The organism is Paenibacillus sp. NPDC101420 (assembly GCF_050277435.1).
Taxonomy (GTDB): domain Bacteria; phylum Bacillota; class Bacilli; order Paenibacillales; family Paenibacillaceae; genus Paenibacillus_AQ.
The window spans coordinates 303,309-360,979 of sequence record NZ_JBNNSE010000004.1; the positions used below are offsets into that span (position 1 = coordinate 303,309).

At 45.7% G+C, this 57,671-nt stretch carries 52 protein-coding genes and 1 riboswitch (1 of these 53 only partly in view); of the genes, 36 read left to right on the plus strand and 16 right to left on the minus strand.

Translation table 11 applies throughout. The features are described from left to right. Window positions 1-161 precede the first annotated feature (161 nt). The 5 genes from ACQKMP_RS19250 to ACQKMP_RS19270 all read left to right on the plus strand — a co-directional run bounded on the left by ACQKMP_RS19250 (window position 162) and on the right by ACQKMP_RS19270 (window position 5,833). Window positions 162-839: a helix-turn-helix transcriptional regulator gene (locus ACQKMP_RS19250; protein WP_042184354.1), complete on the plus strand. Its 678-nt coding sequence runs from the start codon at window positions 162-164 to the stop codon at window positions 837-839. Window positions 840-875: 36 nt separating this feature from the next. Then, window positions 876-2,051, plus strand: a complete 1,176-nt coding sequence (locus ACQKMP_RS19255) for a MalY/PatB family protein (RefSeq protein WP_427470486.1) — start codon at window positions 876-878, stop codon at window positions 2,049-2,051. Between the two features lie 78 nt (window positions 2,052-2,129). After that, window positions 2,130-3,617: a Na+/H+ antiporter NhaC gene (gene nhaC, locus ACQKMP_RS19260; protein WP_339799941.1), complete on the plus strand. Its 1,488-nt coding sequence runs from the start codon at window positions 2,130-2,132 to the stop codon at window positions 3,615-3,617. A gap of 14 nt (window positions 3,618-3,631) precedes the next feature. Beyond that, on the plus strand, window positions 3,632-4,021 hold the full coding sequence (locus ACQKMP_RS19265) for a RidA family protein (RefSeq protein ID WP_427470488.1): 390 nt from the start codon (window positions 3,632-3,634) through the stop codon (window positions 4,019-4,021). A gap of 261 nt (window positions 4,022-4,282) precedes the next feature. After that, window positions 4,283-5,833, plus strand: a complete 1,551-nt coding sequence (locus ACQKMP_RS19270; RefSeq protein WP_042184362.1) for a flavocytochrome c — start codon at window positions 4,283-4,285, stop codon at window positions 5,831-5,833. 114 nt (window positions 5,834-5,947) lie between these two features. Here ACQKMP_RS19270 and ACQKMP_RS19275 read toward each other — a convergent pair whose 3' ends face one another. The 6 genes from ACQKMP_RS19275 to ACQKMP_RS19300 all read right to left on the minus strand — a co-directional run bounded on the left by ACQKMP_RS19275 (window position 5,948) and on the right by ACQKMP_RS19300 (window position 12,374). After that, window positions 5,948-6,790, minus strand: coding sequence for an ABC transporter ATP-binding protein (locus ACQKMP_RS19275; RefSeq protein WP_339244471.1), 843 nt, complete (start codon window positions 6,788-6,790; stop codon window positions 5,948-5,950). A 16-nt stretch (window positions 6,791-6,806) separates the two neighbouring features. Next, window positions 6,807-7,568, minus strand: coding sequence for an ABC transporter permease (locus tag ACQKMP_RS19280; RefSeq protein ID WP_427470491.1), 762 nt, complete (start codon window positions 7,566-7,568; stop codon window positions 6,807-6,809). After that, window positions 7,565-7,858 carry a thiamine-binding protein gene (locus tag ACQKMP_RS19285; RefSeq protein WP_036682688.1) on the minus strand — a complete coding sequence of 98 codons (294 nt, stop codon included), beginning with the start codon at window positions 7,856-7,858 and terminating at the stop codon, window positions 7,565-7,567. The genes ACQKMP_RS19280 and ACQKMP_RS19285 overlap by 4 nt, the downstream gene beginning before the upstream one ends. Window positions 7,859-8,157: 299 nt before the next feature. After that, on the minus strand, window positions 8,158-9,207 hold the full coding sequence (locus tag ACQKMP_RS19290) for an ABC transporter substrate-binding protein (RefSeq protein WP_427470494.1): 1,050 nt from the start codon (window positions 9,205-9,207) through the stop codon (window positions 8,158-8,160). Between the two features lie 160 nt (window positions 9,208-9,367). After that, window positions 9,368-9,478: riboswitch (TPP riboswitch) on the minus strand. Between the two features lie 149 nt (window positions 9,479-9,627). Continuing rightward, window positions 9,628-11,079, minus strand: a complete 1,452-nt coding sequence (locus tag ACQKMP_RS19295) for a hypothetical protein (RefSeq protein ID WP_339244475.1) — start codon at window positions 11,077-11,079, stop codon at window positions 9,628-9,630. Window positions 11,080-11,159: 80 nt separating this feature from the next. Next, window positions 11,160-12,374 (minus strand): MFS transporter, encoded by a 1,215-nt coding sequence (locus tag ACQKMP_RS19300; protein ID WP_042184370.1) that lies wholly within the window; start codon window positions 12,372-12,374, stop codon window positions 11,160-11,162. Between the two features lie 161 nt (window positions 12,375-12,535). Here ACQKMP_RS19300 and ACQKMP_RS19305 point away from each other — a divergent pair, with 161 nt between their 5' ends. The 7 genes from ACQKMP_RS19305 (at window position 12,536) to ACQKMP_RS19335 (ending at window position 18,105) form a co-directional block, all read left to right on the plus strand. Next, window positions 12,536-12,955 carry a pyridoxamine 5'-phosphate oxidase family protein gene (locus tag ACQKMP_RS19305; RefSeq protein ID WP_427470497.1) on the plus strand — a complete coding sequence of 140 codons (420 nt, stop codon included), beginning with the start codon at window positions 12,536-12,538 and terminating at the stop codon, window positions 12,953-12,955. A gap of 147 nt (window positions 12,956-13,102) precedes the next feature. Beyond that, complete coding sequence (locus ACQKMP_RS19310; RefSeq protein ID WP_042184374.1) at window positions 13,103-13,777, plus strand: response regulator transcription factor; 675 nt, start codon at window positions 13,103-13,105, stop codon at window positions 13,775-13,777. After that, complete coding sequence (locus ACQKMP_RS19315) at window positions 13,774-15,198, plus strand: histidine kinase dimerization/phospho-acceptor domain-containing protein (protein WP_427470499.1); 1,425 nt, start codon at window positions 13,774-13,776, stop codon at window positions 15,196-15,198. The genes ACQKMP_RS19310 and ACQKMP_RS19315 overlap by 4 nt, the downstream gene beginning before the upstream one ends. Before the next feature lie 70 nt (window positions 15,199-15,268). Then, a complete protein-coding gene (locus ACQKMP_RS19320) occupies window positions 15,269-16,180 on the plus strand; it encodes an ABC transporter ATP-binding protein (RefSeq protein ID WP_042184378.1) in 912 nt (303 codons plus the stop codon). Continuing rightward, window positions 16,177-16,893, plus strand: a complete 717-nt coding sequence (locus tag ACQKMP_RS19325) for an ABC transporter permease (RefSeq protein ID WP_076285176.1) — start codon at window positions 16,177-16,179, stop codon at window positions 16,891-16,893. Before ACQKMP_RS19320 ends, ACQKMP_RS19325 begins: the two co-directional genes overlap by 4 nt. A 2-nt stretch (window positions 16,894-16,895) precedes the next feature. Beyond that, on the plus strand, window positions 16,896-17,630 hold the full coding sequence (locus ACQKMP_RS19330) for an ABC transporter permease (RefSeq protein WP_042184382.1): 735 nt from the start codon (window positions 16,896-16,898) through the stop codon (window positions 17,628-17,630). Between the two features lie 109 nt (window positions 17,631-17,739). Beyond that, the gene (locus ACQKMP_RS19335) at window positions 17,740-18,105 is read left to right on the plus strand and encodes an ArsR/SmtB family transcription factor (protein WP_042184384.1); all 366 of its coding nucleotides are present in this window, start codon (window positions 17,740-17,742) and stop codon (window positions 18,103-18,105) included. Window positions 18,106-18,161: 56 nt separating this feature from the next. Here the strand turns inward: ACQKMP_RS19335 and ACQKMP_RS19340 are convergent, their stop codons facing one another. After that, entirely contained in the window at window positions 18,162-18,923 is a 762-nt protein-coding gene (locus ACQKMP_RS19340) for a CPBP family intramembrane glutamic endopeptidase (protein WP_427470502.1), read from the minus strand. Window positions 18,924-19,155: 232 nt separating this feature from the next. Between ACQKMP_RS19340 and ACQKMP_RS19345 the strand changes: the two genes are divergently transcribed. Continuing rightward, entirely contained in the window at window positions 19,156-21,402 is a 2,247-nt protein-coding gene (locus tag ACQKMP_RS19345; RefSeq protein WP_427470504.1) for a heavy metal translocating P-type ATPase, read from the plus strand. A 71-nt stretch (window positions 21,403-21,473) separates the two neighbouring features. Here ACQKMP_RS19345 and ACQKMP_RS19350 read toward each other — a convergent pair whose 3' ends face one another. The 3 genes from ACQKMP_RS19350 to ACQKMP_RS19360 form a co-directional block, all read right to left on the minus strand. Further along, window positions 21,474-22,436, minus strand: a complete 963-nt coding sequence (locus ACQKMP_RS19350) for an L-lactate dehydrogenase (RefSeq protein ID WP_042184390.1) — start codon at window positions 22,434-22,436, stop codon at window positions 21,474-21,476. Window positions 22,437-22,608: 172 nt separating this feature from the next. After that, complete coding sequence (locus ACQKMP_RS19355; RefSeq protein ID WP_042184392.1) at window positions 22,609-23,109, minus strand: CcdC family protein; 501 nt, start codon at window positions 23,107-23,109, stop codon at window positions 22,609-22,611. A gap of 234 nt (window positions 23,110-23,343) precedes the next feature. After that, the gene (locus ACQKMP_RS19360) at window positions 23,344-23,604 is read right to left on the minus strand and encodes a GlsB/YeaQ/YmgE family stress response membrane protein (RefSeq protein WP_042184394.1); all 261 of its coding nucleotides are present in this window, start codon (window positions 23,602-23,604) and stop codon (window positions 23,344-23,346) included. Window positions 23,605-23,853: 249 nt separating this feature from the next. Between ACQKMP_RS19360 and ACQKMP_RS19365 the strand changes: the two genes are divergently transcribed. Then, window positions 23,854-24,903, plus strand: a complete 1,050-nt coding sequence (locus tag ACQKMP_RS19365; protein WP_427470507.1) for a lactonase family protein — start codon at window positions 23,854-23,856, stop codon at window positions 24,901-24,903. A gap of 128 nt (window positions 24,904-25,031) precedes the next feature. Here the strand turns inward: ACQKMP_RS19365 and ACQKMP_RS19370 are convergent, their stop codons facing one another. Next, window positions 25,032-27,299 carry a chlorophyllase/cutinase-like alpha/beta fold protein gene (locus ACQKMP_RS19370; protein ID WP_339244481.1) on the minus strand — a complete coding sequence of 756 codons (2,268 nt, stop codon included), beginning with the start codon at window positions 27,297-27,299 and terminating at the stop codon, window positions 25,032-25,034. A gap of 388 nt (window positions 27,300-27,687) precedes the next feature. Here ACQKMP_RS19370 and ACQKMP_RS19375 point away from each other — a divergent pair, with 388 nt between their 5' ends. The 4 genes from ACQKMP_RS19375 (at window position 27,688) to ACQKMP_RS19390 (ending at window position 31,469) form a co-directional block, all read left to right on the plus strand. Continuing rightward, on the plus strand, window positions 27,688-28,815 hold the full coding sequence (locus ACQKMP_RS19375) for a sulfate ABC transporter substrate-binding protein (protein ID WP_042184400.1): 1,128 nt from the start codon (window positions 27,688-27,690) through the stop codon (window positions 28,813-28,815). 100 nt (window positions 28,816-28,915) lie between these two features. After that, complete coding sequence (gene cysT / locus ACQKMP_RS19380; protein ID WP_076285184.1) at window positions 28,916-29,770, plus strand: sulfate ABC transporter permease subunit CysT; 855 nt, start codon at window positions 28,916-28,918, stop codon at window positions 29,768-29,770. 499 nt (window positions 29,771-30,269) lie between these two features. Further along, window positions 30,270-31,133: a sulfate ABC transporter permease subunit CysW gene (cysW, locus tag ACQKMP_RS19385; protein WP_042184404.1), complete on the plus strand. Its 864-nt coding sequence runs from the start codon at window positions 30,270-30,272 to the stop codon at window positions 31,131-31,133. Window positions 31,134-31,244: 111 nt separating this feature from the next. After that, window positions 31,245-31,469: a YezD family protein gene (locus ACQKMP_RS19390; RefSeq protein ID WP_042184406.1), complete on the plus strand. Its 225-nt coding sequence runs from the start codon at window positions 31,245-31,247 to the stop codon at window positions 31,467-31,469. A gap of 107 nt (window positions 31,470-31,576) precedes the next feature. Here ACQKMP_RS19390 and ACQKMP_RS19395 read toward each other — a convergent pair whose 3' ends face one another. Beyond that, a complete protein-coding gene (locus ACQKMP_RS19395; protein WP_076285185.1) occupies window positions 31,577-31,885 on the minus strand; it encodes a hypothetical protein in 309 nt (102 codons plus the stop codon). Between the two features lie 254 nt (window positions 31,886-32,139). Here ACQKMP_RS19395 and ACQKMP_RS19400 point away from each other — a divergent pair, with 254 nt between their 5' ends. The 9 genes from ACQKMP_RS19400 to ACQKMP_RS19440 all read left to right on the plus strand — a co-directional run bounded on the left by ACQKMP_RS19400 (window position 32,140) and on the right by ACQKMP_RS19440 (window position 44,557). Then, window positions 32,140-34,404 carry a helix-turn-helix domain-containing protein gene (locus ACQKMP_RS19400; protein ID WP_427470511.1) on the plus strand — a complete coding sequence of 755 codons (2,265 nt, stop codon included), beginning with the start codon at window positions 32,140-32,142 and terminating at the stop codon, window positions 34,402-34,404. A gap of 282 nt (window positions 34,405-34,686) precedes the next feature. Next, window positions 34,687-35,607: an ABC transporter permease gene (locus ACQKMP_RS19405; RefSeq protein WP_231573375.1), complete on the plus strand. Its 921-nt coding sequence runs from the start codon at window positions 34,687-34,689 to the stop codon at window positions 35,605-35,607. A gap of 10 nt (window positions 35,608-35,617) precedes the next feature. Then, entirely contained in the window at window positions 35,618-36,478 is an 861-nt protein-coding gene (locus tag ACQKMP_RS19410; RefSeq protein WP_427470513.1) for a carbohydrate ABC transporter permease, read from the plus strand. 58 nt (window positions 36,479-36,536) lie between these two features. After that, window positions 36,537-38,159, plus strand: coding sequence for an extracellular solute-binding protein (locus ACQKMP_RS19415; protein ID WP_427470515.1), 1,623 nt, complete (start codon window positions 36,537-36,539; stop codon window positions 38,157-38,159). A gap of 79 nt (window positions 38,160-38,238) precedes the next feature. Beyond that, window positions 38,239-40,194 carry an alginate lyase family protein gene (locus tag ACQKMP_RS19420; protein ID WP_427470517.1) on the plus strand — a complete coding sequence of 652 codons (1,956 nt, stop codon included), beginning with the start codon at window positions 38,239-38,241 and terminating at the stop codon, window positions 40,192-40,194. Between the two features lie 109 nt (window positions 40,195-40,303). Continuing rightward, a complete protein-coding gene (locus ACQKMP_RS19425; RefSeq protein ID WP_427470680.1) occupies window positions 40,304-41,377 on the plus strand; it encodes a glycoside hydrolase family 88 protein in 1,074 nt (357 codons plus the stop codon). Window positions 41,378-41,623: 246 nt separating this feature from the next. Further along, entirely contained in the window at window positions 41,624-42,037 is a 414-nt protein-coding gene (locus ACQKMP_RS19430) for a GNAT family N-acetyltransferase (RefSeq protein WP_339268423.1), read from the plus strand. A gap of 218 nt (window positions 42,038-42,255) precedes the next feature. Next, entirely contained in the window at window positions 42,256-42,888 is a 633-nt protein-coding gene (locus ACQKMP_RS19435) for an NAD(P)-dependent oxidoreductase (RefSeq protein ID WP_042184423.1), read from the plus strand. 46 nt (window positions 42,889-42,934) lie between these two features. Next, entirely contained in the window at window positions 42,935-44,557 is a 1,623-nt protein-coding gene (locus ACQKMP_RS19440; protein WP_042184424.1) for a bifunctional ADP-dependent NAD(P)H-hydrate dehydratase/NAD(P)H-hydrate epimerase, read from the plus strand. A gap of 7 nt (window positions 44,558-44,564) precedes the next feature. Here the strand turns inward: ACQKMP_RS19440 and ACQKMP_RS19445 are convergent, their stop codons facing one another. Together ACQKMP_RS19445 and ACQKMP_RS19450 are read right to left on the minus strand one after the other, a co-directional pair. Then, entirely contained in the window at window positions 44,565-45,020 is a 456-nt protein-coding gene (locus ACQKMP_RS19445; protein ID WP_052404132.1) for a hypothetical protein, read from the minus strand. A 32-nt stretch (window positions 45,021-45,052) separates the two neighbouring features. Beyond that, window positions 45,053-45,952 (minus strand): SDR family oxidoreductase, encoded by a 900-nt coding sequence (locus ACQKMP_RS19450; RefSeq protein ID WP_042184427.1) that lies wholly within the window; start codon window positions 45,950-45,952, stop codon window positions 45,053-45,055. 129 nt (window positions 45,953-46,081) lie between these two features. Between ACQKMP_RS19450 and ACQKMP_RS19455 the strand changes: the two genes are divergently transcribed. From ACQKMP_RS19455 to sdaAA, 3 genes are all read left to right on the plus strand, one after another. Then, window positions 46,082-46,663 carry a DUF4269 domain-containing protein gene (locus tag ACQKMP_RS19455; RefSeq protein WP_042184430.1) on the plus strand — a complete coding sequence of 194 codons (582 nt, stop codon included), beginning with the start codon at window positions 46,082-46,084 and terminating at the stop codon, window positions 46,661-46,663. Between the two features lie 300 nt (window positions 46,664-46,963). Continuing rightward, window positions 46,964-47,674: an L-serine ammonia-lyase, iron-sulfur-dependent subunit beta gene (gene sdaAB / locus ACQKMP_RS19460; RefSeq protein WP_042184432.1), complete on the plus strand. Its 711-nt coding sequence runs from the start codon at window positions 46,964-46,966 to the stop codon at window positions 47,672-47,674. Continuing rightward, on the plus strand, window positions 47,671-48,549 hold the full coding sequence (gene sdaAA / locus ACQKMP_RS19465; RefSeq protein ID WP_042184434.1) for an L-serine ammonia-lyase, iron-sulfur-dependent, subunit alpha: 879 nt from the start codon (window positions 47,671-47,673) through the stop codon (window positions 48,547-48,549). The genes sdaAB and sdaAA overlap by 4 nt, the downstream gene beginning before the upstream one ends. A gap of 28 nt (window positions 48,550-48,577) precedes the next feature. Here sdaAA and ACQKMP_RS19470 read toward each other — a convergent pair whose 3' ends face one another. Beyond that, entirely contained in the window at window positions 48,578-48,880 is a 303-nt protein-coding gene (locus ACQKMP_RS19470; RefSeq protein ID WP_042184436.1) for a hypothetical protein, read from the minus strand. A gap of 61 nt (window positions 48,881-48,941) precedes the next feature. Between ACQKMP_RS19470 and ACQKMP_RS19475 the strand changes: the two genes are divergently transcribed. Continuing rightward, a complete protein-coding gene (locus ACQKMP_RS19475) occupies window positions 48,942-49,139 on the plus strand; it encodes a YwbE family protein (protein ID WP_042184438.1) in 198 nt (65 codons plus the stop codon). 104 nt (window positions 49,140-49,243) lie between these two features. On the opposite strand, the gene ACQKMP_RS19480 is transcribed toward ACQKMP_RS19475, so the two are convergent. Next, window positions 49,244-49,969 (minus strand): HNH endonuclease, encoded by a 726-nt coding sequence (locus ACQKMP_RS19480; protein ID WP_042184440.1) that lies wholly within the window; start codon window positions 49,967-49,969, stop codon window positions 49,244-49,246. A gap of 362 nt (window positions 49,970-50,331) precedes the next feature. Between ACQKMP_RS19480 and ACQKMP_RS19485 the strand changes: the two genes are divergently transcribed. The 5 genes from ACQKMP_RS19485 to ACQKMP_RS19505 all read left to right on the plus strand — a co-directional run. Continuing rightward, complete coding sequence (locus tag ACQKMP_RS19485; protein ID WP_042184442.1) at window positions 50,332-50,814, plus strand: hypothetical protein; 483 nt, start codon at window positions 50,332-50,334, stop codon at window positions 50,812-50,814. Between the two features lie 52 nt (window positions 50,815-50,866). Next, entirely contained in the window at window positions 50,867-51,886 is a 1,020-nt protein-coding gene (locus tag ACQKMP_RS19490) for a LacI family DNA-binding transcriptional regulator (protein WP_042184444.1), read from the plus strand. Between the two features lie 302 nt (window positions 51,887-52,188). Beyond that, a complete protein-coding gene (locus ACQKMP_RS19495) occupies window positions 52,189-53,526 on the plus strand; it encodes a glycoside hydrolase family 30 protein (protein ID WP_042184446.1) in 1,338 nt (445 codons plus the stop codon). A 28-nt stretch (window positions 53,527-53,554) separates the two neighbouring features. Beyond that, the gene (locus tag ACQKMP_RS19500; RefSeq protein ID WP_042184448.1) at window positions 53,555-56,782 is read left to right on the plus strand and encodes a hypothetical protein; all 3,228 of its coding nucleotides are present in this window, start codon (window positions 53,555-53,557) and stop codon (window positions 56,780-56,782) included. A 230-nt stretch (window positions 56,783-57,012) separates the two neighbouring features. Beyond that, on the plus strand, window positions 57,013-57,671 hold the 5' portion of the coding sequence (locus ACQKMP_RS19505; protein WP_081382970.1) for an ABC transporter permease. Its footprint extends 328 nt past the window's final position; only the first 659 of its 987 coding nucleotides appear in the window; the start codon lies at window positions 57,013-57,015; its stop codon lies beyond the right edge, outside the window.

Here is a 57,671-nt window from a genome sequence, read left to right on the forward strand (position 1 = left end):
TACAGGAAATATGCCCTAAGTATTTAAGAGAGAATATTGGCTGGAACAATTCCAATATATTACTGATTGCTTTTTTAAGAATGTTGTAATAAAATCTTATCAAGATAATAAATTATTATCAAAATAGAAAAGACGTAAAACGAAAGGAGTGAGATGCTCACATGTTAGAAGATCGCAGCTGCCTGGAGTCCTATTTTCCAATCGCTTCTTTTATTGCTTCAATTATAGGTTCAAAATGTGAGGTTGTTATTCATGATATAAGCAATCCAGAGCGTTCAATTATTTTTATTGAGAACGGATACATTAGTGGGCGTAAAGTAGGCGATAGTTCAACAGATCTCGTGCTTAAGCTGTTGAAAGATGAGTCCTACCGTGAGCAACCGTTTATTGCTAACTATAAAGCGCGTGGTTCGCAAGGTCAGGTATTTCGCTCCGCTACTTATTATATTAAAAACAGCAGCAGCGAATTGGTCGGTATGATGTGTATTAACATTGATGTCACGCATATGGAGGTTGCAGCTGAGTGGATACAAAACATTTTGCAAGGAGGATCAACACTTCCACCAGTACCGTTAATACCACAACAAGAGGTTGTAGAGAAGCAGACGGAAGAGTATTTACAAGGAAACGTAGATGACCTGCTCCAGCACATGATTGATTCGGTGCTCGGTAAAATTAATGTCCCGGCAGAGCGATTGTCCTCGAAAGAGAAGATTGAACTTGTGAAAGTACTTAACGAGCAGGGCGTGTTTCTACTTAAAGGTGGAGTTTCTCAAGTCGCTAAGACCTTGATGATATCTGAGCCAACAGTTTATCGTTATTTGCAAAAAATTAAGTGAGAATAAACAGAACTCTCAAGAGAGGAAGTGGGCTAGATGACAATTGACTTTGATAAGGTTGTTAGCCGATATGGGACCAATTGCGCTAAATGGGATGGTATGGCGCAAGTTTTGGGCAGAGAAATGATAGCGCTTTCCGTCGCGGATATGGATCTTCAAGCCCCTCCACAGGTGATTGAGCGAGTAACGGAGATGGCGAAGCATGGCATATATGGATATACCGATCCTTTTCCACCTTATTATGAGGCAGTTCAGGGATGGATTAAAAAAGCTTACGATTGGGAGGTTCCGCAAGAATGGATCGTGTTTTGCCCTCGTATTGTGCAAGCGGTTTCTCTGATCATTCAGAACTTCACTCAACCAGGTGATCAAGTGTTAATCCATACTCCAGCCTATCAGCCGGTTGCTAAATCAGTAGAACTAAATAACCGCGTATTAGTGGAAAGTCCACTTCGTGAGGTGAACGGGCGTTATGAGATCGATTTTGCTGATATGGAGTTGCGGATGCAAGCAGGGGTTAAAATTGTACTGCTCATCTCACCGCATAATCCGGTTGGACGAGTATGGACACGAGCTGAACTAGAACGAATCGTTAGCTTGTGTACAAAGTATGATGCTTATATTGTATCGGATGATATTCATGCCGATTTTATCCATGAAGGCCATGAGCATACGATAATCGGAAAGATATCGACTGAGGCAGAGCAGCGATCCTTTATCTGTACTTCCCCAGGGAAGACCTTCAATCTTGCAAGCCTTGAAATTGCTAACATCGTGATTCCGAATGATCAGCTGCGTGAGAAATTCAGACATTGCTTACAGCAAGCAGGCTGTCATAACCCAACCTTTTTTGCAGTACCTGCATTAGAAGTGGCTTATACGGAATGCGATGAATGGCTGGAAGAATTACGAGGGTATATCACGGCCAATATCGATTGGGTGAAAGCTTATATAGCTGAATATATGCCTGAGCTTCGCGTGATCGAGTCAGAAGGAACTTATCTATTATGGGTGGATTGTAGGACAATTAGCACCAACGAAGCAGAGCTAAAGCAGTGGATTGAGTCCGATGCTAAGGTTAGTGTGAGCTTTGGAACAGGTTTTGGGGCATCAGGAGAAGGCTTTATTCGCTTAAATATTGCAACGCCATTGCCCATGTTACAAGAAGCTTTTCATCGGCTGTATCGAGCCTATCCATTAAAAAATTCATAATAAAAAACTCTTTATCAATGACCTTGAAAGACCTCGTTAGTAGCCTTTCTCAGATCCGTATCAAGGGGGAGAATAATCATGTCCAAATCAGAAACACCAAGAGTCAAGAAACAGCCGACGATGTTCTTAGCGCTATTGCCGATTATTACGATGATTGTGTTACTTAGTTTAGGGTATGTGTTGTTTGAATTACCACCAGAACCACTTATTATTACCTCAGCGGTTGTTGCTGGTATTATCGCGATTATTCTTGGTTATAGCTATAACGACATACTAGAATCTATCGCTGGTAAGATCGCGAAAACGATGCCCGCCATTCTTATTCTGATCATGGTTGGTTTTATGATTGGGGCATGGATGGTTGGTGGAACGATTCCGATGATGATTTACTATGGATTGAAAATTATTAGTCCACAATTTCTGCTTATTACCGCATTTATTGCGACAGCTGCCGTTTCGCTTTGTACGGGCACATCTTGGGGGTCAGCGGGAACGATCGGGGTTGCTTTTATGGGTGTCGGCGCGGGTATGGATTCAAACCTGGCAGCAGTGGCTGGTGCTGTAGTTGCAGGTGCTTATTTTGGTGATAAATTGTCACCGCTTTCAGACACAACGAATATTGCGGCGTTAGCAACAGGTGTCAATCTATATGAGCATATTGGACATTTATTGTATACCACAATTCCTTCCTTTATTGTCGCAAGCGTTGTTTTTATTATCACAGGCCTAAACACAGATGCCGCAGGTGCTATTGTTCCGGAGAAGGTTGGAACAATTATGGGATCGTTGAATACCATTTATGACTTTAATCTGCTGCTTATAGTACCCGTATTAATCATCTTGTATGGTTCAATCACGAAGAAACCGACAATACCGGTCATGCTGATTTCTTCTATGTTCGCTATGGCTAACGCACTTGTATTCCAGGGATTTACTTTGAATGATGTCGTATCTTCTGTTGTTAATGGATTTAATATTTCTATGGTTCAAGTAGCTGGGTTTGATTCTGCCAACGTTATTGAAGATGTACCCCGTCTTCTAAATCGTGGCGGAATGAACTCCATGATGGGTACACTTCTCATTTGCTTCTGTGCAATCACGTTCGCTGGAACCATATCTCTGACGAAGTCCTTGGAATTGATTGTTAATAAGCTTTTGAAGTTCGTCCATTCCACAGGTTCAATGATCGTAGCAACAATTGTTACAGGTCTTACGATGATCGGAGTTACAAGTAATGGTCAGGTATCCATCTTAATGCCAGGTGAAATGCTGCGTGAAGCATATATCCGTCGGGGCTTGCATCCGAAGAACTTGGGACGTACCATCGAGGATTCAGCGGCGATTACCGAGCCTATTCTGCCTTGGACAGCTGCAGGTGCTTATATGGCGGGTACGCTGGGTGTTGCAACGCTAGATTATTTACCTTGGGCTGTTCTCTGTTGGACAGGAATAATCTTTGCGACGATATGGGGCTTCACGGGATTCGGTATCGCAAAGTTAACGCCAGAGCAACAGGCAGAAATGCTAAAGGAATATGACGGTAACACTAATGAACAAGCTGGATAAAGGAGTCTTTTAAAATGACAAATATGCATAAAGAAACTGTAATAACAACGGATGCACCAGGTGCAATTGGACCCTACTCTCAAGCTGTAAAGCTTGGGAATGTCCTATATACTTCAGGACAACTCGGACTAGACCCGGTTAAGGGGACTTTTCCTGCTACGGTTGAGGAACAGACGGAACGGTCGTTGCTGAATGTCAAAGCCATACTGGAAGCGGCGGGTACAAGCATGGACCAGGTAATTAAGACGACCGTTTTCCTAAAGGATATGAATGATTTTCTTAAGGTGAATGAGATTTATGGAAGGTTTTTTGCTCAGCCATACCCTGCTCGCAGCGCTGTTGAAGTAGCACGTCTGCCTAAGGATGGGCTCGTAGAAATTGAAGTTATAGCTTATATACCATAAGAGAGCAGACAGTAGATACTACCCAAATTTGTGTTTCAAAACGTTGATTAGAAAATAAGTCAGAGAGCCGCCCTGGATAGGGTGGCTTTCTTAATTGTGAGCAGATTCGTAATTGAAATTGAAAATTTTTATGAAAATTTAAAGTGAAAATATTCATGAAAATGTAACAGTAACCATAACTAATTACATAAAAAACTTCCCAAAACAGTATCTTTGCGTTATCATAAATGTGAAAACATTCACAAAAGGGGCGTTATAAAGATGAAGAAGACATCAAGTGCTGCTCTTATTCTCATTCTCTCTGTCATGCTCGTGATCGCAGGCTGCGGTAACAGTAATAGCAACACTACAGCTAGTAGTAATGGCAACGAGAACAAGAGTAAGGTCAATGAGACGGCTAACAATGATAAAGCTGAAGCCGTATCAGGCGCATCAGAGGCTAGCTACACACCAATGGATCAACTAAAAGATAATTATGATATCGTTATTGTTGGTGCTGGTGGTGCGGGTATGTCTGCTGCACTGGAAGCTAAGGCTAAAGGCTTGAACCCGGTTATTTTAGAAAAAATGCCAGTTGCAGGTGGGAATACAAGTAAATCCTCCTCAGGAATGAACGCTTCCCAAACGAAATTTCAAAAAGAGCAAAGCATTGAAGATAGCAATGATAAGTTTTATGAAGAGACCTTAAAGGGCGGGCATGACACGAACGATAAAGAGATGCTTCGCTTCTTCGTGGACAATTCTGCAAGTGCTATCGATTGGTTGGATTCGATCGGAATCAGACTGAACAATATCACAATTACAGGCGGTATGAACGAAAAACGTACCCATCGTCCAGAAGACGGCTCTGCGGTAGGCCAATATCTTGTCAAAGGTTTGGTTAAGAACGTACAAGAAAAAGAAATTCCATTGTTTGTGAATGCAGATGTGAAGGAAATTACCCAAAAAGACGGTAAGGTTGACGGAGTAAAAGTACTCTTTAACCAGGCCGATGAAAAAACCATTACAGCGAAGGCAGTTGTTGTAACAACTGGCGGTTTCGGTGCCGATATGGATATGATCTCTAAAGTCAGACCTGATCTGGAAGGATACGTTACGACTAACCAGATCGGCAGCACCGGAGACGGCATCAAGATGATCGAGGCACTAGGCGGAACAACCGTTGATATGGATCAAATCCAGGTTCACCCGACAGTTCAACAAGAAAAATCTTATCTGATCGGGGAAGCTGTACGCGGCGAAGGTTCTATCCTCGTAAATAGCGAAGGCACACGGTTCGTAAACGAATTGACTACACGTGATAAAGTTACCGAAGCGATCAATGCACTTCCTGAAAAAGCGGCAACGCTTGTCTTTGATTCCGGCGTCAAATCACGCGTGAAAGCAATTGAACAATATGACAAAATGGGCTTCGTAATCCAAGCGGATACCATCGAAGCATTGGCGAAAGAAATCGGTGTTCCAGCCGATAAGCTAAAAGCGACACTTGATACTTGGAACAGCGCGGTAAAGAACAAGAACGATGCTGAATTCGGCAGAACAACAGGGATGGACAACGATTTGTCCGCGGGTCCTTACTACGCTATTAAGATCGCCCCAGGGATTCATTACACCATGGGCGGCGTGAAGATCAATACGAACACAGAAGTATTAAATAAAGACGGCGCTGCTATTCCTGGCCTGTATGCGGCTGGTGAAGTTACAGGTGGATTGCACGGTCAAAACCGGATCGGCGGTAACTCTGTAGCAGAAATCATTATTTTCGGCCGTCAAGCAGGGGTTAAATCTGCTGAGTTTGTACAAGCACAATAAGATTTAACTGCTATTCTGGTTAAAACAAAAGAACCGCTTGGGCTAATTGAAGCCCGGGCGGTTCTTTGTTTAATCTCTCGTTTAAAGTGAGTGGAGTGACCTCTATTCAAAAAGCTACTTCTCGCTTTTAGCTTGTTCTTCTCGCATCCACTGTGACAGCTGGCGTTTGAGTTTAAGGAATTCCGGGGAATCCGTAATCTCATCGCGGCGTGGCCGTGGAAATGGCACATCAACAGTATGTAGGATGGAGCCAGGGCGACCCGAGAATACATAAATACGATTCGAGAGCAGCAACGCTTCTTCGATGTTATGGGTAATGAATAGCACGGAGCGGCGATTCTCCTCCCACAGCTCCAGCAGCCAGCGCTGCATTTCACTGCGAGTTAGTGCATCCAGTGCGCTGAAAGGTTCATCGAGCAGCATCAACTCCTGCGGAGCCAGCAATGCTCTGAGAAAAGCAGCACGCTGCTGCATCCCGCCAGACAGCATATGCGGATAAGCCTGTTCGAATCCATTCAAGCCAACCTTTGCGAGCCATTGGCGCGCTTCTTCACGAGCTCCATCCTGCAGAGCGCCTTTAATTTCTCCGGCTAGCAGTACATTATCTTCAATCGTTCGCCAAGGAAAAAGCGCAGGCTGCTGCGGCATATAACTGATTTCACCACGTTGACCTGTAACGACCTTGCCGCTCATGCGGATCGTTCCTGCATCAGGCTTCACTAGTCCGCCGATCATATGGAATAAGGTGCTTTTTCCGCAGCCGGAAGGACCGACGATCGAAACGAACTCTTGCTGCTCTACCTTAAGAGAGACGTTGTTAAGCACGTTCGTCTCGCGGCGACGATGGGTGAAGGACTTGGAGATGCCGCTTACTTCAAGAGCAGGTGGTGCAGTATGAGCTTCAGGAGAGCTTGTGTTTTCAGTTGTTCTTTGCTCTATTTGCGTCGCTTGAGACATACAGGCATCTTCCTTTCTATGAGTTACGGCGCGGTTTCCAGCGAACTAACCATTTTTCGAGCAAGGCGATAATCGCAAAAAGCACAAGACTAAGGAGCACAATAATAACAATAGCGACAAACATCCGATCCGTACGGTAAGCCGATTTTTGCAGCAGCATATAATAGCCAATCCCTTTATCCGCGCCAATCCACTCAGCGACCACGGCTCCCATAACCGCATAAGTAGCAGATATTTTCACACCGGAAAATAGTGCCGGGATAGAAGACGGGAGCTCCAGCTTGGTGAAGATTTGCCACTTGCTTGCGCCAGCCATTTTCATATAATTCATCATGACCTGATCACTTTGAGACAAGCCGCCCATTGCAGCGACAGCTACCGGGAAGAAGCATACCAGTGTAATCAGCACGATTTTGGGCAAAAGGCCGAAGCCAAACCAGATGATAAGCAGTGGTCCGAGTGCGATAGAGGGAACATTTTGACTCAGAATAATGAGTGGATAAAAAGCCCGTCTAGCCCAAGGTAAAAGATGCAAAAGTAGAGCGACGATCAAGCCTACACCTGTACCAATAGGAAAACCGATTAATGTGAGTCGGAGCGTAGCCATCGTATGAGCCCAGAGACCTGAGGCATTACTGGTGGATTCGCGAGCAATATCAGCAGGACTCGGCAGAATCCAGGATTCGATATGGAATATAGAAACAGATAACTGCCATACGGTTAAAAAGAAGACGACCGCCACAAGGGGCGGCCATATTAGCTTCCAGGTCGATCTCACGGCCGATATTTCTCCGTCAATTTATCCATGCTGATTCCGTTAGGGTTATGAGCGATTTTGATTTGGGAGATCACGCTTGGACTACCTGCTTCGATCAGCGCCTCCTGCATTTGACGTACAACCTCCAGGAGCTCGCTCAGTTCACCTTCCATAGTAGTTTCCAGTGGATTCACCTGATGTTTAACGCCGGATTTTTGAATAACTTCAATCGCTTTATCTACGTATGGGATGGAGTCCTCATTGTTTGGAGTCTTAGGAATTACTTGAATGCTTAAAAGTGTGTTAGCCACAATAATCAATCCTCTCAAATTGTATAGGTAGTTCAAAAAGCCAACTTTGATAACGAAGTGTATTCAGGAAGCAGATTCGGCGTCGAATCTTGAACGAACTTGGGAAGTCCGGTACTCACGTAGCACATCACTACGCTCCGTTCCTCCTTCCTCAAGTAACGTCCAACCTTCTTGGTTCTGAAAGCTGACTTTTTGAACTCTCATTGAAATAGGTAAGTTCAAAAAGCCAACTTTGATAACGAAGTGTTTTCAGGAAGTAGATTCGGCGTCGAATCTTGAACGAACTTGGGAAGTCCGGTCTACTCCGCCGGTAAAAAATCATTCGTGAATGCACTAGCTGCATCCAGCGGTTTGTCCAGCAGCTTCAAATCATACATCCAGTCGCCGTAATTCTGCCAGACCTCGGTTTTTTGCTCTCCCCAGCGTGGGGCGTCGTCCTTATATTTCGGGCTAAGCCATTTTTGGCTAGCTAGGACAAGCTCGGCATCAAGGTCAGGCACAGCCTTGGATAATGTAGCGGCAGCCTCTTCTGGATGATCAATCGCATATTGATAACCCTTCGATGTGGCTTTCAGGAAAGCCTTCACCAAATCTGAATTCTCAGAAATCTGCTTCTCACTCGTGGTCAGCAGAGGGGTGTAATAATCGAGCTGAGGCGCATAATCCTTCAAGTAGAGCATATCCAGAGGCTCACCACGCAGTTCGGCTTCAATACCGGTCCAAGCGTAGAAGATCCAAGCGAAATCAATGTCACGTTTGACTGCGGTAAAATAGTCAGCTTCACCAATACTGATTAGCTTCACCTTTTTCACATCGCCACCAACAGGGTCCATGATCGCCTTCATGGCTGCTTCCTCAGCGGGAGAGCCCCAACCTCCGTAAGTTTTACCCTCAAAATCTTTTGGTGATTTAATATTCCGATCCACTGGAGCGGCGAATCCCGAAGTATTATGCTGAATAATGGCTGCAATCGAGACAAGGGGAACGCCTTGTAGACGAGCTAGAGTCAATCCTTCCTGAGCGCTGATTCCAAAAGCAGCTTCGCCAGAGGTAACCATCGTATCAGAACCCGCTGCGCCAGGTTGAACGATTTCTACATCCAGACCTTCTTCCGCATAATAACCAAGATCCTTGGCTACGTATAGACCGGTGTGGTTCGTATTCGGTGTCCAATCCAGTGCAACCTTAACTTTGGTAAGCTCTTTTGGAGCATTTGATCCGGTCGCTGCATTCGATTCCGCAGCATTTCCTTTGTTTCCGGCTGTATTCCCATTGTTGCTGCCGCATCCGGCAATCGCAAGAATGAGCATACAGGTGAGGCTAAGCATAAGTACTTTTTTGACTTGCATGTCTTCTTCTCTCCTTTAAGGTTGCCAGATCCCGTCATCCAACATGAACCATAAAGTGTAGTATGTACATTTCTTCTACATCTTTTGTGATCTACACAAAAAAAGCGCCCCGAGTGATCGGGACGCTGGCTTGGCGCAAGGTTAGTAAAGGTCACAGGGACCAAAACCAATTGGCGATTCCTACGCTGGCATTATCCAGATCAGGTATAAGGGTCAGTATCTTGTGGGATACAATCTCAGCCGGCCAATTCCAGCACCCCTGGTTCTATGAAGTTAACGGGTATTTCTCGCTTAAACGCTAATCGTCTTTATAAGGACGCTGAAGGCGTTTATGCTTGCATACGGTGTATTATAGACGGCTGTTCTCGGAATGTCTAGTAGCACGCTCCTAAATTTTTCAAATCTCTCCGTCCGTTTTCATTAATCCAGATCTTTATGTTTCTTGCGATGACGCCGCTTAAGCTCAGTAACCAGAGCACCTAGCGTAAGGACAACACTGATCATTATCCCGCTCATAATCACGAAAAGAGCAAGAAACTCAAAGGGGGAATAGCTAACCATCTTACTCCATTGAATCTTTCCATCCAGATCGTCAATGACTTGATTCATGCCATAAATCCCGCTTACCACCGTAAATACAGTGAGGATCATCAGCAGATTATCACGGCGCTTCGATTGGAACTTATCTTGATACTGAAACAGGTCAGTCAAGGTTTCTTTTACTTCCTCGAACAGAGCGTCGTTCCCGTATACTTTACGCAGCTGAAGAAAAATCTCCCGTCCTTGCGACTGTGAAATCAGCTCTAAGAAATAGAACTTTGCCGAGAATTTATTAATCGAGTAGATTAAATTATCGATCTCATCATAATCGTGGTTTATGCGTAGTCGGGAATGCATATTTGCCAGCTTTAGCAGAACGATTTTGTGGAAAATATTGAGTAGAAATCCGTAATAATATTGCCCGTACATCTGGTTGGCCAGGCTAACGGCGATCTTTGGTTCAGCTCGGGTCAGACAGCAAAAGGTCTGCTCATTCATCATATAATACGAGTCTGGGCCCCATCGGTTATAGGAATGCTCATGACAGTAGTTCGCAATATACGCTGGATCGCTGGCACTGGCATAGGGCTTCCCGTTCAGATCAATTCCATCAAGCTGAGAGGCGCGATAGCGTATATTTATACTAATTTCATCAGAATCCCCTTCACTCTGAAAGCCATAAAAGGCTTGCACCTGCATTCTTTCATCTACGAAAAAGGGAAGGGTCTCGAAATAAGCCCCATTAATATCCGAGTGATCCAGAAAAGGCTCCAGTCCATCCACCAGATTTCGGAAGACAAAATCCTCTACCATCTCATAGGTCTGTTCTCCGCAATGGATATAGGTGTAGTCATCCTGTACGAAGGTATTCTCAAGCGTCCGGAAGCGGTCCGCGAATTCCAGTGCATTACTAAAGGGAATCGAATCCCCCTCAAGCTGGACACGTATCGTCACAAATCCAAGCTGAAAAGGACATATGAATATATCCGTCGAGAGAATTTTAAAAAATATAGACTGCTGAGGAATCTCTAGAATACAGTCCAGATTATTGACTCTGGAAAAGCGGCGGAAAGAGTCTTCATCCTTCTTGCGTGGAAAAAGAATGTGTGCAGCAAACGGTAAATAGGTGCGCTCCATCCGTTCATGGGAAACACAGTGGCCTTCTCCGTAATAGGCATTTTCTAATTCTTTATTATCCAGAAAAAAACGTGTGAAGCCATCATCCTGCAATTGTTGGATAAGCTTCTTAGAATCGCCCTTTTTTATTGAAAAGGGAAAAATAAACTGCATAAGCGCAGTATGTAATAAAGGCTCAGTTGAAAGCTTATCCATTCATCGTCCATCCTTGTGCTCAGAATATGCTTATAGATGACATTACCCTAAAAGGATTAGGTTGATACCATTCTAACATTCTAAATACTGGAACTCTTTCTTTGCACTGCTTGCCTGGATTGGAACCTCCATGCGGCAATGCTCAGCAAGAACAAGAAGGCGGCAAAACCGGCAAGTAATCCAGCAGTTTGTGCCACTTTTAGATGGTCCATAGACCAGCCCATGAATAGGGGCAGCAGAGCTCCACCGACACCTCCAGCAGCGATCATTATGCTGGGTGTTGATTCTTCGGCTCCTGGCAGCATCTTGCTGGAGAAGACTAGAGCTATGGAGAAAATACCGGACATAAATAGCCCAAGTAGCATAATTACGATGAATGCAGCTAATCGATTATCTGTGAACGGAAAAAGAGCCAGCAGTAACAGGGTTAGTAAACAGCTACTTAAAATGTATACACGGTAAGAAATTTTCTCTGCAATCACTCCAGCAAACAATCTTCCCGTAGACATAGCTAGCCAAAAGAAAGTGACTGTCAGCGCCGCCGCAGATTCTGTCATCCCTAGCTTGGCGATAAAGATGGCGGGCATAAAGTTGACCAGACTCATCTCCGTACCTACATAGAGAAAGAAGAAAAGAATGAAGATGCCCAGCAGAATCCATTGTTTCCCTTTATACGGAAGCTGTGTGCTGGACTGCGAGGAATGTGCGGATGCTGAGACTTTGCGAGGTGCTCGCTCGTCTAGTATACGCTGCAGATTCCCAAAATGGCCTCTTCCCCAGAGGATGAGAGAAAGTAATGAGAAGCCAGCGACAATTAGGAATGCTAATCTCCATGCTCCGGTAGCAATGAGCGGACTGGCGATAAGAGGCATAACAAGTGCTCCTATCCCAAATAGGACTTCAAGTCGGCTCATCGCGATCGCGGTTCCTTCTGTCACAGCTCCGATAATGATGGTGCCGATGACGGCTTCGATCATACCGAAACCAAAGCCAGCCGCAACAGCAATGACATACATCCACTCCCAAGGTGGTAGAAAAGCATACGCAATCTCAGCAGTCAGGAGAAGAGCGGTGGCGATAATGATGCCTCCTCGTTTCCCAAAACGGCGATTGAGTAGGGGAGAGACAAGCACACCAGCCAGAAAACCAGCAAATTGACTAAAGATTAATTGCCCGCCGGCACTATAATTTTGATCATAATGCTGTAGCAGAACGGGAAGAATAGATCCCAGCACTACATGAGCAAGGCCAATGACAAAGTAGGAAAGACAGCCGATCCAGATCAGTTTTTTCACGAAGTAAGCCCCTTATATTGAAAGTAGTTTATGGAGTAAGGTCGGATTCAATGTGAACCGGAAGGGTACATTATAATAAGCACCATTGTTATGATAAATCCAAACGGTGAGCTTGGATATATAAACTTTTGTTTACATGCTTGAAGGGAGAGATTTACGTAATGGATAACAAACAACTGGAGCAACTCATTATTAGAGCATTGGATGACAACAAGTTCGGTTCCTTTGGTACGATCGAAGAAGGAAATAAGCCGAAAGTACGTTACATGGCCATTTTCCATGAGGGTTTGAAGATTTATTTAGCTACGAATCGCAAAACTCATAAGGTGGAGGAATTATCGAATAATCCAAATGCTTATTTGCTGCTTGGATATGAGTCAGGTGGAAGCAAAGACGTGCTGGAGATTGAAGCCACCGCTACGGTTTCTAAGGATGAAGGGCTGCGCACAAAGGTGTGGAACAAAGAGCTGGAGCCATGGTTTACAGGGCCTGATGACCCTAATTATGTGATTCTTGAACTTACTCCAACGCGTATTGAGTATGTTGGCAGTAATAAAGAGCACGGCGTGTGGACTCCCTAAACCAATTTAAATCGATTCCGAAAGCCTTCCTATCCCCCACGGGTTTAGGAGGGCTTTTTTAAAAGATAAGTCCCTGAGTGTCCTGTTAAAACATGTTATAATGACTTCAACTTTTTACGTAGTTTCTCAGGGGAGGACTTAAAATATATGAGCGTTACTCTGTTATATATTGAAGATGATCATGAAATCGGCAGCGTCGTGTCTGCGGATTTAAGTGAGCGTGGTTATAGTGTGCGTTGGCTGCGGAGCGGGGAGGGAGCGACGGAGGAAGCGGCGCCTTGTCAATTAGCTATTCTGGATGTAATGCTTCCGGGTCTGGATGGCTTTACTGTCGGACAACGATTGAAGCGGGCGTACCCTAAGCTTCCGATCTTGATGCTCTCTGCGCGAACCTCTATTGATGATAAACTGCAGGGGCTTGAATTCGCGGATGATTATTTGACGAAGCCATTTCATCCGGATGAATTGGCAGCCAGAATTGAAGTGCTGCTCAGGCGGAATGGGGCATCTGTTCAGGATTCGCTCACGCTTAAACACCTAGTCGTATATGAAGGGGATAACCGAGTAATAAATGCTCAGACACAGGAAGAAGTCATGCTTACGGGTAAGCAATTTCAGATTTTTTCTTATTTGCTGCGTCATCTCGGCCAGATTATGACGAAGGAGCAGATTTATGAAGCCGTCTGGGGAGAAGCCTATCTCGAAGGGGATAAAACTTTGATGGTACATATACGATATTTGCGCGAAAAGTTAGAACTTGATCCAGGCAATCCGGAAATTATAGAAACTGTCCGGGGGATCGGATATCGGGTAAGAGCATGAGGGGGTTAGGGCGTATTCGCAAGCAGCGTAGCTCTTCTTTGCTATCGGGATATTTGCTTATTATCGTTTCTGCACTGCTTTTTATCCCTGTGGTCCTGCCGTTATCTTTTGTTCTCTACAATATGGTTAATGAAGTGACTAAAGGGGCTCCACCTGTAGACACCTCTCTGTATTCGAGTGTTGAAGCGCTGGAGACCATGTGGCATAAAGAGGCGCTTCAATTGGAAGATGCTTCTTCGGAAGGCATAAATGAGCGGCTACATGAACTGAGCCGGAAATATACTGAGGCTACTATGTTTTGGGTAGATGGGCAGGGAATGACCCAGTTGATTCTCACACCTGATGAAGGCAATCCGGACCATGGCAGCGAAGTTCCGGAGCAGTGGACTGCGGCTGAGGCTATTTTTTTTATGAAAGAAAGTACAAAGCGTGATCCTTTAGCCATCGTCGCCTTTATGGGAGACCGAGTGGATGCGGGTAAAGGGTTTATGGTAATGCAAATTCCAAACAAGCTGCTCAACAAAGGGGCTTATGGGGGAGTCGGGGCTTGGGCTTTGTATTACTTTGTGCTCTTTGTACTTTTTGGAGGGTTCGCACTGGTTTCTTTGCTGTTCTTTAGAAAAATACGCAAACGGCTACTACAGCTGCAAACCGCGATGACGATTACGGGGCCGGATAGAATGCCTAAGTCTATTATGACGGGCAAGCTGGATGAGATTGGCAGACTGGAGGAAGCTTTTAACACGATGGTGGCGAAGCTTGACGAAAGTCGAAAGAGGGAAATCGAAGAGGAAGAGCTTCGTAAGCGTCTAGTATCTAACCTATCTCATGATTTGCGTACACCACTAACGGTTATTCGCAGCCACATCCATGTAATGACTAAAGAGAGCTTAACCCCGCAAGGACAACAGTCCTTAGAGCTAATGGATAAGCGTATAGCGGATCTTAGCGTCTTGATCGAGAATCTTTTATCCTACAATCTCCTCAACAGCGGACGGATCACTTTGAAGAAGGAGCGTAAAGATGTCTTGCGCTTGTTGCGGGAAAGTGCTGCTGCTTGGTACCCTGTATGGGAAAAAGAGAACTTCGAGATCGATATTGACCTGGAGGCTGAACCGCTGTTCTGGATGGTGGATGAGGTCTGGTTCCGCCGTATTCTTGATAATCTGTTTCAGAATATTGTACGTCATGCCAGCAGTGGTCTTTATGTAGGGATTTCTACGGAGTCCCGTAATGGGCAACGTGTTATTTTGATTACAGATCACGGCAGAGGTATCCAGAGTCCATCCGATTACAAAGGGGCAGGATTAGGGCTGTCCATCGTGGATCTGTTAATGAAGCATATGGAGTTAGAGTGGGATATGGAGAGTACAGGAGATGGCACCTCTATTGTAATCTTCAATCCACGGGATGAAATTTAAACAAAACTTAAACTTCGTGCCGCCTTGTTCTTAACCTTGGGACGTTATGCTAATTACCGAGGTGAGGAACATGAAAGAAACAGTGATTGAAACGAAGGATTTATTAAAAAAATACCGTGGCCGGGCTGCGGTGGAAAATTTAAATTTGAACATCCGCAAGGGAGAGATCTATGGCTTTCTTGGCCCGAACGGGGCAGGGAAAACAACAACAATTCGTATGCTGCTTGGACTGATCACTCCAACATCAGGAAGGATTGAAGTCTTCGGCCAGGATCTTCGCAAGCATAAACTGCAAATTTTGCGGAAGGTAGGGTCGCTTGTCGAGTCTCCATCCTATTACGGGCACTTAAGCGCTGTGGATAATCTTGAAGCCATCCGGCGTATCCTTGGTGCTCCGAAGTCACGGATTGCTGAGGTGCTAGATATTGTTTCCTTAACAGGGGAAGAGAAGCGTCCAGTTAAAGGGTTCTCCCTTGGGATGAAGCAGAGACTAGGTATTGCTGCTGCCTTGCTCGGGGAACCGGAGCTGCTTATTCTGGATGAGCCGACGAACGGACTTGACCCGTCAGGGATTCAGGAAATTCGCGGACTGATTAAACGATTGCCGCAGGAGCAAGGGATTACTGTCGTAGTATCCAGTCACTTGCTTAGTGAAATTGAGCAAATGGCGGATACCGTAGGGATTATTCGTCAAGGGCAAATGGTGTACCAAGATAGTATAACGAATCTGCAGCGGCAAGCCGGGGGAGAAATGCGGTTAGCAGTCTCGGACCCGGAGGCCGCGCTGCGTCTTGCTGAAGAACGGGGGTACACAGGGATACTTCAAGACCAAAAGCTAGTCTTCTCCCGGATGATCGATGCAAGAGTTGCCTTGCTAGTCAAAGCCTTGGTAGAGAATGGGCATGCTATTTATCGTGTAGAGGAGCGGAGACAATCACTTGAGGACTTCTTCCTGCAGGTTGTAGGAGGAGAGGAATCATGATGTGGCGGGCACTGTCGGCGGATTGGCTCAAAATCCGTGGCAAGGGACTCTGGTTTCTAGTGTTTCTTGGACCGCTTGGACTTGTAGCCATGCAAGGCTTGAACTTCGGCCTTCGTTATGATTATCTTCGAGAGCAGTATAGCGCGGATTTATGGGGTGGGCTTCTGAACAATGTAGCTGCATTTGTGCCCATTGCTCTTTTTCTTGGAGGGACCTTAGTATGCTCGTTGATTGCAAATGTAGAACATCAGATGAGCTCGTGGAAGCAGCTCTTGGCACTACCTATCTCACGTACTTCAGTATTTATGGCTAAGCTGGTGTTATGTTTGGTGCTAGTGGCGGTTTCTTGTTTGCTGCTCTCGGTGGGTACAGTTGGTTTAGGGCTTGTTTTGGGCTTCAAGGTCGAACTGATTCCGTATTTGGATGTGTTACGAATTGGCTTTATGTCCTATATTGCAGCGTTGCCGGTTATCGCTTTGCAGCTGTGGCTTTCTCTGGCTAACCGTAATCAGACATTGCCAGTTGCTCTTGGAATAACCTTATCTCTGGTGTCTATCTTCTCCATGTTACTTTCGGAGTGGGTTCCTTTAACATGGCCATATATGGCTTGGGAATCTTCGCATCGTCTCTTATTTAGCGGCGCAGGGTTGCTGCTGGGGCTGCTGATTCTTTTGCCGGGTGCACTGCACTTCGCACGAAAGGATGTGGATTAACGATGAATTCATTTTGGAGAGTGTTGTCGGCAGAACGATTAAAAATGTCTAAATCATATGTCTGGCTTTTAGTTATAGGCAGTCCGATTTTAGCATTACTTCCCGGGGCATTGGCAGATAATCAAGGGGAGAAGATGAGTTGGGAACTACTATTAAATGTGATGTCCATGATGCATGCCTTGCTATTTCTACCTGTGCTCTCGGGTATTTTTGCCGCACTGATCTGTCGTTATGAGCACCATGACGGGGGCTGGAAGATGTTGCTGTCTCTGCCTGTGACTCGTTTATCAGTGTACCTCTCAAAATATGTGATGATTATCGGATTGCTGGCTGCGGTTCAACTAACGTTCCTGGTGATGGTGCTGGGAATGGGTTTATTCCGAAATATTCCGGATTCAATCCCTTGGTCGCTGCTGCTAAGCTCGGTATTTGGCGGCTTTGTTGCCTGTCTGCCACTCGCTGCACTGCAGCTGGCTATCTCTCAAGGCTGGAGCAGTTTTGGCGCACCGCTGGCGCTGAATGTGAGTCTGACCATTCCCAATATGCTGATCGCCAATTCTTCAACCTATGGCCCCTATTATCCTTGGGTACAACCGATGTTGGCTATGATGCCGTATGGTGATGACACGTTTGGGGCTTTTAATTTACCGTTCGAAACGCTGATGATGGTAGTGGGCGGTAGTTTTATTGTGTTTTTTGCGGCAGGACTACTCTCCTTTTATCGTAAAGCGGTCTGATTTAGTACGATTCTTATAAACGCCTTCTCCATGGACATCCAGAGCTGGTTTTCATATAATTGAGGAAAACAATCAGCAAAGCTGACTAGCTGGTGGAGGAGGCGATAGCATGGAGCCAACGGCATTAGAAGATTGCGATAACACATGCAAGGGTTCGGAGCTTGAACCGGAATCCATTGCATTGATTCTGCCTGACCGAGAAATAACGGATAAAATGGCAGAGATGTTCAAAGCGTTGGGTGATCCCACACGAGTGCGGCTCATTTACGCTTTGTCCCAGAAAGAATTATGTGTACACGATTTGTCCGTGATCCTTGATATGGGACAATCTGCGATATCCCATCAGCTCCGTTATTTACGGAATTTACGAATTGTGAAGCGTCGTAAAGAAGGGAAGACGGTATTCTATTCGCTCAACGATGCGCATGTAGAGCAGATCTTTCTGCAGACGCATGAACATGTCCGTCATGAATAGCTGTATTTTTCAAAAAAAGAGCGGTTCTCCGATTGTTGGAGAACCGCTCTTTTGCGTTAACTAGATTGATTTAGGTTGCTCGATAGGGTTGGTTTTCTAAAGGATAGAGCCAGCCAGAGACAATGCACAGCGAGTACGAGAAGGATGAATAGATCGATCCCCATATATTCGCTTGTATTATCGTTACCAACAAACTGAATCAGATTATGTACAAAATGAAACAATATCAGCGGTAGAATATTATTATTTTTCAGCATCAACAAGGTAAGCACAAAACCGATCAGAAGAGAATATACGAGCTGTAGGAGGATTTGCGTCATGTCTGTACCGGATAAAGCATTAAGCAAGTGGGTAATAGAGAAGAGTATGCTTGAAGTAATCACAGCCGTTTTAGCGCCCTTAGTGAGTAAAGTCTTGAAAATCAATCCGCGGTAAATACTTTCTTCCACAAAGGCTACAAGCAGGGTGAAGAAGATAAAGAACAACACCTCAGACGTACTGATCTCACGAAAACCTTTAAAGGATATGGTGATCAGGACGACAGCTAGAGGTGCGTAATAAATCCACTTCTCAGAGGAAATGGTATTCAGAGGACGGAAGCCAAGATCACTCCATTTGTTCTTAACCGTGAAGTAGATGATCAGTACAAGCGCGATTGGAATAAAGGAGATCAGTACAGGGGCGGTATACGAAAGCTCTTTAATTGTAGCGTAAGTCCCGGCGGCAGATACAGCTAAAAGTAACAGCACCTCAATAATAACAACGGTCCAAACAGGGTATTTCTGTGAAAAAGAAGACGTCTTGGCTAGCTTTGACATGGTCTACATTCATCCTTCCTTCTGTGTAATTTAGTTGCCAATTCATCTCGGGTGCAATCATACATGATTTACCATATTTTCACGAAAAAATCAATTTATTTAATTTTTATGAGAGCGGAGAAAAATGGTGTATATGACGTATTGACCTTCAAAAATAAAGGGAATATAATAGCAATAAGAAAACATATGAACAAGTGCTCATATATGGTTTTTATTTGAGGAGATGTGCCGTATGGATACGATGCAAGGAAAAGTAAAACGTCAGTGGGAATTAGAAGGCTTAGATTGCGCCAATTGCGCAAGGAAAATCGAAGATAAAGTGAAAAAAATTGAGGGCGTATCGTCTTGTTCCGTTAATTTTGTTACGAAGACAATGACGATGGAAACCGCCGCAGGTTATGAGGAATCGGCGATTGTAGAAGCAAAGAAAACGGTGAAGGCACTTGAGCCCCATGTAAATGTAAGAGAGAAGACTCAGGGCAGTCGCAAGCTGCAGAATAACAGTAGTCATACGCATGGAGAGGATCACAAACATGGCCATGAACACGATCATCAGGCTGCAGACGGACATAAGCATGATGATGCGGATGGTCACAGCCATGGCCACAGCCACGAGCATGGGGAAGGCGATACGCGTAAGATTCTACTGCGGTTAGGTGGCGGTGGGATACTCGCGCTTGCCGGAATATTCTTACCGGTGGAGGGTGTAGTAGAACTGCTGATTTTCTTAGCAGCCTATCTCATTGTGGGTAGTGAAGTTGTCTGGCAGGCGGTTAAGAACATTACCCGGGGTCAGGTATTTGATGAGAATTTCTTGATGGCTCTTGCAACCATCGGTGCTTTTGCGATTGGTGAGTATCCAGAGGGCGTAGCGGTTATGCTTTTTTACCAAATCGGAGAGTTGTTCCAAGGTCTAGCAGTAAACCGTTCACGTCGATCTATCACGGCACTTATGGATATCCGTCCCGAATTTGCTTACCTTAAGCTTGGAAATGATCTAAAACGAGTCTCTCCTGAGGAAGTGTCGATCGGTGATGTGATTGTTGTGAAACCGGGTGAGAAGGTACCTCTGGACGGAACGATCCTTGAGGGAAGCGCCATGATGGATACATCAGCACTTACCGGGGAGTCTGTACCGCGTTCGGCTGGACCGGGAAGCACAGTATTAAGTGGATTTATTAATCGGAACGGCGTTATTACGATGCAAGTTACACAGACCTTTGGTGAATCAGCCGTATCCAAAATTCTGGAGTTGGTACAGAATGCTTCAAGCAACAAAGCCAAAACAGAGAACTTTATTACTAAGTTTGCACGGGCTTACACACCTATAGTAGTGATCACAGCTGTCCTGCTAGCTGTCGTTCCTCCGCTAGTGATTAGCGGGGCAACCTTCTCAGATTGGATTTACCGGGCGCTTGTATTTCTCGTAATCTCCTGCCCATGTGCGCTTGTGGTCTCGATTCCACTTGGTTTCTTCGGAGGGATTGGAGCAGCTTCACGCAGTGGTATTCTGATTAAAGGAAGCAACTATCTTGAAGCGTTAAATGATGTGAAAGTAGTTGTCTTTGATAAGACCGGAACGTTGACTAAGGGGCAATTTAAGGTTACAGGAATTTATCCGTCAGGTGGCAAGTCTAAGGATGAATTGCTGCAGACAGCTGCTTATGCGGAGAGCCATTCGAACCATCCGATTGCCGAATCGATTAGGGCGGCTTATGGAGAACAGATTTCTAAGGAAGCGATCTCGAATTACAACGAAATCTCCGGTCATGGAATCGAGGTTTCGATTGAAGGCAAGACCGTACTTGCAGGTAACGCGCGTCTGATGGAGCGAGAGGGCATAGCTTATGAGGTGCCAGCGCAAAGCGGTACAGTTGTTCACATCGCGGTGGATCATCAGTATGGGGGTTATCTGGTGATTGCTGATGAAGTGAAGGAGGACTCGCAGCAGGCTATTCAGAGCCTCAAGAAGCTTGGCATCCGTAAAACGGTGATGTTAACTGGCGATGCTTCTTCTGTAGCTGAAGATGTTGGGAAGCAGTTAGGTGTAGATGAGGTTCACGCGGAGCTTTTGCCGCAGCATAAGGTAGAGGCCATCGAGAAGCTGGATCGTGAAAAGTCACATCGCGAGAAAATTATTTTTGTCGGTGATGGAATTAACGATACCCCAGTACTAGCTAGAGCAGATGTTGGGATCGCAATGGGCGGACTGGGCTCCGATGCTGCGATTGAAGCGGCAGATATTGTAATTATGACCGATGAGCCTTCGAAGATTCCTGTTGCTATCGGAATTGCCAAGCGTACACGGATGATCGTATGGCAAAATATTATTTTTGCTCTAGGCGTTAAAGCTATATTTCTTATTCTCGGCGCATTTGGGATTGCCACGATGTGGGAGGCTGTATTCTCAGATGTTGGGGTAACCGTGCTGGCTGTACTGAACAGTATCCGAGCATTAAAAGTTAAAGATCAAGGATAAAAAAATCGCTCTTTAGGGTATTGGTGTTATTCACCGATCCCCAAAGAGCGATTTTTTCTGTTTGCAGGAGATTAAATGCTGTCTTCCAAGTGTAAGCTCTCAATGCCTGAGCGAACAATGCTGCAGGAGGCGTTGAATTTCTCCGCTTCTTCGGTGTTTAGGTTAAGCTCCAGTAGCTCTTGAATTCCAGTGTTGCCAATAATGGCAGGTACGCCGGTACATATACCACTTTGCCCGTACTCTCCATCCAGAATTGCGGATACGGCAATGATCTTATGCTCATCATTCAGAATGGAACGAGTAATGTAAGCCAGTGCGCTGCCAATACCGAAATGTGTGGAGCCTTTTTTGGTAAATATCTCCCAGCCCGCATCTTTGGTCTTGCGGGAGATATCCTCCAGATCTAGATGCTGGAACCGCTCACGATGCTGATCCATAATTTGCAGGATGGGCTTACCGCCAATCGTCACATGTGACCAAGCTACAAACTGGGATTCACCATGTTCTCCAAGTGCGTAGCCGTTTACGCTGCGTGGATCGATGGAGAAAACATCAGATAGTAGTGTCTTTAGGCGCGAGGAGTCAATGGAGGTTCCTGTACCAATAATTCTGTGGCGAGGCAGCCCTGATATTTTCCATACCATATAAGTGACAATATCGACTGGATTAGCGGCGACTACGAATATTCCATCGAATCCCCCAGCCATAATGTTGGTAATAATTTCTCTAGTAATGACTGCAGAAGCTTCCAGGACGTCAAGTCTTGTCTGCCCTGCCTTTGGATTAGCGCCGGCGGTTAAGATAACTACATCCATTCCTGCGCAGTCGCTATGGGTTCCGGCATACACCTTGGTGCGTGTGCTTGTGAAATCCATGCAGTGTGAGAGATCAAGTGCTTGTGCCATAGCGCGGTCATAGGTGCGGTCGATCATCATGATCTCGTCGCAAATTGCCTGATTGACCATGGAGTAGGCGCAGCTGGAACCGACCATCCCGGCACCGACGATGGCAACTTTTCTTGATTTACTTTTCAATTGCCTTGACCTCGCTTTCTATTGTTAGGTATGCATATATTTTAACGTATCCCTCCACAAGTTACCTAACATCGGACACAGAAAAATGTTTTTTCCTACAAGGTATTCATCCACGTAAGAAGCCATCTCAATCGTATGAATTGAAATGGCTTCTTAGAATAACAATATATACTTATGACTGTAAGGACTGTGCCTCCGAGGAGGTCATAGCTTTATAACGTTTGTACATAAAGAATCTCCAATGAAGAATCATTCCGAAGGCTAAGATGAAGAATAACCCACCGGACTGAGGGATACTGACATAACTATTAATAAATTCATGAAGTAAGGTGCGAACTAAAAGGAGTCCGAGCAGAATGAAAGCAAAGCTCTTAGAACGCTGAGCATAAATTTGTCCATCCCGTTGTTCGAAGTTTGTGCTGCGTATTAGAGGATACGCGAAGATGAACCAGCCAATCAAAAAGGCGAGTGCTGCCCACCATAAAGGAAACCTAACTTCAGGTACAACGAACATGGCAAAGCCAGTCGACATTCCGAGAGGTGGAATCCATATTTTTCGAATGGTAACCGGACGTGCGCTAGCTTTTAGACGAATAAAAATAACCATTAGCGCCATGAGCAAGGTCCCTATAGTGGAGCCGATATGTAGGAGTGAGGGGTTAATGCTACCCATGATTCACGACCTCTCTATGATTTGAGTCACTTGTATCTTCATTATAACAGAAAAACGATGGCGGAACATTGAAGTGTAGCCGCTGTATGGAGGTAGTAGCTCCGTGAAAAGCACTGCATACTACATTAAGTAGAAAGAGGCCGAAAACACCAAATAGCAGGTCAAGGTAGTTAACCTTGACCTGCTATTTTTTAATAATATAAGTAGTCCAATAATTATTGGTTCAGCTTAAGCTTATGAACGGCTACGTCCATTTGTTGAGCGAAGAATAAGGCTGACGATAAAGATCAGAACAACGGCCCCGATCAAAGAAGGGAAGAAATAGAAATCACTTACTTTAGGTCCCCAACTTCCCAGAAGCACGCCACCGAGCCATGAACCGATAATACCTGCGATAATGTTACCAATTACCCCGCCTGGAATATCTCTGCCCATAATCAGACCCGCTAACCAACCAATGATCCCACCAACAATTAACATCCATAAAAAACTCATGTTACTTCAACTCCTTCGTTTTGTTGTTTTCGATGTCTACTATTAACCTTGCCAATCATGTTTAAACCACTTGTAAAAACTTACTACTGCCGGAAGAGTTAGGAAATGGCTTCAAAATTGAACTCGATAATGTATTACAACTATAAACATGCTATAGTGAAAAAATATTATAAAATACTGAGTGAGTTGCTATCAGTAAAGGGTAATTAAGAAGTAAATACAATTTATACAAACAAAGGAGTCGCTACTATGGAACGGCCTAATGAGGTATTGTTTTATGTGGGAACGTACAACCCTGAAGGTGAGGAAGCTATTCTACTCTGCTCACTTAGTCCTTCATCAGGGGAAATGAAGATTCTTGAGGGTACTAAGGGCATTGAGAATCCATCGTTTTTAGCAGTAAACAGCACAGGCAGCGTGCTCTATGCGGTTAGTGAGAAGGATGAGGGCGAAGTCTATGCTTTTGCTATTGATCCTGTTACTAAAGCGTTGAGTCCACTTGGAAGTCGTCCTACGGAAGGTGGCGCTCCTTGTTATGTCTCGATCAGTCCTAAGCAAAATTACATATTCGTCTCTAATTATTCCGGTGGCAATGCCAACGTATTTCCTGTAAATGAGGATGGTTCGCTTCAGGTCATGTCTGATCAAGTGAAACATGTAGGTTCAGGAATTCGTGAAGACCGTCAGGAAGCTCCGCATCCACACTCCGTCATTCCGGATGGAAGTGGCAAGTATATACTGGTTTGCGACTTGGGACTGGATCAAATCCTGATTTATCGCCTTGAAGAAGGTAAGCTGTCTAAGCATCGGGAGATTAATCTCCCACCAGGTTCAGGTCCACGCCATCTGGCGGTACACCCTTCAGGACAATGGATTTATCTGGCGAATGAACTAAACTGTACCGTAACGGTATTTGCTAATGATGAGCAGAATGGAAACCTCAGCATTTTACAGCATGTCAGCACGCTTCCAGAGCAATATAATGCAGGTAGTGATGATACAGCTTCCGATATTCATGTATCGCCATGTGGTAAATTCTTGTATGTCTCAAACCGGGGACAAGATAGTATCGCCTTGTTCCATATTGAGGGTTCAACAGGTCATCTTGAAGCGGTAGATTGGCAGGTTACAGGCGGACGTACTCCGCGTAATTTCGCCATTATTGGTGGCAAGCTGCTCGCTGCGAATCAAAATAGTGATATTATCACTTCGTTCTCCATCGATAGTGACAGTGGCAGATTAATTCCTACAGGGAACGAGCTGAAGATAAAGACACCGGTCTGTATTCAAGCCGTGTAGGCTGGGAATAGGTTATTGTATGTTTCAATATTAGGGGCTATTCCCCGAAATTTATCAAAATAAAAGGCCTTCCAATCAGCTGTACATGTGCTGAGGGAAGGCCTTAAATGGTATAATGGCAAGTTACCTTAAAACATATTTCGAATTCCTAGATCGTAAAAGCCTATGTCATCTAGCATGATTTTATCTCCCTCGGCTTCAAGGTAGAAGGTGATTTCCGTCAGGTTCTCAGGCTCTAGCTCAGGTTCTTCCTCCTGAAACTGTTCGAACGGCATCTCATAGGTCTGAAATACAGCTTCGGACAGATCACCGTACTTCCCATCATTAATCCGTTCTTCAAGCCATGGGAATAACGTGAACTGAGTTTGCGGCAGTGGAAGAATATCCATTACCTCACTTAACGGCAAGCGTGCCGAGGTATCATTTTTGTCGGTTAACTCAACCTCTACATTGGGAGGTAGCGGAATACTTAGTTCATCTTTGATATCACCATTGAGGTTTGCTAAGGAAAATGTAAGGCCATCTGCGTCTGAAAGGGCCATTTCAGTAACAACACTGTCTTTAAGCTTAATGTTGTAATAAGCTTCCTCGTCTTTTTTGGCTGTGCGTTCAAGAACGACACCATATGTGGCTTTGCTCTTCGATTCACGATCCTTCGCGAGCTCTTCCGACCAGGATAATCCGGATGCTTCTGCTGTTCCGAGATTAACGGTATTCTTGTTGCGGTCCTCGTCAAATGTGGCTACAGGCCGATATCCCCCATCCTGGAATCGATTGTAGTAAGTGGTCTCCGGTAGCCATTTCAGTCCGCTGCGGTAATCCCGGAACAAGCTCTGGTATTCGTCTTTTCCATGCAAAGTGGTCTCTAGAAAAGCTGATACATACACTTTAGCGATTTGCCGCTGCTTGTCTGCATCCATAGTTTGCGCTCGATTTAAAAAGAGGCCAGCAGGTAATGTCTGATCATACGCGCCCCAATCACTGTTGAATTGACTGTGATTGGCGTCCGCAATATACAGCGAGCTTTTGAAAGCAGAGGACCCTTGGGAATAGGATGTACGTATATACTGCCGGTCACCATAGAAATCATGTACATCCCCATCACGAGCCCCTTGCAGAGTCAAATAGTTGACATCCTTGAGACGGGCTTGCTGATCGTCTATCGTTTTGTCCGTAGGGGCAAGGGCGACCACAGAGGCTATATTAAAACGATCTACTGCCTTCATAACGGGATCATTTTTGAACCAACGCTCGGCGTCTGCTGCCATAGCAACAGCTTGTCCTCCACGGCTATGGCCGAGCAGGGCGGTTTTTGTGAAATCTATTTTTTGATAAAAAGGATTGTCTGGTTCATCCGAGAAAGCTGCTAGCTGTTCCAGGTGTTTCAGAATGATCCAGGTCCGTACTTTGAAATCATTGTCCGGAATACCGGACCAAGCAGAATAGTTTAGGAAATTCTCATCCAGGGAAATTGCGATAAACCCCCGGCTGGCCAAGAGTTCACCGAGATAAGCGTACCCTCCGTCAGAGTAATCTTCCATCATATGATTTCCGTGCACCATCAGAACTACCGGATAGGGACCATCGCCCTCAGGCATCCATACTCGGCCGTTCAGTGGAAGTGCATTATAATCGAAACCCCAGAATAAAGTGCGGAGTTTTGACCAATCCTTAATATAAGCAGAAGCATCTACTGTAGAAGAGATCACATTGGTATCCTTGCCGTATTCGGTCCGATGCAGATCCTTACCGCTGGCATAAGTGAAGGTCTGATAGGCTTGATTGCCAGGTTGTGATGGACTTGCGGCTGTTAATGGAATCACATCTGAATCACTGATATCAATGGGTTCCAAAGTAGGTATTTCCTGCACTCCGTTTGCCAGAGCAAGTTGGGAAAAAGTCACCGTAATGGTAAGCAGAAGTCCCATGGTTATTCTTTTGCTGCGCAGCAGACCGATGGCTAATCCGCCCAATGCACCTAATACGGATAGTAGAACAGCAATGAGAGCCGCAGCTTCAATCTCAAAATCTGCGTAATATAAGATTAGTAGAATCGCTCCAACATCGCTCAATACACAGCCTGCGAATAGTCGTGGGATGCGCAGTCCGGTCAAGGCGATCAGTACAGCAATGATATTGCTGGCAATGGCCAGCAGAATGGTACTCGTACCCGCAGCAAGTGCAATATCTGTTGGCACCCCTAATCCAGTGGGTATTCCTAATACGGCAGTGGTGAAGGCTAAAAAGCAAACGATCCAAAGACCAGCGATTGCTGTCCTCCAGACCGTTGTATCATAACGGTAAGTTCCCCTAATCCTTCGACTAATTTCTTGAGTCATTCTCCTATGAAGCCGTGGTCTTATCGGCGCAGGGACGTACTCTAAATCCATACCCATGATTCTCACTCCCGACATTAAGCGGTAATTTCTCTAGACCATAAGCTGTAGCAATAATATTACTTTATAGCATCAATAACAAGTGGATCTTACAGGAACCCACACTATTGCCTGAATAGCGTGGGATTTGAAAGATTCCTTTGTCATTGGCTGGAAAAAAAGGTTTGACACGGTTAAAGGGTTTCAGTATTATATCCATATAAACCAACTAAGTAGATAGGAATAATTGAAGAAAGTTCTTACCGTACAGACGGAGGAACGCCTGCATTAGGCTCGCAGACACGTGTCATAGGACCGGTTTGACCTGCCATACGTGGGCTTTCCTCCGTTCTTTTTGTTATCCACAGGAAAGAAATGAAGGCAAGAAAAACATGGGGGAGTGGAAAAGATGAAGAAAAAGATGAATAAAGGGCTTCTTGTAGGGTTTAGCTTGTTGCTGACGGCAGGGCTTACTGCTGCTTGCGGCAGCAATAACAACAACGGCAATAGTGCTAGTTCGGCAACAGACGCACCAGCAACAACCAATTCAGCGGAGGCCACAAATGCGGCTGAAGCAACAAAAACTCCATCTAAAGATCCAGTAGAACTACTGAACGTATCTTATGACCCTACTCGCGAATTGTACGAGAATTATAATAAAGCTTTTGCTGCCTATTGGGAGAAAGAAACAGGACAGAAGGTCACCATTAAACAATCCCACGGTGGATCGGGGAAACAAAGCCGTGCTGTACTTGATGGTCTGGAAGCGGATGTTGTGACCTTAGCACTTGGTTATGATATTGATGCCTTGCAGGAAAAGGGACTTATTAATGAAGGCTGGCAAAGTAAATTTGATCATAACAGTTCACCGTACACCTCGACGATCGTATTCTTAGTACGCAAAGGAAATCCAAAAGGAATCAAAGATTGGCCGGATTTGCTTAAGGAAGGCGTAGAAGTGATTACACCAAATCCGAAAACATCAGGTGGCGCACGTTGGAACTACTTGGCGGCGTGGGGTTACGCGCTAGACCACAACAATAACGACGAAGCTAAGGCTGAGGAATTTGTAAAAGAATTGTTCAAACATGTTCCGGTGCTGGATACGGGTGCGCGCGGTTCTACAACCACTTTTGTAGAGCGTGGAATTGGCGATGTGCTGATTGCATGGGAGAATGAAGCTTACCTTTCTGTAGAAGAGCTTGGTCCAGATAAATTCGATATCGTAAATCCATCTGAGAGCATTCTGGCTGAACCGCCGGTAGCAATAGTAGATAAGGTTGTGGATAAAAGAAATACGCGTGAAGTGTCCGAGGCTTACTTGAAGTATCTCTATACGGAGGAAGGACAAAAAATCGCGGCTGAGAACTACTACCGTCCAACGCTAGAAAGCGTGAAAGAACAATATAAAGATAAGTTTCCGGAAATAAAGCTCTTCACATTGGCTGATAAATTCGGAACCTGGAAAGAAACGCAAGAGAAGCATTTTAACGATGGCGGGATCTTTGACAAGATCTATGTGCCGGGTGCTAAATAACAGATTAATTAAACGAAAATTATATTTTTCTTTAAGAGATTTGTCCCTAGTAAGGGGCTGATCGGCTAACCTGCCGAAGGCGAGAAAGGATGAATAGGGGATGAATGTCACCGCAACGACTACAGCTGTATCGGCGACAACGCGGCGAAAGATACTACCCGGTTTTGGGATAACGATGGGGTACAGCGTACTTTACCTGAGTCTCGTGGTACTCTTGCCACTTTCAGCATTGTTGTTCAATTCTACTGGGCTGAGCTGGGCGAAATTCTGGGATGTAGCTACCGATCCGCGTGTATTGGCTTCGTATCGTGTCAGCCTGTCTACGGCAGCGGCTGCTGCTTTTGTGGATGCTATTCTAGGTCTCTTGCTGGCATGGGTACTAGTGCGTTACGAATTTCCGGGCAAAAGAATATTTGATGCGCTGATCGATCTTCCGTTTGCTTTACCGACAGCTGTAGCTGGTGTCTCCTTGACGGCTCTTTATGCCACAAATGGCTGGATCGGAGCGTGGCTTGAGCCACTAGGATTAAAGGTGGCATTTACTCCGCTTGGCATTACCCTTGCCTTAATGTTCATCGGGATACCGTTCGTCGTGCGAACGGTACAGCCGGTGCTGGAGGATTTGGACCGAGATATGGAGGAAGCCTCGGCAACCCTCGGTGCAGGCCGCTGGAGAACCTTTCGTTCAGTAGTACTGCCTGAGCTGTTCCCGCCGTTGTTAACGGGCTTTGCTTTGGCATTTGCCCGTGGTATTGGTGAATTCGGCTCTGTCGTATTCATCTCCGGTAATATGCCGATGAGAACGGAGATTGCTCCTTTGCTTATTATGTCCAAACTGGAGCAGTATGATTACGCTGGTGCTACTGCCGTTGCGTTGCTCCTGCTTCTCATTTCCTTCTTAATGCTGTTAGTCATTAATACGCTCCAGCGTTGGGTGCGTAAGACTTCTCGGTAAGTCTTTCGGTTTTACTCAGATTTTATTCCCTATTCTCTAATGTTTTTGTATTAGAACTTGCTGAGCGAGTATTAGCGAGGCTACATCCGAACAGGTAAATGACGACTTTATGTTACGAAGCATACTTGCTTCCGTGAAATGCGGAATCAGTCGCAGAGTGAATTTGCTTTTAGAGGAGCGATAGCGATCTCGAAGTTTTGAACCAGATAACTGGTAAGAAAGGAACGGAGAGGAATATTGGAACTGTAGAAGCGTTAGCGTTCGCCTTTATCCTCGGATTTCTACCGCGGACAGCGGTTCAAATCAGGAAATCTGAGGATAACAGCGATCGGAAGTCCAATATTCCTTGGAGTGACCCATTACCAGTAATCTTGTTTGAACGATTCCAGCCGCCCGATAACTCCCAAATTCACTCGAAGACATTTCATATTTCCCGTTGTTCGGCATTTTTCAGAAGCTAATCATGCTTTCGTAAAACCCTTTAAAGGAGGAATAACTTGTGGCAGGCACGATCCCACTCCAAGCCCCCCGGCTACAGAAGAATACATCCTCGCCAGCGACAACGGAAACCAAGGCTGTAAAATGGGTGTTGATCGGAGCTGCTGGACTAGTCCTTTTTTGGCTGATTGCCTTGCCTTTGATTGTCGTGCTGACAGAGGCACTCAAAAAGGGCTGGGACGTATATATAGCTGCTCTGACCGATCCAGATGCCCGTTCCGCTTTGCGGCTGACGTTGCTTGTTGCAGCGATCACTGTACCACTGAATACCTTTTTTGGCGTAGCGGCTGCATGGGCAGTAACCAAGTTTCGTTTTCGCGGTAAAGGGTTTCTCATTACCTTGATAGATCTCCCCTTTGCAGTATCGCCTGTCATCGGCGGTCTGATCTTTGTGCTCGTCTTCGGCGCCAACGGTTGGTTTGGCCCTTGGCTGAGCGCCCATGATATCAAGATCGTATTTGCGCTTCCAGGCATCGTGTTGGCCACGCTGTTTGTGACCTTTCCCTTTGTGGCGCGTGAGTTAATCCCGCTGATGGAGGATCAAGGGACACAGGAGGAAGAGGCAGCGATTACCCTCGGAGCACATGGGTGGCAAATCTTTTTCAGAGTCACGCTTCCTAATATTAAATGGGGTTTATTGTACGGTATTATTTTGTGTAATGCGCGGGCCATGGGCGAGTTCGGCGCAGTTTCTGTGGTGTCCGGGCATATACGTGGGGAGACGAATACACTGCCGCTGCATGTTGAGATTTTGTACAATGAATATCAATTTTCAGCCTCTTTTGCAGTAGCTTCACTGCTCCTGTTGTTGGCTTTGGTGACGATGATTATTAAAAGCTGGTTATCACGAAAAAATGCCCATTGACAGTACTTTTGGTTCCGTGCTAAGTTAATTCATAGTATACGGGTTGGTAATAACGGAATTATGGAATTTAGGCGGATATAATCCTTTGGATGGGGAAAGGGAGGCTAGAGAATGGCTAAACCGCTGAAAGTGGATGATTTATGGCTTACGCGGATTGCAGGGCTTCTGGATGATATGGAATTTGGCTCCTTGCACATCGTAGTGCATGAAGGTCAGATTGTTCAGATGGAGCGTACGGAACGCAAACGTTTTGAGAATGGCAATGGCAACGCAAACGGGCGTTACATTAATGAGAGTGGAACCCGGCGGGCCGATTCCCAATCGGCAGGACGTTGATACAATCTCGGGCAATCATAAAGGTATATATCATATTTAAGAATAAACGCTAATAACCCACTCCTGAATAGGGGCGGGTTATTTTTCTGACGATTTAGGTGCTCTTATTAATAACGATTTGCCTGACGTGAAGAGGAAATCCCTTCAACGAGCAGTACGAGCGCAGTGATGCCATGCATGATCCAACCTAAGAGTGGGATAAACGCTAAAATCGAGGTGATAATGCCTAGAACATTCCCTACGATGGGTTTCCGCTCTCTTTGCAGGATTACAATGGCTACAGCGTGGAGTAAAAAGGCAACGGCAAGTGGGACCCAACCATTGGCTATAATAAAGAGACCGCCGAGGACAGGCAGAGCCAGAAAAGCCTCATACACACACGTTCCCCATTTAAACAGCTTTGCTACAGGAGACATTATGCCACCAACCTTTTTAGAATATTGTTATATATACTATTCCACACAGTGAGTAATAGGATTCAAGAATATAATACTTACCACTTTGACGGATGTGTATGAATTTTGGGAATGGACGGTATTTTCATATTCATATATAGTGTGAGTTAGATATTTCCAAAAGAGTGTAAAGATATACGCTCACCCAATAAGGATACGAATTTTACCATTGGGTGATTTTCAATTTATAAAGGAATCATCAAGGGGAGATCACATTGCTTAGAAAATCCTTTTTCACAAAACTACTTATCGCTTATCTGGTTATTATTTTCGCTTACACTATGATTGCTGTCTGCCTTTCTTTTTTTAAGGACAGCCAAAACGTGCGATCGGAATTAAGCCAGAAGCAGCAGAATTTTCTCATGCAATCGCGCGACAAAATTGACACGAAACTCGGTGTTTCTTTCAATTTAATTACACAATTGAGATTAGATGATCATGTTGTTAAATTCGCTGAAAAAGATCGCGATTATTATGAGATCACGCAAGCCTCTTATGCACTGAAAAATCATATAGATGCATTCTCTGAATTCGGCTATAGCATCGATTTAATGAAGACTAACGACGATTTGGTTATTACGCCGCAAATTTCGTCGGATAGAAGACGCTATATGGAAGGTATGGGAATCACTAATGAGGATTTGGCACAATTAGGTACAGACAGCACGAGTCCAAACATAACGGTATCGAGCAGCCAAAATACAACGTCGACGAACAATGAAAGCGCATCCATAAGAATCGTTAATCCGGAACGGGTAGGAATAGGGAACTCATTATTTTTTGTTGTCTCATTCTTTGAACAATTGCTGCTGCCACCCCTATCACCTGATGCGCAAGAAGCTTTTGCCATTATCGAAAATGGCCGATACGTAACGCTTAAATCAAGCTTTGACGATAAACGGGAAAAGCAATTGCTTGCCTATCCACTGGCACAACTGGATGAACAGGCAACCGTGGATTATAAGAAGCTATCCAATGATGAATTCGATTTCCATTTAATCCGCTCGAATACAATGCCGCAATGGTCGTATATGTATGTTACACAGAACTACTCTTTGGTGGACTCCTTTTCCCCCAATTTAAAAGGGACTGTACTTTTATTAGCCATTCTTATCTTTGTGGGACTTGCGTTCGCCTATACAGTTTCCAGGCGCATGTACCGGCCTGTGGGTCATCTCGTCGGATTGTTCAAGAGCTACGGTGAGCCTTCGGGAGCAGACGAATTCGCTTTCTTGAACGAGACAGCGACGAGTATAAGTGAAGCCAATGAACAGATGAAATCCGCGCTACATGAGCACAAGCTTTCGATGAGAGACAAGTTCCTGCGGGATTTGCTCCATGGACTCGTTCCACCTGACAAGGTGGATGACCTGCTAAATGCACATCAACTGCAAAGCCTTTCTAACAACTTGAGCGTTTGTGTGATTTCATTCTCGAACGCTAAGGAATTGGAGGAGCAATATTCGAAAGATGCGATTCTTACGATAAAATCAAAGACTTCCTTGATTATTCATGAGCAGTTGAAGGTTCATTTCCCTTGTGAACTGCTTGATCATGATTTCACCAAATTTGTCTTCATAATCAGTGAATCCGATACGGAATCCATTCAGAAGAAGCTCATGAAAGCGATGGCTCAAATCGAGGACGCTCATGCATACGGATTGACTGCAGCTGTAGGCCAGCCTGTAATTTCTGCTGGGGAAATTGACCGCTCCTTTATCCAGGCACTTGATATTCTGAAGAGAAGATCGGCTGTGGACAAGACTTCCGTCATTACTTATAAACAACTCAGTCAAGTTCAGATGGTCAGCTATTATTATCCTATCGATACGGAACGCGAGCTGATCAGCTATGTGATTCGCGGCAAGCGGGAGAATGCTTTAAATACGCTAAACCGTCTGCTATCGGAAAATCTGGAGCAAAGGCAGTTAACCAGGCAGCAGCTCGACCAGTTCAGCCTGCTTGTGTTGGCTACGCTGAGCCGAATTATCCAGCAGTTGAATATGCCTTTTGAAGAGTTCGTTCAAGCTCATAAGGAATCTCTGGACATCGTACAGCACGGCGAATCGAAGGAGCTTATGGTTTCCGCCATTACTTCCTTGTTCGGCGCCATGATGGATACGATTGATCAGCAGAATGAAATGATGGATAACAGTACGGTAAAGCGGATGATTGAATATATTCATGACAACTACAAAAGGGATTTATCGCTTAGCATGATAGCGGAGGAGTTTAACTTCTCTCCTGGTTATGTCAGTATCGCTTTCAAAAATCATTCCGGAGAAAATTTTAAAGATTACTTGAATTTTTATCGTGTGCAGCAAGCTAAAGAGATTATGCGTCAGCAGAAAGATATCAAAATTGGAGATTTAGCACTAATGGTCGGGTGCAATAATGCAAACACGTTTATTCGCATGTTCCGCAAGTATGAAGGGTTAGCTCCTGGCCAATACGCAAAGAAGCTTAACGAGAAGGAATGAGGCTTCAAGTAATGAGAACTGTTGATTCAAAACACAGCCGCCTAGCTTAATTGCCAGGCGGCTATTGTATGTTCGACGGGCGTTTCTCTATATAACGAGAAAATTGTTAATACATAAAATAATGCACATTATGAACCCAGACATAAAGAGATGCCGCTAGATGAAATAATGGCGATAGACAGCGCTTACATTCATTCCTATAGTTTAAATTGCAACGCTGACCTTTCAATTGGGAGCGCTCCTGAGGGGATCAGCTAAACATCGTTGCGAGAGGAGAAGAGAGTGCTGCTTAACTTTAAAGAAATAAAAACCAACCTGATCAGGGACCGTTATCTTTATCTACTCCTGATACCGTTTCTGGCTTGGTATATCATCTTTGCGTATAAGCCGATGTATGGCCTGCAAATCGCCTTTAAGGATTTCAGTGTATATAAAGGAATTGAAGCGAGTCCCTGGGTTGGATTTGAACACTTCGAGACCTTTTTTAAAAGTCCATATTTCTGGAGGCTATTAAAAAACACAGTATTGCTCAGTTTGTATCAATTGCTGTTCGCGTTCCCTGTGCCGATTATCCTCGCTTTGTTATTTAACGAATTGAAGAATGGGGTATTCAAAGCAACGGTGCAGACCTTCACGTATTTGCCCCATTTTATTTCGGTCGTTGTCGTAGCTGGGATTGTGACTAACTTTTTGGCTCCTAGCAACGGCATTATCAATATCCTGATCGAAATGATGGGTGGAGAAAAGCAATACTTTCTGACCAATCCCGATTATTTCCGTACGATTTTTATCGGGTCCATGGATATTTGGAAGGAAGCGGGATTTGGTACCATCATCTATATAGCTGCATTGTCCGGTGTCAATCCGGCTTTGTATGAAGCAGCGGTTATTGATGGAGCTAATAAATGGAAGCAAATGTGGCATATCACGCTTCCTGCCATCATTCCGACGATCGCAATCATGCTTGTCATGAAGGTGGGCTCCATGTTGGAAGTAGGCTATGAGGCGATCATTCTTCTATATCAGCCAGCCACCTATGAGACGGCCGACGTTATTAACACCTACGTGTACCGGTCCGGTTTACAGGATGCACGTTACGACCTGGCGACAGCGGTGGGACTGTTCAATGCCGTCGTTGGATTTATTCTAGTCGTATTTGCCAACAAGATGAGCAAGAAGTTAACAGAGACAGGATTATGGTAGGTGATGGAAGATGAAAAAAACCAGAGGCGAAAAGCTGTTCTATATCTTTAACTGTGTATTTCTTGGAATAATCGCTTTGCTTGCATTATATCCGTTTGTCTATGTCTTATCCGCATCCATCAGCTCCTCTGATGCGGTCGTTACCGGCAAGGTGATCTTGCTGCCGCGCGATATTAACTTTGACTCCTATGCAAAGGTATTATCGGAAAAGGGGATTTGGATTGCCTATTTTAACACGTTTTATTACACGATATTCGGCGTAATCGTCAATTTAATTCTCACCATTTGCGGGGCCTATGCCCTGTCCAAGAAACGGGTTATGGGGCGTACGGCCATCAGCTTCTTTATCGCGCTGACAATGTGGTTCCAACCGGGCATGATTCCGATGTATCTCAATTTCAGAGATTTGAACATGCTTGACAACAGGTTTACGATCATTATCGGTTTCGCGATTACGACCTTCTATGTCTTCCTCATGAGAACGTTCTTCCAGAGTATTCCGGAGGAACTCGAGGAAGCGGCAAAGGTTGACGGAGCAAATGATCTGACGATTTTATGGAAGGTGTATCTGCCGCTGTCCAAAGCCTCTCTTGTAACGATCGGATTATTCTATGCGGTGCACCGCTGGAACGGCTATTTCTGGACGATGATCCTACTAAGCGACGAGAGTAAGGTACCGCTACAAGTCTTGCTAAAGAAACTCATCGTAGAAATGTACGTGAGCGACGAAATGGGGAATATGGCGGTATATTCTAAGGAAACGATCATTTATGCAACTATTATCGTCTCCATTATACCGATTGTTGCAGCTTATCCCTTCATTCAGAAATATTTCGTCAAAGGCGCCATGATCGGTTCCGTCAAAGGCTAATGGCTACTTCAATCCTTTTACTATGAAATCAAGAAACCAATATTGGGAGGTCATGAATATGGGTAACAAAAAATGGATGAAATCATCTGCAATAATCATGATGTCAGTCGGTATGCTGCTGGCAGGCTGTAGTAACAATAACGCTCCGCAAAATAGTGGAAGTTCAGCGAATGATTCAAAAGGGTCGGATACAGAACAACTATCCGGGAACTTAATCTCTAAAGAGCCGGTTGAACTGACGCTCCATATGCACTACTCAGATAAGTTTATATTCGACGATAACTGGCCCGTCTTCAAAGAAGCGGAAGCCATGACCAATATTAAGCTAAAGGGTACTGCATCTAAGGCCTCGACGAATAGTAAAGAACTGTTCAATACAATGATGGCTTCCGGAAAAATTCCGGATCTGGTCCATCATCAAATTAAGGAGCAGTATGACAGCCTTGGGATTGAAGGGGCCTTTCTTGAGCTAGATGACCTGATTGAAAAATATGCCCCGAACATTAAAAAGTTCTTTTCCGAACATCCAGATGCAGCTAAATATATGAAAGCCTATAACGGCAAAACGTATTTCCTTAACTTTACGCCAGATGGACCGGCTGCAAGGGGCTGGTTTGTACGTCAGGATTGGCTGGATAAATTGGGACTAGAGCAGCCGAAAACTGTAGATGAGCTGTATGCGCTCTTGAAAGCCTTCAAAGAAAAAGATCCGAACGGTAATGGAGTAAACGATGAAATCCCATACTTCAGCCGGTCCAAGCTGGATGGAATTTACGATCTACTGATTCAGTGGGGCGTGCAAGGCGGGGCCGATGCGGCCAAACGCGGATTTTACGCGGATAACGGTGTCGTCAAGTACGGCATGTATGAGCCGGGTTATAAGACTGCCATCGAAAATATTGCGAAGTGGTATAAGGAAGGCTTAATCGATAAAGAAATTTTCACCCGCGGAGAGAAGGCGCGTAACATTTTGCTCGGAGACAATGTCGGCGGCATGACGCACGACTGGTTCGCCAGCACAGCTAACTTCAATGACATTCTTGCGACTGAGATTCCAGGCTTCTCTTTTGTTCCGATGACGCCTCCAGCGAACACTGAAGGCAAAGTAATCGAAGAAAGTTCCCGCAAGGGGACGCATGCAAGCGGATGGGGAATCTCGTCGACTACCAAGCATCCCGTAGAAGCGATCAAATATATGGATTTCTGGTTTTCCGAAGAGGGCCGGAGACTGATGAACTTTGGCATCGAAGGTAAGGACTACGACCTCGTGGACGGCAAACCGAAGTTTAAAGATTCATTATTGAAAAATAAAGAAAAGACAGTCATTCAACAGCTTCAGGAAGAGGGAGCCCAGATCGAGCTCGCCTTCCATCAAGACTACGCTTACGAAGAACAATGGACAAACGCAACTGCGTTGAAAGGCATCAAGGAATACATTGACAATGGCTATATTATGAAGGCTTATCCGCCGATTTCTTATACAGATGATGAACGGAGCAAATTTGAGGAGTTAAATGCGGGCGTACTGACTTATGTGGAAGAAAAGCTGCAGCGTTGGGTGCTCGGCGTGGAACCAGTAAACGATGAGACATTTAGCAAGTATATTAAAGAGCTGGAAAGCTTGGGCATCAAGGATTTGCTTGCTCTGGAGCAAGGTGCATACGACCGTTACATGAAATAGCTGGAATCGCTCCTTCCGGAGTCTTGATGATTTCGGAGGGGGCATTTCGAATTCAAAATAACATAATGGAGATGAATAAATGAATCTGCAATCATTGCTGAAAGAGCCGATGACTACGACGGAGCTGTTAGCTAACTTGCGCTCACGGCTTGAGCCGATGGACGAGAAAGCCGCCTATATCGCAGCACATATGCCTGATCACGTGCGCGAGACGATTGCGAATGCCGAATTCGTCTATCAAGGAATGATCATGCTTCCTGGTACAGGGGGAGTCAGAGAGTTTGTCGGGAATCCGCCTAGCTGGCTAGAGCGCAGACATAATGACAATGAATATTTATGGCAGCTGAATCGCATGACGCATTGGCAGGATTTACTGGAAGCCTACTCGCTCACCAAGGACGCGAAATACGGACTCAAGGTCATCGATGAAATGCTGGACTGGATCGAAACGGTCACTATTCCTGAGGACTTACTGGCTAAGCCGATTGGCTATTTTACGGAATGCCATCCGCTGAGGGTTTTGGAGATTGGTATCCGGGGCTACAAAATTTGGCCGCTTGTTCTGGAGCATCTAGGCCCTTCGGAGTTGTTCACGGAAGAAATTTTGGAGAAGTATTTAACAGTCATTTATAAGCAAGTAAAAGCTTTGCGTAACGTGTCGCCTCAGTTGTGGCCTAAAGCGGATCATAACCATTATTTAATGGAATGTTTGGGCCTTCTGACGACTGCTCTTTACTTTCCCGAGCTGAATGAAGCTGAGGAATGGAAGGCTTTTGCGATCGAGGGCATCGAAAAGTGCAGCATGGCGCAACTGACAGAGGATGGCGGTCAAATTGAAGGCTGTCCATCGTATCATAATGGCTGCATGTTCTGGTTCGGGCTGGCTGTCGTTCTGGCTAAACGTTTCGATTTTGATTTCTCTGCGGAGTACATGGAACGGTTCAGAAAGAATTTGGATTACTCGATCTACTCGTTAAGACCAACCGGGAAATGTGTACCTGTCGGAGACTCTTTTGCAAATCCGCTTGCGGTAATGTCTGGCGTTTATGGGTATTATGCCTTGAATGATAGCTCCTGGCTAGGTCTTGCAACGAATTTGATTGATGTACACGAAGTTGTAAGGGAAGCTAGTAAGCATGTATGGAGAGCGCTCGATGTCCGCCAATTTGTGGAGGAGCTGCATTCCTTGCAGGATAGAGAGTTTGTATTGGATAAGCCCACGACATTCTGGAATCGTACGCTGGATCAAGCGATTATCCGCAGTGGCTGGGATTCGAAGGCTCTCAGTTTTTTGTTTACATGTAAAAGCCCGATTCAGAATGCCCATGCCCATATCGATCTGATGAGCTTTGATTTTACGGCGCTCGGAAAAGACATGATTTGCGATCCCGGATTTTTTTGTTATCGGAATGATGAGGACCGTAAGCAGTTTAAGAGCTCGAATTATCACTCTACGCTGCTGATCGATGAGCGAGATCATTTCGAGTATATTAATTCCTTTACATTTGGGCCACAAAAGCCTGGTGGAATCTACAATGTAGAGGATAGAGGCTTCTATCAGCTCGCCAGCGCCAGCCATACAAACTATGATCCGGTTGTCCATCATCGGCATATTTCACTAGTCGATAATCGGTTCATTGTTATTGCAGATCGGGTAGAAGGACTAAATGATCGTAGCGTTCAGCGTTATTTCCATCTGGATTTTGTCGAGGTGAAAGAGAGCCTAGGCGGCGTGATTGGGACTAGCGATATTGCAAATCTGGCGATTGCGACAAGCCATACGGGGAAATTGGATCTTCTGGAGGGAAGGCTGTCCGATGAGACCGATATCTCAAGGCCTTCGACAAGGGTCCGCTTTCAGGATAGCTACAGCGGTACTATGACTTTCTTGACCGTGCTTATTCCTTTTCAAGGGGGGCAACAGCCTGCCGTTCAGATTATTGAAGAAGAGGAAGGTGTATTTAGCTTCGAGCTTGGAGATCAGTACTTGGTTTCGATAAACGAAAGAGATATGCACATAAGCAAACGGGCTTGAAAAGGGGTGACCCTTAGAAAGTTAAAAAATAGGAGTGAGCAGATTGTTGAACCTTCAGGCTGATGATCAAATTTGGGTAGATAATGTCATAGCTAAACTAACGGACAAAATGGACGTCGTATGTGAACGATCAAGAAACAAAATTCCATACACGACAAGAAATGGCACGCACGACAATCAGATCGAAAAAGATATCAACTGGTGGACGAATGGATTTTGGGGCGGTATGATGTGGCTCATGTACCATGAAACCGGCGCTCAGAAGTACAAGGAAATCGCCAATTTTACGGAGGATGCTTTGGATGCCTGCTTCCATCAATTCTACGGTCTGCATCATGATGTCGGATTTATGTGGTTGCCTACGAGCTTGGCCAATTATAAAGTTACCGGAAATCCGGAATCTCGTAAGAGGGCAATACACGCCGCCAACTTACTTGCTGGACGATTTAATCTGGCAGGCGGATTTATCCGCGCTTGGAACGATGATACGGCCAGCGAAGATACAAGAGGGTGGGCGATCGTGGACTGCATGATGAATCTACCGCTTCTCTATTGGGCGAGCGAAGAGACTAAAGATCCGCGATATGCGCAAATAGCAATGAGGCATGCGGACACTGCTCTAGAAGCTTTTATCAGGCCGGACGGTTCCGTGAATCATATCGTGGAGTTCGATCCGTTCCATGGAGGTGTGGTCCGAACTTACGGCGGCCAAGGCTACGAGGATGGCTCGTCCTGGACACGTGGGCAGACCTGGGCTTTATACGGCTTTATGATCAGTTATACGCATACGGGAAAGCCGGAGTATTTGCAGGCGGCCAAACGGGTGGCGTATTATTTTATGGCAAATATTCCGGATAACGGGGTTATTCCAATCGATTTCCGGCAACCGAAGGAGCCCGCTTACGAAGATACTACGGCAGCGGTGATCGCAGCTTGCGGACTGATCGAGATCGCCCAAGTTGTTGGCGAGCACGAAAAGGAGGTCTACCTGAACGCCGCGCTGAAGCTCCTGAAAACAGTGGACGCTGCTCGATGCGACTGGACGACCGATTCCGATCATCTTTTAATGGGCGGTTCAGCAGCGTATCATCATAAAGACATTCATGTTTCAATCATTTATGGCGATTATTATTTTATGGAAGCTATTTTTAAGTTAAAGGGGAACGACTTGTTCTTGTGGTAGTAAAACGATATACCAGATCAGTTAACCAGATTATTGGGAGTAATCGCCTATTTAATAAGAAGATAATACTTCATAATAATGAAAATCGTTGATAAAAAAAAGCCGCCTAGCCTATGTGCCAGGCGGCTATTGTATATTCGACGGAGGCAAGTCTTGCCTGTGCACCATTGAGTCGTATATAGTTGGAACAGCAATGCTGAACGGCGCTAATTCTATTTTATTGTAGGATGCTAGGAGGAGAAAGGTATGGGGACAACAGGAAAGCTGGATATACGTCATGAATGTCCTTCAGTGGAACAGTATTTAGCACTGAGAAAAGAGGCTGGACTGAGTGCAATGAGTGAAGAAGGGGCTGCGATAGGGCTGCCTCGTTCTATTTTTGCAGTAACCTTGTATGAGGAAGATACCTTGGTCGGGATGGGCAGGGTGATTGGCGATGGGGGATGCTTTTTTCAGGTTACGGATATCGCAGTGAAGCCTTCTTATCAGGGTCGCGGTTTAGGAAAATTGATCATGGGGGAAATCAGGGATTTTCTTCATACTGTACCGGACAAGGCTTATGTCAGTCTAATCGCGGATGGGGAAGCCTCTAAATTGTATGCACAATATGGCTTTGAATCGGTCATGCCACGTTCTCAGGGAATGTTTTTACGTCCTTAATGTGAGGACATGCTACTTAGTAGAGAGTGCCCCTTGTATTGGTGAAGGGGTTTTTCGTTTGGAAGTTAACGGATGCGATTTGATTTCAAATGGACCGCAGGGGATAAATAGATGATTAAAGGTTGTAAGGGAAAGGCTATTGAGATGAGTATTGAAAAATATAAATAAGCAGGAAGGCCGCACGCTGGCCTTACCCGGAAAAAGTGAGGAAAAAACAGATGGATGTTGTAGTATTGGGTGCATCAGGAACGATTGGAAAGGCGATAGTACAGGAGGCTTTAAAAAGAAAACATGAGGTAACAGCTGCGGTACGGACTCCAGAATCAGTAACCCTTGAACATGAACGTCTGCACATCACGACTGTAGATGTTCTAGATCCTGCTTCAGTCGCAGCTGCAGTCCGTGGTCATGAAGAGGTAATCAGTGCATACGGTCCAGTACTCGGACAAGAGAAGGATTTGCTAACAGCGGCTAAGGCGATTGTTGAGGGGATGCAAGAAGCTGGGCTCAATCGACTGCTAGTTGTGGGTGGTGCAGGGAGTTTGAAGACTGAATCAGGAGAGCTGTTGATGGATACGGCAGATTTCCCTGCTCAGATTAGACCACTGGCAGAGGCACATGCGGAAGCTTATGAAATTTACAAAAACACAGAACTGGATTATACGTATGCCAGTCCTGCTGCGGTAGTCCATTCCGGTCGACGTACAGGTCAATTTCGCATTGGACTCGACCGTCTTGTTTTTGATGAGAATGGCGAAAGTATAATCAGTGTAGAAGATTTTGCTGTAGCTATGGTGGACGAGCTGGAGGAAGGGAATTTTAGCCGGACGAGATTTACTGTAGCTTATTGATATCAAGCTAGTTGTGGATTGAAGTGTAGCGGAAAGGGGCCGAACCATGTATCTGGTAACTGCTGAGCAAATGCGGCGGCTGGACGGAGAAACAATCCAGCGGCTGGGGATTCCAGCTATTGCGCTGATGGAGAATGCGGGAAGAGTGATCGCAGAGGAGATCGTTGCGCTGTGCCGGCGGAGAGGTGGAGAGGGCTGCAGAAATGCAGCCGGATGGGAAGACGCCGGGAAGGATGCATTTCAGGTCAGCGCAGATCATGCGCTGACCTTGGACAATGCCGCCGCCGAGCGATGGTTTATCCTCGTCGGCAAAGGCAACAACGGCGGCGATGGCCTCGCCGCCGCACGGTATCTTCGCGAGACCGGCATCGCCGTCACGCTCGTTTATGCGGTGCCGCCGGAGTCGCTCTCCGGCGAGGCCGCCCTGCAGCGCGATGCGGCTGCAGCCATGGGCCTTCCTGCCGTGGTATACGGCAGGGATCGGCTGGACCTTGCCGAGTGCAGCGGCATCTTGGATGCGCTGCTCGGCACTGGCGCCGCGGGAGCCCCTCGCGGTGCCTATGCGGAGCTGATTGCCGCAGCGAATAGCAGCGGCAAAGTGATCGTGTCCGCGGACATCCCGAGTGGTCTGAACGCGGACACCGGTGAGACGCATGAGCCTTGCATTCATGCGTCGGTGACGGTTTGCCTCGCGTTTCTCAAGCGAGGCCTCCTGCAATACCCCGGTGCAGGCGCAGCGGGGCATGTGAAGGTCCGGGCCATCGGCATTCCGTCTTCTTTGGCCCCTGAAAGCGGTGTGCAGGTTCACCTGCTGACACCGGAAGTGCTGCATGCCCATCTGGGCGTGGATCTGGCCCGCCGGCGTTCGCCTGAAGGCCATAAGGGTACTTATGGGCATGTCCTTCTTGCAGCCGGCACCTTAAGAATGAGCGGCGCCGGACTGCTCTCTGCCCGTGCTGCGCTCCGGGCAGGCTGCGGATTAGTGACATGGGCGCTTCCTCAGAAGCTGCTGCCCTGTATCATCGGTTCTGCCCCTGAGCTCATGTTAGCCGATGTTGGGGGCAATGAAGATGGAACCTGGCAAGCAGGGAGCGTTTCAGAGCTGCTGAGGCTAAGTAAAGAGCGAGATGTTCTTGCCATTGGTCCCGGTCTTGGTCGGTTCGAGGCTGATACAGAATGGCTTCGCAATCTCTGGGAAGAGACGGATTGTCCTCTGGTGATCGATGCGGATGCTTTAAATATATTAGCTGAAGCTGATTACAAGAGCTGGGCAAGTAGACGCCATCCGGTGATTCTGACGCCTCATCCAGGTGAGATGGCCCGTCTTGCTAGTATAACAACAGCTGAGGTGCAACGGGACCGCATCAGTCTGGCTATGGGATATGCGAAAGAGCATGGGGTTACCCTTGTATTAAAAGGAGCGCATACGGTTATAGCAACGCCTGAAGGGCAAGCTTATGTAAACACCACAGGCCATCCCGGCATGGGTACTGGTGGAGCCGGTGATGTGCTAACGGGCATCATTTCCAGCCTGCTGGCTCAGGGACTGAATGAGGCGCAGGCAGCAGCTTTTGGTGTATATCTACACGGATTAGCAGGGGAGAGAGCCGCCCGTCAGCGGAATAATCCAGCGGCTATTATTGCCGGTGATATCATAGAAGCACTCTGAGTGCAGCTTATAACAGCAGCAAGCAGAGCAGCGGTAGAAATAGTGCAAACACAGGCAGTAGTAGAGGGGAACGCTCTACACCCAGTTGCGTCACTCGCAGCAGCAGCAGTCCCAAAATTCCAGCCAGGCCCCACAGCAGTAGCTCTGAACCTTGTTCTGCTGCCAGCCATAGACCTGCACCGAAACCTGCGGCTACGTATACAACAAGGGAAACGATGTGGGATGTGGTACGCAGGAGGCGCAGCAGAACATCGGCTACTAGTGCGGCTGGCAGTCCATAAGCGTAAATCGCATAGGGGATCGAAAGTGGCCAACCCTCTGGTATGCCGTTATGTTGTGGAAACCCAAGCATAAGTAAGGAGATAAGGACGTATGTTAGCCCTGCGCAGGCTAATTTTGTTAAGGCATACATGCCACTTGTTAAACGGACAGAAGGAATATCATAATCGGGCATCTTATTCATAGGTATACATTCCTCTCGTGGTGAGTTGTGTATCAGCTGGTGACCATATCTCCACCGTTGACATGTATACATGTCCCGGTAACATATGAAGAATCAGGGCCCGCTAAAAAGAGATATGCTCCTGCTAGCTCATAAGGCTGTGCAGCACGTTTAAAGGGTGTATCTGTACCAAAGATACTAACTTCCTCTGCAGAGTAGCTTGAGGGAATCAGTGGGGTCCATACCGGACCGGGAGCTACACTGTTGACACGGACGCCAGTGTCTACGAGAGATAAGGCTAAAGAGCGGGTAAAAGAGACCACCGCCCCTTTGGTGGAGGAATAATCTATGAGCTCCTTATTTCCTTGATAGGCAGTAATGGAAGCGGTATTAATGATGGATGCACCTTTTTTAAGATGTGGAAGTGCAGCCTGAGCGAGGTAAAAGAATGGAAAGATATTCGTCTGGAACGTCTGGTACAATTGCTCTTCTGTGATATTCAAAATACTTCTTTGTGGATATTGGACCCCGTGATTATTGACCAGAATGTCCAGCTTGCCGAAGGTGCGAATCGTATGCTCCACAGCCCTGAAGCAATTCTCCTTATGGCGTAAATCAACTTCAATCCTTAGACAGCGTTGCCCTAATTCTTCGATCCGCTTTTGAGTGACTTCCGCATCTGATGCTTCGTATAAATAAGCTATAGCAATGTCTGCACCTTCTTTTGCAAAAGCAATGGCTGCGGCTTTACCAATTCCGCTGTCGCCTCCGGTGATGAGTGCAACCTTTCCCTTCAGTTTTCCACTGCCGAAAATTTCCGGGTTTTCACTGATGGGGCGAGGATTCATCAGACTCTCCAGGCCCGGCTGACGATCTTGATGCTGTGGAGGAAAAGCAATAGGCTGCTCTTTACATACTGTCCGCTCCCCATAATAGGGGTAGATGGGATTCATTTTTTTGAAATAACCTCCTTGCGTTCTACCTTCCGTATATTTCTATGCATGCGCCCAGAAAAGCGTGCGCTGTCATCAATACATACATATGCGTTTATAAACCCGAGTCGGAGGAGGCGCTTGTCCAAAATGAATGATTGGCGAAATGTCGATTATTTGATTCATGGAACCGTGGTTCAGAAAGAGGTCTATAACCTTCTTACAGAGCTGGAGATTATGAATTTGCTAACAGACTACACCCCTTTGTTGGTTGGGACAATACCGCTTGGAATTCAAGTGGAGGGCAGCGATTTGGATATCATTTGTGAGGTTTATGATCCTATGAAGTTTAAGGCGCTAGTTGTTCGATATTTTGGAGCCATGGAGGGGTTTGTTAGCGAATCACGAGTGGTTCAAGGGATTCCTCGAACGAAAATTAACTTTATGGTAAAGGGCTGGCCTATCGAACTGTTTGGGCAGCCGAGGCGAACGGAGCTCCAGAATGGTTATTTGCATATGATCGTTGAAGCTGAAATTTTAGCTCAGATGGATGATGATTTTCGCGAACGGATCATTCTTTTAAAATCAAGCGGATGGAAGACAGAGCCTGCCTTTGCGAAAGCTATGGGATTAGAGGGCGATCCTTACGAAGCGCTGCTGGAGCTGGAAAAGCTTCCTCGGAGCGCTCTTCATGCTTTATGCCATTCTGTTCAAGCGAGGGAACAAGTATGATCTTGTCTTGAGAATCTCCGCGCAGCCGGTATTGCCAAGTGCCACCTGATGGTTATTGAAACCAATGAACATGGAAGAGGGTTCTGGGAAGGGATGGGCTGGCAGTATAGAGTTGGAATTATGCTGTGCTCCCAGGATATCTTGTGATACTCAGGACATGAAATAGAAATACTAGCCTTTGAATACGCAAAGTCAGGCATTTGGATATCACAGCAAATGTCACGGTGAACTCCGACTGCTAGTGCAGTATACTATATAGGAGTACGATAATTGCCTATTCTTGCAGGCAGGAGGTCTTTTATGCGTTTTAAGGATGTATTTTCAATTATTGGTCCGGCGATGGTCGGTCCTTCAAGCTCACATACCGCTGGGGCGGCACGGATCGGGAGGGCTGCAAGGCAGGTGTTGGGTGAAGTACCGCGTGTGGCTGAAGTAACGTTTTTCGGTTCTTTTGCAGCAACTTATCAGGGACATGGCACAGATCGGGCGATTGTTGGAGGGTTACTTGATTTCACTACCGACGATCATCGGCTTCCAGATTCCCTAGAACTGGCGGTCGAAGCCGGGATGGAAGTTTCTTTTAAGCAAGGAACAGGTCTGTTCCCACATCCGAACACCGTTAAGCTGCATCTCATCGGACAAGAAACAGGAAGCGAACTGACACTAACAGGGACATCTATTGGTGGCGGAAACATCGAGATTGTTGATATCGACGGTTTTGGAGTGAAGCTTACGGGGATCTATCCGACGGTTCTGATTAATCATATGGATTATTTAGGTGTTCTGGCAAGTGTTACGGAAGTGATGCGTAACGGACAGTTTAATATAGGGCATATGTCTCTCGATCGTAAGAATCGTAGTGGTGCAGCCTTAACGGTGCTGGAGCTGGATGAAGCGGCTACACCGGAGCTTCTTGAAGCGCTTAAAGCGCTCACTGCTGTGAAATCCGTGAAGCTGGTTAATTTAAACGAAGGTAAGCAAGATGAGAAGGGGAAGGAAAGTTTAACATGAATTTTCAAACACTTAGCGAGCTGGCTGTATTGTGTGAGGAACGTGGTCTCACGATTGGAGCACTTATGCTCGAAGAGCAAAGCGCGGAATCTGGACGTTCCAGTGATCATGAATTTTCCACGATGCGTGAATATTATGGCGTGATGAAAGAGGCTGTTCATCGCGGGATGCATGAAGATACAACTTCGCGCAGCGGCCTTACAGGCATGGATGCCCAGCGTGTAGGAGCATACAACGCGGCTGATGAGCCATGCCTAGGTGGACCTGCAGGTCAAGCTATGGCTTACGCGCTGGCTGTATCCGAAGTGAATGCTTCTATGGGCCGGATCATTGCGACGCCTACTGCTGGTTCATGCGGGATTATTCCGGGTGTATTTCTCAGCTGTCAGGAACGGTTTGGCTGGGATGATGACTACATGGTATCCGGATTGTTCGCAGCCGGGGCCATCGGTTATGTCATCGCCAATAACTCCTTTGTATCGGGTGCGGAAGGCGGCTGTCAAGCTGAGGTAGGTTCTGCCATTGGGATGGCAGCAGGCGCGTTAACCGAGCTACGCGGCGGAACGCCTGCACAAGCAGTGCATGCTGTCGGGTTAGCACTTAAGAACACTTTAGGCCTGATTTGTGATCCGGTTGGCGGACTTGTTGAGATTCCTTGTATTGTTAGAAACGGATTCGGTGCAGTTACTGCACTTGCCGCCGCAGATATGGCACTGGCTGGTGTTCGTAGTGTGATTCCTTCTGATGAAGTTATCAAGGTCATGCTCGAGGTAGGCTCAGCTATGCCAGAGAAACACCGCGAGACTGCAGGGGGCGGTTTAGCACAGACACCTACCGGCCGTAAAATCATGCAGGATTTACGCAAAAAGAAGTAATTAATACGTCTCAAATCACAATTTGTATTTAGAGCAGTTTGAAACGTTCCAGCTGATCCCATTGACCTTCTTGTCGAAGGATTTCTGCCTGCCTAGGTCCAATGAGGTCAAAGTGGGGAAACGATGAACGATTATGAATATATTGGGCAGGCAATCCGTTCTCCTCGCACCAGTGTTTCAGTGTGGTAAGATCACTACAGCCCACCTTGGTGACAGTAGTGATGCCGGGAAAGCGTGGATCCAGCCAATAATGAGTCAAGAAGGCGATCTCTCCTGCGGAGACCGCTTTTTTCCACCGGGATAATTCTTCTCTATTGATGCCGAAGGCCATAACGTCTCATCCTTATCTATTGTAGTTGACAACATTATAACCCATGAAAGGGGATTACATCATGAACGGACAAGTAAGAGCGGATATTCGTCCTGGGCTTGAAGTGGATATTGTACTTAAACAGGATCAGCCTACAGGCAAGCTAACACACGGTACGGTGAAAGATATTCTCACGAACTCGCCTCGGCATCCGCATGGCATTAAGGTCAGATTGACTAGCGGACAGGTAGGACGAGTTAAGAATATTACAGGCAACTAAATAAACTACACTTCTCCACATTAAAAAGCGACCCTAATCTCGTAGGTTATTCTGTTCACGGAAACAGAACAACCTACGAGATTAGGGCTTTTTGATTTAAGTTGTTATATTCGGCCCATAAAATCCTCAACAGATTTATCAGCTTTAGTCTGATTACATAACGTGCAAGCGCAGACGCAATTATTTGGGGTTGTATGACCCCCTTTAGCACGAGGTAGTAAATGATCAATGGTGTCCCCATAAGCGCCGCAGAAGTAGCAGGTGTAATTGTCTCTGGCTAGTATATAAGCGCGAAAATCCTTATTACTATACAATCGTCGAATCGTTCGACGGTTTACAACGATAGCGGCATGTTCCCTGACCAGGGTAATTGCAAGCGCTAGATCAATCTCCTGATGCCAACGCCGTCCCTTGTCGCTATGACCGCGCATTAGAATCATCCCTTTGGTAGAAGGAATCAATTGGGTTGGATCTTCGGGATTTAGCTTTGTGCCTTGAGCATGCGGCCTTTTTCTTCGCTGTTCCAAACCTCGTACGCATCGGTTCGGATTAGATTGTCCTGAAGAAGCAGCAGCGGAAGACGGCTTTCCCTCTTTGGGACGCTCCAATAGAGTGTGCTGATGGGTTTGAATCGTATCAAGCTTCACCAGTAAGGGGTTTGCTGTGAGTTTTATATTTAGTGTTTCCCGTTGTTTGCGACATTCACGGCAGGCACCACGGCGTGACTGCCCCTTGGAACGTTTGCCTGTACGTCTGCGAAATTCCGTGAGCGGCTTTAGCTTGTGGCAATAAGCACACTGCTTGGTAGATAGAAGGTCGGTATCGTTCATAGGTATGTTAGGTGCAGCGCATGTGTACGCATGTCCTGTCTCCTTGTTTTTGAAATATAAACTATAAGTTCCACACCATACTTTATGTCTTGGGTTTCTCGCTTATAAGGACGTAGAAATTGTTTATGCTTTGGATTCAATGATGTTCATTTATGAGTTCCGTTAATTGAAATGTTAGCTTCTAAACTTAGTATAACGTAAAGCGCTGCTGTTCACATCGTACGTAAAAAAACCATAAACACAGCCAAATTTGTGATATGCATCTCGGTGATAAACAGGGAAAACTTGTAAAATAGAAAAAAGGGCAGATTCGTTATCTAGATAGGGTTGCTCTAATTCTTATTTGGAAATGGGGAAGTGAAATGGAATTAACGAAGGGAAGGCCGGGTACAGTAACATGGCTGTATATTCTTCTTATTTTTTTGGGGGTTGGAGCGTTAGGAGGGGGCGGTGCTCTTGTAATAGATCCAAGCGGGGATCTAATGAAAATGCCGACTTCTATGCTGGAAAGATCGCCATTCTCTGATTTTTTATTCCCGGGTATTCTGCTATTTATCGTATTTGGATTACTGCCCCTCCTCGTTGTTTATGGTCTGATCAAGAGACCTCAGTGGCACTTGGTGGAACGATTAAATCCGTTCAAGAAATTATATAGCTTCTGGGCTTTGTCTCTGTATATCGGGTTTGGGCAAATCATTTGGATAACGGTGCAGACGTACATGCTGAATAGTGTTGCAATTATACATCTGATCTATATGAGTCTGGGGCTGTTGATTCAGACCGTTACACTACTCCCCTCTGTACAAAGTTACTTTTCGCTGGACGGCGGTACGGAAAGACGTTAAAATTGCAGTGAACAAAAGGCATTTCATTTGTCAGGGCAAGGAGCGAGCCGATTTGACAACGATATACGATATTGCCAAAAGAACCGGTTACTCTCCAACAACGGTTTCTAAGGCGTTTAATAATTATTCCGATGTACGTGAGAAAACTCGTCAGGAAATATTCCGGGTTGCCCAAGAAATGGGGTATTTGCCAAATTCACATGCCCGTACATTGACCACTAAGAAATCGTGGACCATTGGCGTGCTGTTCGTAGAGAATACGGGATTTGGTATTCGCCATCCTTTTTTCAGCGCTGTGATCGAAAGCTTTAAGAAGGTTGCTGTTGAAAAGGGTTATGCCCTCATGTTTATCTCCAAAGATGTCGGTGGTAAGCAAAGCGGTTATTTAGAGAATTGCAGGATTCGTGGCGTAGACGGCGTTGTTGTCTTCTTGTCCGATTATGAGGATCCGTATTTCCGTGAACTGCTTGAGAGTGATATTCCTACCGTTATTATGGATTTCGAGACTTCTGAGACGCATACGGTATGCTCAGATAATACTTCTGGAGCCCAGCTGGCAGTGGAGTATCTAGCCTCTTTGGGGCATCGCAAGATTGCCCATATATCCGGCGGCATGAACACATTTCCAGGTAAAATGCGGGAGTTGGGTTACAAGACCGCTATGAAGCAGCGAGGGTTTAAAGTACCTAAGTCCTATGTGGTAAACGGAGCCTTTTATTCTCGGGAAAGCGGATATAACGCGATGCTGGAGCTTCTTAAGCTCCCTGAACGTCCAACCGCCGTCTTTGCTTCCGGTGACTTACTAGCCTTAGGGGCTATTATGGCCGCTAAAGATAGTGGACTTTCCGTACCGATGGATATTTCAGTTATGGGTTACGATGACATCGATCTTGCCGAGTACGTTACACCTGCATTGACAACGGTGCGTCAGGATACGGAGCTTCTTGGAAGCCAAGCGGCGGACATTCTTTTAACCTCAATTGAAGGTAAAGTATTAGATAAGGAAGCGATTTTAGTTCCGGTGGAAGTGGTTGAACGGGAATCCTGTGCACCTCCGATTAGCGGAAAGTAGTCTGATAAATCTTGACGAACTGAAAAGAGTCCTGCTAAAGTAAAAGACAGTATAGCTTTCAATTGTTCTTATGAGATGAGATAGTGGTATTTGGCACATCTTATGTAGTGAGATGGAGCTATAATAGACCCATTGTTATAAATGCTCTTTCAATTGATTTGGAAGATCATTTTTTTTCGAAACAAACGAAACCGGTTTCGATTGCGATTTGATGGCTCATTGCTCCGAATCTATAACATCGGAAGATGATCCAGTAAAGACTAGTGCTTTGGTAAGAAAACAATTCAAAGGAGCTGGATGAAATGGCAAAAGTTCAAACTGTGGTAACTGCAAAAGATACAGGGGAACGCTTAACTCCAAAAGATGCAATTGTTTTTAGCGCAAGAGTAGGATCTGGGTCTGCCGATGTGGAGATTAAGCCAGAGCAGGAGTTTCAAAAGATGATTGGATTTGGTGGCGCTTTCACTGAAGCTGCTGCTTATACGTTGTCACGTCTGAGCTCCGAGAAACGAGCAGAGGTTATTCATCGGTACTTCCATCCAGTAGAGGGATTAGGCTATAGCATGGGGCGTGTTCATATACACAGCTGTGATTTTGCCCTCGGTAATTATACTTATGTTGCTGATCATGACACAGAGCTAGCTACTTTTGATATCTCACATGACCATAAGTGGGTACTTCCGCTGATAAAAGATGCCATGGAAGTAAGAGGCGGTGCATTCACGATGCTGGCTTCTCCTTGGAGCCCTCCGGCATGGATGAAAACAAATGGAGAAATGAATAACGGTGGATCACTGAAGCCGGAATACGCAGAAGTTTGGGCGCGCTACTATACGAAATACATTGAAGCTTATGGAAAAGAGGGAGTACCGATTTGGGCAGTTTCCGTGCAAAATGAGCCGGCTGCCGTTCAGGTCTGGGATTCATGTATTTATAGTGCGGAAGAGGAACGGGATTTTGTTAAAAATTATCTTGGACCGGTGATGCATCAGACCGGCCATTCAGATGTGAACATTGTAATCTGGGATCATAACCGCGATATTATGGTCGAGCGTGCTTCGGCAGTATTATCTGATCCTGAAGCTGCAAAGTATGTGTGGGGTACAGGTATTCACTGGTACGGAGGCGAGGAGTTCGACAAAGTAGAAAAGGTACATGATTTATTTCCTGACAAGCATTTGTTGTTCACAGAGGGCTGCCAAGAGGGCGGCGTTAAGCTGGGAGAATGGTTTACAGGCGAACGTTACGGCAGAAACATGATTGGAGATCTCAATGCGTGGACAGAAGGATACCTGGATTGGAACCTGGTACTGGATGAGACTGGAGGTCCTAACCATGTAGGCAATCTCTGCGATGCGCCGATTATTGCAGATACTACAACGGATGAAGTGCACTATAACAGCTCCTATTATTACATTGGGCATTTCAGTAAATTCATTGCGCCAGGTGCAGTACGGATCGGATTTACATCTGAAGCGGAAGGTATCTTAACCACAGCATTCCGTAATCCTGACGGTAGTATAGCTGTCGTACTGATGAATGAAAGTGAAGAAGAGCACAATGTAACGCTAGGTCTAGGCGAAGAGATTGCAAGCTGCGAGCTATCGCCTCATTCCATCGTAACGCATTTGATTTCATAAATAATCTACAACTTAGGAGGACATAAATATGAGCAACTATTATTTCGAATCAGGTACATTTGTAATGGAGCAATTTGATGAAGGAAAGCCTTTTTCCAGTTTCTTACCGGGTCTTGCCGGACTGAAGGGAATTCCGATGTGGACTTTTTATGTGAATCGGGGTCAGGCCATTTGCAGCTTCGGGGTACGCGATAAGAATTCGCCGATCATGGAATTCTCTCCTGCAAATATCTCTTATAAGAACGTAGGGACGACCGGTTTCAGAACCTTTATCAAAATTAAAGGTGAGCAAGAGATTTATGAACCGTTTCAATCTGCACGTCCAGATCCTGCTGCAAAGCGCCTCATGACCATTTTGCCTAATGGGCTTACTATTGAAGAAAGCCATGCCGGACATGGTCTGAAGACGACCGTACACTATTTTAATTTGCCTAATGACGATTATGCAGCATTGGTACGTCGGGTAGAGATTGAGAACATCGGCGGTAAAGAGATCGAGCTGGAGCTGATGGATGGTTTGCCTGAAATCTTGCCTTACGGCGTAGAAAACAGTGGATACAAGGAAATAGGGAATCTGCTGCGCAGCTGGATGGACGTATACAACTTAGAGAATGGTATTCCGTTCTATAAGCTGCGTTCCAGTACCAATGATGATGCACAGGTTAGCGAAATTACCAATGGCCATTTCTACCTGTCGTTCACTGGAGAAGGAGAAAAAGTCTCGCCAATCGTCGATTTCGAGCTAGTCTTTGGTGGCAATACCTCGCTTACGTACCCGGACCGCTTTGCGGGATTAACCCTTGCCGAACTGGGCGAGCTTCCACAATACCCCGTCAACAAGGTTCCGTGCGGTTTTAGCGGAGTGGCAAGACGTTTAGCACCAGGTAGCAATCTGATCCTGAATACACTGGTTGGACATGTAAATGACATCGACAAAATCAATAAGAAGGCGGAGCAGTTATGCCGCGATGAATATATCCTGTCTAAATCTCAAGAGGCCGCAGGTCTGACGGAGGAATTAACGGAAGATATTGCTACTCACACTTCATCGGCTGTGTTTGATGCGTATTGCCGTCAATCCTATCTCGATAACTTCCTGCGTGGAGGCTATCCTTTTGTCTTTGACAATGGTGGTGATGGCTTTGTAGTTCACTTATACTCGCGTAAGCACGGTGACTTGGAGCGTGACTACAATTTCTTCTCACTCGCCCCAGAATATTATTCACAGGGGAACGGAAACTTCCGTGATATGAATCAGAATCGTCGGAATGATGTGTTTTTTAATCCGAAGGTGGGTAGCTTTAACATCAAAATGTTCTATAGCTTGATTCAGGCGGATGGTTACAATCCACTGAGCGTGCAAGGAACAACCTTTGAAGTGAAACCGGATAGTAAGGCACAAGCTGCGGAGTGGATTGGAAAAGCTGCGGCAGATCATCAAGCTGAGCTTGTAAAGCTGTGTAGCACTCGGTTCACACCAGGTAGCTTAGTGAACTATATTGCGGATCATAACGTTGCCTTGAAGGTAAGCGAACAACAATTTTTGTCGGGATTACTTGCCCTGTCACAGCAAAACATTGAGGCAGCCTTTGGCGAAGGCTTCTGGTCGGATCACTGGACATATAATATGGATCTGGTAGTAGGTTACTTGGATATCTTCCCTGACAAAAAGCAGGAGCTTCTATTTGGGGATAACACCTATGCGTTCTATGACAGCCCAGCGTATGTGCTGCCACGTAGTGAGAAATATGTAATCAGTGACGGAAAGGCCCGGCAATATGGTGCACTCCTTGAGGATGAGGAGAAGCTGCACAAGCTGAAATGGAAAGCTGGAGATACCCATTGGCTGCGTACTGAAGGCGGTCACGGCGCCATTTACCACACCAATCTGTTCGTGAAGATGTTGTCTCTTGCCTTGAATAAATTTGCTACGCTTGATCCTTATGGTATGGGTGTAGAAATGGAAGGCAATAAGCCGGGCTGGAACGATGCTATGAATGGACTGCCTGGATTGTTCGGCTCCGGAATGAGTGAGACTTTTGAGCTGAAACGTACCGTAGTCTTTTTGTTAGATGCTCTGAACAGCAAAGAAAGCGTCCAAGGAGCTGTAGACCTGCCAGAAGAAATTGCCCAGTTGCTTGAAGAGGTATATCATGCGGTCACGGCGGTTCTGTCGGGAGATTTGGAACAATTTAATTATTGGGATACTGTAGCTTCGGCGCGTGAGGCTTATAGAGCACGTATCCGTTTCGGTATTACTGGAACTGAGTCTGAAGTAACCTTAGAATACATTCGTGAGGCCCTCTCCAAGTTCTTGGTCAAAATCGACGAGGGAATCAACAAGGCAGTAGAACTTGGTAACGGACTTACCCCAACCTATTTCCGCTTTGAGGCGAAGAAATTCCAGCAGGTAACAGATGCTGAAGGTCAACCAGTACTTAGCGGATACGGCCTGCCAAAAGCTGTGGTAGAGGAGTTTGAGGTCTATGCATTGCCATACTTCCTTGAGGGGCCTACTCGCCTGTTGAAGACGCTGAAAGATCCGGTGCAAGCCAAAGAAATCTATAATTTGATTAAGCAAACAGAGTTATATGATCCGACTACGTCTATGTATCAAACTTCGGTTAGTCTAGAGGGTGAGTCTCATGAGATCGGACGAATGAGAGCCTTTACGCCAGGCTGGTTAGAGCGGGAGTCCAACTTCCTGCATATGTCCTATAAATATTTACTTGAGCTGTTGAAGGGCGGGCTTTATGAGGAGTTCTACGGAGAACTGAAGACCTCGCTAGTTCCGTTCCTAGATCCGGCTGTCTATGGACGCAGCACGCTTGAAAATTCATCCTTTATCGCTACCGGAGGTAATCCTGATCCGAACAATCATGGTAGAGGGTTCGTTGCAAGATTAAGTGGGTCGACTGCTGAATTCTTGAGTATGTGGAGAACGATGATGGCCGGAAGCCATGTTTTCAGAGTAGAAGATGGACAGCTTACATTATCTTTGGATCCGGTTCTACCAGGCTGGCTATTTGATGAACAAGGCAATCTCTCTTTCACATTTCTAGGTGGCACGGAAGTAACTTATTCGAACCCACAATGTGAGAATACATTTGGTGAGAAGAAGGTTGTTATTCAGAGCATGACGCTCGTCTATCACGATGGAACAGTGACCGAAATTTCAGGAGCACTCGTTCGTGGCGATGAGGCAGAGGCTCTGCGGCGTGGAGAGATCAAGCAAATTCGAGCAATAATGGCATAGAAAATAAGGGAGGGCCTAGGCCCTCCCTTTATTTTTTTCTCCAAATATAAGGATAAACGCTTACCGTCCTTAAAGGATGGCGAAAGCGTTTTAGCTTGAACCCGAAAAATGGAACCTATAATCCGAAATTCAATACCTTATGGAGACAGGCAAAAGCAAATACAATGAATACATAGATATTGTAAACGCTTTATACAAGAGCGGATATAGAGATTCTGGAGGTCCATATGATGGAGAAAAAAACAAATGGGGAATTAAGCCCAGCGATGAAGCCTCAATTTTCGGGCAATTTCGAAACCGGTAAAGTAAATCGTACCCCGCTTTGGAAGAAGTTCATTACCCAACGACATTTGCAGACAATGGCACTGCTCGGTGTAGTATGGATGATTATTTTTAACTACATTCCGATGTATGGCATTATTATCGCCTTCAAGGAGTACAACATCGTCAAGCCAATCTCAGAAGCCCCTTGGGTCGGTCTCGCGAATTTCAAAGAGTTCCTGGCGGACGATAATTTTGTGTATGTAATGAAGAATACGCTGGGCATCAGCTTAATCAAACTGTTGATCTTTCCGTTGCCGATCATATTCGCTCTCTTTCTGAATGAAATCCGATCCGTTCGCTTTAAGAAGAGTATTCAGACGATATCGTATCTGCCCCACTTCCTGTCTTGGGTCGTCCTTGGCGGGATTCTTGCCACTTGGCTGGCAGATATAGGCATCATCAACAATATTCTGATGGCGCTGCATGTGATCGACCAGCCAATTTCGTTCCTGGCTGAACCAAAATATTTTTGGACTATTATTATTACCTCGGATTTATGGAAGGAGTTGGGCTGGTCAGCGATCATCTATCTGGCTGCCATTACCAGCATATCTCCCGAAATGTA

What these genes read in the sequence shown, in the direction of transcription:
- ACQKMP_RS19250 (WP_042184354.1), top strand. Translation starts at nt 162, where the DNA reads ATGTTAGAAGATCGCAGCTGCCTGGAGTCCTATTTTCCAATCGCTTCT.
- ACQKMP_RS19255 (WP_427470486.1), top strand. Translation starts at nt 876, where the DNA reads ATGACAATTGACTTTGATAAGGTTGTTAGCCGATATGGGACCAATTGC.
- nhaC (WP_339799941.1), top strand. Translation starts at nt 2,130, where the DNA reads ATGTCCAAATCAGAAACACCAAGAGTCAAGAAACAGCCGACGATGTTC.
- ACQKMP_RS19265 (WP_427470488.1), top strand. Translation starts at nt 3,632, where the DNA reads ATGACAAATATGCATAAAGAAACTGTAATAACAACGGATGCACCAGGT.
- ACQKMP_RS19270 (WP_042184362.1), top strand. Translation starts at nt 4,283, where the DNA reads ATGAAGAAGACATCAAGTGCTGCTCTTATTCTCATTCTCTCTGTCATG.
- ACQKMP_RS19275 (WP_339244471.1), bottom strand. Translation starts at nt 6,790, where the DNA reads ATGTCTCAAGCGACGCAAATAGAGCAAAGAACAACTGAAAACACAAGC.
- ACQKMP_RS19290 (WP_427470494.1), bottom strand. Translation starts at nt 9,207, where the DNA reads ATGCAAGTCAAAAAAGTACTTATGCTTAGCCTCACCTGTATGCTCATT.
- ACQKMP_RS19295 (WP_339244475.1), bottom strand. Translation starts at nt 11,079, where the DNA reads ATGGATAAGCTTTCAACTGAGCCTTTATTACATACTGCGCTTATGCAG.
- ACQKMP_RS19305 (WP_427470497.1), top strand. Translation starts at nt 12,536, where the DNA reads ATGGATAACAAACAACTGGAGCAACTCATTATTAGAGCATTGGATGAC.
- ACQKMP_RS19310 (WP_042184374.1), top strand. Translation starts at nt 13,103, where the DNA reads ATGAGCGTTACTCTGTTATATATTGAAGATGATCATGAAATCGGCAGC.
- ACQKMP_RS19315 (WP_427470499.1), top strand. Translation starts at nt 13,774, where the DNA reads ATGAGGGGGTTAGGGCGTATTCGCAAGCAGCGTAGCTCTTCTTTGCTA.
- ACQKMP_RS19320 (WP_042184378.1), top strand. Translation starts at nt 15,269, where the DNA reads ATGAAAGAAACAGTGATTGAAACGAAGGATTTATTAAAAAAATACCGT.
- ACQKMP_RS19325 (WP_076285176.1), top strand. Translation starts at nt 16,177, where the DNA reads ATGATGTGGCGGGCACTGTCGGCGGATTGGCTCAAAATCCGTGGCAAG.
- ACQKMP_RS19330 (WP_042184382.1), top strand. Translation starts at nt 16,896, where the DNA reads ATGAATTCATTTTGGAGAGTGTTGTCGGCAGAACGATTAAAAATGTCT.
- ACQKMP_RS19335 (WP_042184384.1), top strand. Translation starts at nt 17,740, where the DNA reads ATGGAGCCAACGGCATTAGAAGATTGCGATAACACATGCAAGGGTTCG.
- ACQKMP_RS19340 (WP_427470502.1), bottom strand. Translation starts at nt 18,923, where the DNA reads ATGTCAAAGCTAGCCAAGACGTCTTCTTTTTCACAGAAATACCCTGTT.
- ACQKMP_RS19345 (WP_427470504.1), top strand. Translation starts at nt 19,156, where the DNA reads ATGGATACGATGCAAGGAAAAGTAAAACGTCAGTGGGAATTAGAAGGC.
- ACQKMP_RS19355 (WP_042184392.1), bottom strand. Translation starts at nt 23,109, where the DNA reads ATGGGTAGCATTAACCCCTCACTCCTACATATCGGCTCCACTATAGGG.
- ACQKMP_RS19360 (WP_042184394.1), bottom strand. Translation starts at nt 23,604, where the DNA reads ATGAGTTTTTTATGGATGTTAATTGTTGGTGGGATCATTGGTTGGTTA.
- ACQKMP_RS19365 (WP_427470507.1), top strand. Translation starts at nt 23,854, where the DNA reads ATGGAACGGCCTAATGAGGTATTGTTTTATGTGGGAACGTACAACCCT.
- ACQKMP_RS19370 (WP_339244481.1), bottom strand. Translation starts at nt 27,299, where the DNA reads ATGGGTATGGATTTAGAGTACGTCCCTGCGCCGATAAGACCACGGCTT.
- ACQKMP_RS19375 (WP_042184400.1), top strand. Translation starts at nt 27,688, where the DNA reads ATGAAGAAAAAGATGAATAAAGGGCTTCTTGTAGGGTTTAGCTTGTTG.
- cysT (WP_076285184.1), top strand. Translation starts at nt 28,916, where the DNA reads ATGAATGTCACCGCAACGACTACAGCTGTATCGGCGACAACGCGGCGA.
- ACQKMP_RS19390 (WP_042184406.1), top strand. Translation starts at nt 31,245, where the DNA reads ATGGCTAAACCGCTGAAAGTGGATGATTTATGGCTTACGCGGATTGCA.
- ACQKMP_RS19395 (WP_076285185.1), bottom strand. Translation starts at nt 31,885, where the DNA reads ATGTCTCCTGTAGCAAAGCTGTTTAAATGGGGAACGTGTGTGTATGAG.
- ACQKMP_RS19410 (WP_427470513.1), top strand. Translation starts at nt 35,618, where the DNA reads ATGAAAAAAACCAGAGGCGAAAAGCTGTTCTATATCTTTAACTGTGTA.
- ACQKMP_RS19415 (WP_427470515.1), top strand. Translation starts at nt 36,537, where the DNA reads ATGGGTAACAAAAAATGGATGAAATCATCTGCAATAATCATGATGTCA.
- ACQKMP_RS19420 (WP_427470517.1), top strand. Translation starts at nt 38,239, where the DNA reads ATGAATCTGCAATCATTGCTGAAAGAGCCGATGACTACGACGGAGCTG.
- ACQKMP_RS19425 (WP_427470680.1), top strand. Translation starts at nt 40,304, where the DNA reads ATGGACGTCGTATGTGAACGATCAAGAAACAAAATTCCATACACGACA.
- ACQKMP_RS19430 (WP_339268423.1), top strand. Translation starts at nt 41,624, where the DNA reads ATGGGGACAACAGGAAAGCTGGATATACGTCATGAATGTCCTTCAGTG.
- ACQKMP_RS19435 (WP_042184423.1), top strand. Translation starts at nt 42,256, where the DNA reads ATGGATGTTGTAGTATTGGGTGCATCAGGAACGATTGGAAAGGCGATA.
- ACQKMP_RS19440 (WP_042184424.1), top strand. Translation starts at nt 42,935, where the DNA reads ATGTATCTGGTAACTGCTGAGCAAATGCGGCGGCTGGACGGAGAAACA.
- ACQKMP_RS19445 (WP_052404132.1), bottom strand. Translation starts at nt 45,020, where the DNA reads ATGAATAAGATGCCCGATTATGATATTCCTTCTGTCCGTTTAACAAGT.
- ACQKMP_RS19450 (WP_042184427.1), bottom strand. Translation starts at nt 45,952, where the DNA reads ATGAATCCCATCTACCCCTATTATGGGGAGCGGACAGTATGTAAAGAG.
- ACQKMP_RS19455 (WP_042184430.1), top strand. Translation starts at nt 46,082, where the DNA reads ATGAATGATTGGCGAAATGTCGATTATTTGATTCATGGAACCGTGGTT.
- sdaAB (WP_042184432.1), top strand. Translation starts at nt 46,964, where the DNA reads ATGCGTTTTAAGGATGTATTTTCAATTATTGGTCCGGCGATGGTCGGT.
- sdaAA (WP_042184434.1), top strand. Translation starts at nt 47,671, where the DNA reads ATGAATTTTCAAACACTTAGCGAGCTGGCTGTATTGTGTGAGGAACGT.
- ACQKMP_RS19470 (WP_042184436.1), bottom strand. Translation starts at nt 48,880, where the DNA reads ATGGCCTTCGGCATCAATAGAGAAGAATTATCCCGGTGGAAAAAAGCG.
- ACQKMP_RS19475 (WP_042184438.1), top strand. Translation starts at nt 48,942, where the DNA reads ATGAACGGACAAGTAAGAGCGGATATTCGTCCTGGGCTTGAAGTGGAT.
- ACQKMP_RS19480 (WP_042184440.1), bottom strand. Translation starts at nt 49,969, where the DNA reads ATGAACGATACCGACCTTCTATCTACCAAGCAGTGTGCTTATTGCCAC.
- ACQKMP_RS19485 (WP_042184442.1), top strand. Translation starts at nt 50,332, where the DNA reads ATGGAATTAACGAAGGGAAGGCCGGGTACAGTAACATGGCTGTATATT.
- ACQKMP_RS19495 (WP_042184446.1), top strand. Translation starts at nt 52,189, where the DNA reads ATGGCAAAAGTTCAAACTGTGGTAACTGCAAAAGATACAGGGGAACGC.
- ACQKMP_RS19500 (WP_042184448.1), top strand. Translation starts at nt 53,555, where the DNA reads ATGAGCAACTATTATTTCGAATCAGGTACATTTGTAATGGAGCAATTT.